Annotated in this window: 52 protein-coding genes and 2 pseudogenes (1 of these 54 running past the window's edge); 20 read left to right on the forward strand and 34 right to left on the reverse strand. The window is 64.9% G+C overall.

All coding sequences use genetic code 11. The features are described from left to right. Positions 1-111: 111 nt before the first annotated feature. The 4 genes from ACQUSY_RS08225 to ACQUSY_RS08240 all read left to right on the forward strand — a co-directional run bounded on the left by ACQUSY_RS08225 (position 112) and on the right by ACQUSY_RS08240 (position 3135). Positions 112-786, forward strand: a complete 675-nt coding sequence (locus ACQUSY_RS08225) for a peptidoglycan-binding domain-containing protein (RefSeq protein WP_428904006.1) — start codon at positions 112-114, stop codon at positions 784-786. Beyond that, a complete protein-coding gene (locus ACQUSY_RS08230; protein WP_428904007.1) occupies positions 783-1445 on the forward strand; it encodes an ABC transporter ATP-binding protein in 663 nt (220 codons plus the stop codon). Before ACQUSY_RS08225 ends, ACQUSY_RS08230 begins: the two co-directional genes overlap by 4 nt. After that, a complete protein-coding gene (locus ACQUSY_RS08235) occupies positions 1442-2536 on the forward strand; it encodes an ABC transporter permease (protein WP_428904008.1) in 1095 nt (364 codons plus the stop codon). Before ACQUSY_RS08230 ends, ACQUSY_RS08235 begins: the two co-directional genes overlap by 4 nt. Positions 2537-2640: 104 nt before the next feature. Beyond that, positions 2641-3135 carry a GNAT family N-acetyltransferase gene (locus ACQUSY_RS08240; RefSeq protein ID WP_428904009.1) on the forward strand — a complete coding sequence of 165 codons (495 nt, stop codon included), beginning with the start codon at positions 2641-2643 and terminating at the stop codon, positions 3133-3135. 74 nt (positions 3136-3209) lie between these two features. Here the strand turns inward: ACQUSY_RS08240 and ACQUSY_RS08245 are convergent, their stop codons facing one another. The 8 genes from ACQUSY_RS08245 to ACQUSY_RS08280 all read right to left on the reverse strand — a co-directional run bounded on the left by ACQUSY_RS08245 (position 3210) and on the right by ACQUSY_RS08280 (position 12031). Then, positions 3210-3377 (reverse strand): PLP-dependent transferase, encoded by a 168-nt coding sequence (locus ACQUSY_RS08245; protein ID WP_428904010.1) that lies wholly within the window; start codon positions 3375-3377, stop codon positions 3210-3212. Then, a complete protein-coding gene (locus ACQUSY_RS08250; protein WP_428904011.1) occupies positions 3350-4522 on the reverse strand; it encodes a trans-sulfuration enzyme family protein in 1173 nt (390 codons plus the stop codon). Before ACQUSY_RS08250 ends, ACQUSY_RS08245 begins: the two co-directional genes overlap by 28 nt. 9 nt (positions 4523-4531) lie before the next feature. Continuing rightward, positions 4532-5728, reverse strand: coding sequence for an ornithine--oxo-acid transaminase (gene rocD / locus ACQUSY_RS08255; RefSeq protein WP_428904012.1), 1197 nt, complete (start codon positions 5726-5728; stop codon positions 4532-4534). Further along, on the reverse strand, positions 5725-6564 hold the full coding sequence (ddaH, locus tag ACQUSY_RS08260) for a dimethylargininase (protein ID WP_428904013.1): 840 nt from the start codon (positions 6562-6564) through the stop codon (positions 5725-5727). The genes rocD and ddaH overlap by 4 nt, the downstream gene beginning before the upstream one ends. Before the next feature lie 124 nt (positions 6565-6688). Beyond that, entirely contained in the window at positions 6689-7690 is a 1002-nt protein-coding gene (locus tag ACQUSY_RS08265) for an NAD(P)-dependent alcohol dehydrogenase (RefSeq protein WP_428904014.1), read from the reverse strand. A gap of 77 nt (positions 7691-7767) precedes the next feature. Next, positions 7768-8082 carry a helix-turn-helix transcriptional regulator gene (locus tag ACQUSY_RS08270; RefSeq protein WP_428904076.1) on the reverse strand — a complete coding sequence of 105 codons (315 nt, stop codon included), beginning with the start codon at positions 8080-8082 and terminating at the stop codon, positions 7768-7770. Continuing rightward, the gene (locus ACQUSY_RS08275) at positions 7977-8408 is read right to left on the reverse strand and encodes a hypothetical protein (RefSeq protein WP_428904015.1); all 432 of its coding nucleotides are present in this window, start codon (positions 8406-8408) and stop codon (positions 7977-7979) included. The genes ACQUSY_RS08270 and ACQUSY_RS08275 overlap by 106 nt, the downstream gene beginning before the upstream one ends. Before the next feature lie 80 nt (positions 8409-8488). Next, entirely contained in the window at positions 8489-12031 is a 3543-nt protein-coding gene (locus ACQUSY_RS08280; RefSeq protein ID WP_428904016.1) for a proline dehydrogenase family protein, read from the reverse strand. Positions 12032-12191: 160 nt separating this feature from the next. On the opposite strand from ACQUSY_RS08280, the gene ACQUSY_RS08285 reads away from it, so the two are divergent. Continuing rightward, entirely contained in the window at positions 12192-14663 is a 2472-nt protein-coding gene (locus ACQUSY_RS08285) for a helix-turn-helix transcriptional regulator (protein ID WP_428904017.1), read from the forward strand. Here ACQUSY_RS08285 and ACQUSY_RS08290 read toward each other — a convergent pair. Beyond that, on the reverse strand, positions 14660-15223 hold the full coding sequence (locus ACQUSY_RS08290) for an acyl-CoA thioesterase (RefSeq protein ID WP_428904018.1): 564 nt from the start codon (positions 15221-15223) through the stop codon (positions 14660-14662). The genes ACQUSY_RS08285 and ACQUSY_RS08290 overlap by 4 nt on opposite strands. Positions 15224-15323: 100 nt before the next feature. Here ACQUSY_RS08290 and ACQUSY_RS08295 point away from each other — a divergent pair, with 100 nt between their 5' ends. Both ACQUSY_RS08295 and ACQUSY_RS08300 read left to right on the forward strand, forming a co-directional pair. Continuing rightward, the gene (locus ACQUSY_RS08295; RefSeq protein ID WP_428904019.1) at positions 15324-15830 is read left to right on the forward strand and encodes a GNAT family N-acetyltransferase; all 507 of its coding nucleotides are present in this window, start codon (positions 15324-15326) and stop codon (positions 15828-15830) included. Between the two features lie 30 nt (positions 15831-15860). After that, a complete protein-coding gene (locus ACQUSY_RS08300; RefSeq protein WP_428904020.1) occupies positions 15861-16262 on the forward strand; it encodes a coenzyme F420-0:L-glutamate ligase in 402 nt (133 codons plus the stop codon). On the opposite strand, the gene ACQUSY_RS08305 is transcribed toward ACQUSY_RS08300, so the two are convergent. From ACQUSY_RS08305 to ACQUSY_RS08315, 3 genes are read right to left on the reverse strand one after another with little or no spacing between them, the layout of a single operon-like run. Continuing rightward, positions 16259-17938, reverse strand: a complete 1680-nt coding sequence (locus tag ACQUSY_RS08305; protein WP_428904021.1) for a cytochrome b/b6 domain-containing protein — start codon at positions 17936-17938, stop codon at positions 16259-16261. The two genes, ACQUSY_RS08300 and ACQUSY_RS08305, sit on opposite strands and share 4 nt — an antisense overlap. A gap of 2 nt (positions 17939-17940) precedes the next feature. Next, positions 17941-18915 carry an electron transfer flavoprotein subunit alpha/FixB family protein gene (locus ACQUSY_RS08310; protein ID WP_428904022.1) on the reverse strand — a complete coding sequence of 325 codons (975 nt, stop codon included), beginning with the start codon at positions 18913-18915 and terminating at the stop codon, positions 17941-17943. Between the two features lie 11 nt (positions 18916-18926). Next, positions 18927-19703: an electron transfer flavoprotein subunit beta/FixA family protein gene (locus ACQUSY_RS08315; RefSeq protein WP_428904023.1), complete on the reverse strand. Its 777-nt coding sequence runs from the start codon at positions 19701-19703 to the stop codon at positions 18927-18929. Between the two features lie 195 nt (positions 19704-19898). On the opposite strand from ACQUSY_RS08315, the gene ACQUSY_RS08320 reads away from it, so the two are divergent. Then, the gene (locus ACQUSY_RS08320) at positions 19899-20438 is read left to right on the forward strand and encodes a MarR family winged helix-turn-helix transcriptional regulator (RefSeq protein WP_428904024.1); all 540 of its coding nucleotides are present in this window, start codon (positions 19899-19901) and stop codon (positions 20436-20438) included. Between the two features lie 26 nt (positions 20439-20464). Here the strand turns inward: ACQUSY_RS08320 and ACQUSY_RS08325 are convergent, their stop codons facing one another. Genes ACQUSY_RS08325 through ACQUSY_RS08340 form a run of 4 tightly spaced genes read right to left on the reverse strand, consistent with a single transcriptional unit; the run spans position 20465 to position 24841 of the window. Continuing rightward, positions 20465-21241, reverse strand: a complete 777-nt coding sequence (locus tag ACQUSY_RS08325; protein WP_428904025.1) for an enoyl-CoA hydratase-related protein — start codon at positions 21239-21241, stop codon at positions 20465-20467. A 1-nt stretch (position 21242) separates the two neighbouring features. Then, complete coding sequence (gene mmsB / locus ACQUSY_RS08330; RefSeq protein ID WP_428904026.1) at positions 21243-22133, reverse strand: 3-hydroxyisobutyrate dehydrogenase; 891 nt, start codon at positions 22131-22133, stop codon at positions 21243-21245. A 49-nt stretch (positions 22134-22182) separates the two neighbouring features. Beyond that, a complete protein-coding gene (locus ACQUSY_RS08335) occupies positions 22183-23334 on the reverse strand; it encodes an acyl-CoA dehydrogenase family protein (protein ID WP_428904027.1) in 1152 nt (383 codons plus the stop codon). Between the two features lie 7 nt (positions 23335-23341). Next, positions 23342-24841: a CoA-acylating methylmalonate-semialdehyde dehydrogenase gene (locus tag ACQUSY_RS08340; protein ID WP_428904028.1), complete on the reverse strand. Its 1500-nt coding sequence runs from the start codon at positions 24839-24841 to the stop codon at positions 23342-23344. 178 nt (positions 24842-25019) lie between these two features. On the opposite strand from ACQUSY_RS08340, the gene ACQUSY_RS08345 reads away from it, so the two are divergent. The 3 genes from ACQUSY_RS08345 to ACQUSY_RS08355 all read left to right on the forward strand — a co-directional run bounded on the left by ACQUSY_RS08345 (position 25020) and on the right by ACQUSY_RS08355 (position 31755). Continuing rightward, positions 25020-25679, forward strand: coding sequence for a hypothetical protein (locus ACQUSY_RS08345; RefSeq protein WP_428904029.1), 660 nt, complete (start codon positions 25020-25022; stop codon positions 25677-25679). Positions 25680-25697: 18 nt separating this feature from the next. Then, on the forward strand, positions 25698-28115 hold the full coding sequence (gene pepN / locus ACQUSY_RS08350) for an aminopeptidase N (RefSeq protein ID WP_428904030.1): 2418 nt from the start codon (positions 25698-25700) through the stop codon (positions 28113-28115). Positions 28116-28269: 154 nt separating this feature from the next. Further along, the gene (locus tag ACQUSY_RS08355) at positions 28270-31755 is read left to right on the forward strand and encodes a choice-of-anchor I family protein (RefSeq protein WP_428904031.1); all 3486 of its coding nucleotides are present in this window, start codon (positions 28270-28272) and stop codon (positions 31753-31755) included. 77 nt (positions 31756-31832) lie between these two features. On the opposite strand, the gene ACQUSY_RS08360 is transcribed toward ACQUSY_RS08355, so the two are convergent. From ACQUSY_RS08360 to ACQUSY_RS08425, 14 genes are all read right to left on the reverse strand, one after another. Next, positions 31833-33014, reverse strand: coding sequence for a bifunctional 2-methylcitrate synthase/citrate synthase (locus ACQUSY_RS08360; protein WP_428904032.1), 1182 nt, complete (start codon positions 33012-33014; stop codon positions 31833-31835). A gap of 18 nt (positions 33015-33032) precedes the next feature. After that, complete coding sequence (prpB, locus tag ACQUSY_RS08365) at positions 33033-33932, reverse strand: methylisocitrate lyase (protein WP_428904033.1); 900 nt, start codon at positions 33930-33932, stop codon at positions 33033-33035. Positions 33933-33952: 20 nt separating this feature from the next. Then, a complete protein-coding gene (locus ACQUSY_RS08370; protein ID WP_428904034.1) occupies positions 33953-35476 on the reverse strand; it encodes an MmgE/PrpD family protein in 1524 nt (507 codons plus the stop codon). A 10-nt stretch (positions 35477-35486) separates the two neighbouring features. Then, the gene (locus ACQUSY_RS08375) at positions 35487-36152 is read right to left on the reverse strand and encodes a GntR family transcriptional regulator (protein WP_428904035.1); all 666 of its coding nucleotides are present in this window, start codon (positions 36150-36152) and stop codon (positions 35487-35489) included. Positions 36153-36253: 101 nt separating this feature from the next. After that, on the reverse strand, positions 36254-37210 hold the full coding sequence (locus ACQUSY_RS08380) for an EamA family transporter (RefSeq protein WP_428904036.1): 957 nt from the start codon (positions 37208-37210) through the stop codon (positions 36254-36256). A 28-nt stretch (positions 37211-37238) separates the two neighbouring features. Then, the gene (locus ACQUSY_RS08385) at positions 37239-38249 is read right to left on the reverse strand and encodes an MFS transporter (RefSeq protein WP_428904037.1); all 1011 of its coding nucleotides are present in this window, start codon (positions 38247-38249) and stop codon (positions 37239-37241) included. A gap of 145 nt (positions 38250-38394) precedes the next feature. Continuing rightward, on the reverse strand, positions 38395-40017 hold the full coding sequence (locus ACQUSY_RS08390) for a DUF4407 domain-containing protein (RefSeq protein ID WP_428904038.1): 1623 nt from the start codon (positions 40015-40017) through the stop codon (positions 38395-38397). 260 nt (positions 40018-40277) lie between these two features. Beyond that, positions 40278-41504, reverse strand: coding sequence for a dual-specificity RNA methyltransferase RlmN (gene rlmN, locus ACQUSY_RS08395; RefSeq protein ID WP_428904039.1), 1227 nt, complete (start codon positions 41502-41504; stop codon positions 40278-40280). Positions 41505-41685: 181 nt separating this feature from the next. After that, positions 41686-42222 carry a hypothetical protein gene (locus ACQUSY_RS08400; RefSeq protein ID WP_428904040.1) on the reverse strand — a complete coding sequence of 179 codons (537 nt, stop codon included), beginning with the start codon at positions 42220-42222 and terminating at the stop codon, positions 41686-41688. 261 nt (positions 42223-42483) lie between these two features. Then, a complete protein-coding gene (gene nadE, locus ACQUSY_RS08405) occupies positions 42484-43302 on the reverse strand; it encodes an NAD(+) synthase (protein ID WP_428904041.1) in 819 nt (272 codons plus the stop codon). A gap of 123 nt (positions 43303-43425) precedes the next feature. After that, positions 43426-44949, reverse strand: a complete 1524-nt coding sequence (locus ACQUSY_RS08410; protein WP_428904042.1) for an HNH endonuclease signature motif containing protein — start codon at positions 44947-44949, stop codon at positions 43426-43428. Between the two features lie 377 nt (positions 44950-45326). Continuing rightward, a complete protein-coding gene (locus tag ACQUSY_RS08415; RefSeq protein WP_428904043.1) occupies positions 45327-46157 on the reverse strand; it encodes an SDR family oxidoreductase in 831 nt (276 codons plus the stop codon). Beyond that, positions 46157-46933 (reverse strand): enoyl-CoA hydratase/isomerase family protein, encoded by a 777-nt coding sequence (locus ACQUSY_RS08420; RefSeq protein ID WP_428904044.1) that lies wholly within the window; start codon positions 46931-46933, stop codon positions 46157-46159. The genes ACQUSY_RS08415 and ACQUSY_RS08420 overlap by 1 nt, the downstream gene beginning before the upstream one ends. Beyond that, entirely contained in the window at positions 46933-47688 is a 756-nt protein-coding gene (locus ACQUSY_RS08425; RefSeq protein WP_428904045.1) for an SDR family NAD(P)-dependent oxidoreductase, read from the reverse strand. The genes ACQUSY_RS08420 and ACQUSY_RS08425 overlap by 1 nt, the downstream gene beginning before the upstream one ends. Positions 47689-48205: 517 nt before the next feature. Between ACQUSY_RS08425 and ACQUSY_RS08430 the strand changes: the two are divergent. Continuing rightward, positions 48206-48553: pseudogene (locus tag ACQUSY_RS08430) on the forward strand (flavoprotein); the annotation flags it as partial. A 49-nt stretch (positions 48554-48602) separates the two neighbouring features. Here the strand turns inward: ACQUSY_RS08430 and ACQUSY_RS08435 are convergent. Then, positions 48603-49004 carry an arsenate-mycothiol transferase ArsC gene (locus ACQUSY_RS08435; RefSeq protein WP_428904046.1) on the reverse strand — a complete coding sequence of 134 codons (402 nt, stop codon included), beginning with the start codon at positions 49002-49004 and terminating at the stop codon, positions 48603-48605. A gap of 126 nt (positions 49005-49130) precedes the next feature. Between ACQUSY_RS08435 and trxB the strand changes: the two genes are divergently transcribed. Genes trxB through ACQUSY_RS08460 form a run of 5 tightly spaced genes read left to right on the forward strand, consistent with a single transcriptional unit; the run spans position 49131 to position 52947 of the window. Continuing rightward, positions 49131-50108: a thioredoxin-disulfide reductase gene (gene trxB, locus ACQUSY_RS08440; protein ID WP_428904047.1), complete on the forward strand. Its 978-nt coding sequence runs from the start codon at positions 49131-49133 to the stop codon at positions 50106-50108. Beyond that, positions 50105-50431, forward strand: a complete 327-nt coding sequence (gene trxA, locus ACQUSY_RS08445) for a thioredoxin (protein WP_428904048.1) — start codon at positions 50105-50107, stop codon at positions 50429-50431. Before trxB ends, trxA begins: the two co-directional genes overlap by 4 nt. Beyond that, positions 50428-51519: an ACR3 family arsenite efflux transporter gene (arsB, locus tag ACQUSY_RS08450; RefSeq protein ID WP_428904049.1), complete on the forward strand. Its 1092-nt coding sequence runs from the start codon at positions 50428-50430 to the stop codon at positions 51517-51519. The genes trxA and arsB overlap by 4 nt, the downstream gene beginning before the upstream one ends. Positions 51520-51521: 2 nt before the next feature. Continuing rightward, positions 51522-52514, forward strand: a complete 993-nt coding sequence (locus ACQUSY_RS08455) for a metalloregulator ArsR/SmtB family transcription factor (protein WP_428904050.1) — start codon at positions 51522-51524, stop codon at positions 52512-52514. A 25-nt stretch (positions 52515-52539) separates the two neighbouring features. Next, complete coding sequence (locus ACQUSY_RS08460) at positions 52540-52947, forward strand: arsenate reductase ArsC (protein WP_404435975.1); 408 nt, start codon at positions 52540-52542, stop codon at positions 52945-52947. A 67-nt stretch (positions 52948-53014) separates the two neighbouring features. Here ACQUSY_RS08460 and ACQUSY_RS08465 read toward each other — a convergent pair whose 3' ends face one another. Further along, positions 53015-54472 (reverse strand): SulP family inorganic anion transporter, encoded by a 1458-nt coding sequence (locus ACQUSY_RS08465; RefSeq protein WP_428904077.1) that lies wholly within the window; start codon positions 54470-54472, stop codon positions 53015-53017. Positions 54473-54692: 220 nt separating this feature from the next. Between ACQUSY_RS08465 and ACQUSY_RS08470 the strand changes: the two genes are divergently transcribed. From ACQUSY_RS08470 to ACQUSY_RS08480, 3 genes and pseudogenes are all read left to right on the forward strand, one after another. Then, positions 54693-55064: a MerR family transcriptional regulator gene (locus ACQUSY_RS08470; RefSeq protein WP_428904051.1), complete on the forward strand. Its 372-nt coding sequence runs from the start codon at positions 54693-54695 to the stop codon at positions 55062-55064. Positions 55065-55161: 97 nt separating this feature from the next. Then, complete coding sequence (locus ACQUSY_RS08475) at positions 55162-56103, forward strand: AbiTii domain-containing protein (RefSeq protein WP_428904052.1); 942 nt, start codon at positions 55162-55164, stop codon at positions 56101-56103. A gap of 131 nt (positions 56104-56234) precedes the next feature. Further along, positions 56235-56399 (forward strand): annotated as a pseudogene (locus ACQUSY_RS08480) (aminoglycoside 3'-phosphotransferase); the annotation flags it as partial. Positions 56400-56442: 43 nt separating this feature from the next. Here ACQUSY_RS08480 and ACQUSY_RS08485 read toward each other — a convergent pair. After that, positions 56443-57243, reverse strand: coding sequence for an energy-coupling factor transporter transmembrane component T family protein (locus tag ACQUSY_RS08485; RefSeq protein WP_428904053.1), 801 nt, complete (start codon positions 57241-57243; stop codon positions 56443-56445). A gap of 70 nt (positions 57244-57313) precedes the next feature. Next, a protein-coding gene (locus ACQUSY_RS08490; protein WP_428904054.1) for an ABC transporter ATP-binding protein crosses the window boundary here: on the reverse strand, positions 57314-57671 show its end. Its footprint extends 1073 nt past the window's final position; 358 of the gene's 1431 nt are visible here — the last part of the coding sequence; its start codon lies off the right edge, out of view; it ends in the stop codon at positions 57314-57316.

The raw sequence follows: 57671 nt of genomic DNA on the forward strand, positions 1-57671 counted from the left end.
CCACGTCCGCCCGCACGAAGCGATCGCCTGGAACCGACCCGCCGACGTATACGCCGGCACCGCCAACCCCACCATCCCCAACTTCGAAATCGAAGAATTCCTGCCAACTACTTGACGCGGGACAATTACGACGGTGTCGCTGATGGTGACGCGGGTTGGGGAACGGTCGCAGCGGTCAAGGAGTGGCAGAAGTCGCTGGGTCTGGAAGCGACGGGCTCCGTCGACGCGGGAGACATCATCTTTGTGCCGTCGTTGCCGACGCGCATTTCGTTGGATGCGGAGACAATCGTTCGCGGTGCCACGCTGGTGGGCGGGGAGAGCATCGTGCAGGGCTTGCCGGCGTCGCCGTCGTTTACGATTCCGGTGACTGACGAGCAGGCGGCGATGATGCCGACGGGTACTCGCGTGGAGGTGACGAGCCCGAGCGGAACGCTGTGGGAAGCATTCGTCACGGACCAGCTCAGCAGCACAGAAACCCAGACCATTACCGTCAACCTCACCGGCACGGACGCCACCCCGATTTGCCTCGACGCATGCGCGGAGATTCCCGTTGTTGGGGAGGCCCGCCTTGCGTCTCGGATCGTGACCGTCGAACCGGTGAGCGGCCTTGTGATTCCGTCGGCGGCTTTGGTGACCTCCGCTGACGGCAAGGTCGGCGTCATCGACAAGGCTGGCACGCTCCACCCGGTGTCCGTGCTCGCTGCGGCCCGTGGCATGAGCGTTATCGAGGGCGTCGACGTGGGCACATCGGTGCGGGTTCCGGGCGCCACCGGCGGCAGCAAATGACCCTTCCCGACACAGCACAACAAACGCTGTTCGCAGCCGAAGACGTCACGTTCGAGTACATCGCAGGCAAACCAATTTTGGAGGGGTTTTCGGCGGACTTTAAGCCTGGAACCATGACGGCGCTGACCGGGCCGAGTGGCCGCGGTAAATCCACGCTTCTCTACTTGCTCGGATTGATGCTGCACCCGCAGGCGGGTGAGATTCGCGTAGATGGTGAATCGACGGCGCGGATGAATGACGCGCAGCGTGCGCACCTGCGCGCCGACAAGTTCGGGTTCGTATTTCAAGACGCCGCCCTGGACGCCAGCCGAACCGTGCTCGACAACGTCACCGAAACCGCCCTCTACCGCGGCGTCCCACGACACACGGTCACCGACCGTGCAATCGAACTGCTCGATACATTCGGTGTTGATGTGGCCCCCAGCCGCAAGCCGGGGCAGGTCTCGGGCGGGCAAGCGCAGCGCATCGCCCTGTGCCGGGCATTGTTGAACTCGCCGCGCATCCTGCTCGCGGACGAGCCCACCGGCAATCTCGACCCCACAACCGCCGACCTCGTCGTTTCAGCGTTGCATGACCACTCCCGCACGGGAGCTGCGGTCATTATCGTGACGCATTCACCCGAGATCGCGTCGGTGTGCGATACCGAGATTCGCCTATGACCGGTCAGCTCATTCGCGAAGCGTTCGCCTCGGCCCGTTCTGGGCCGGTCGCCTCCATCGTCACGATCATCATGGTCACTGGCATGATCCTCGCCGTCATGCTCACCACCGGCCGCACCGTCGGCGCCGAACAAAACGTCCTCGGCTCCATCGACTCCGCCGGCACCCGCTCCATCGTCATCCGTGCCGAGGACTCCGCCGGCGTCACCGCCGACGCCCTCAACCGCATGGCCGGGATCGAAGGCATCGAATGGGCCGGAGCGTTCTCCTCCGCCATCGATTCCACGAACGGCATCAACCCGGACGGCACCCGCGTACCCGTCCGCTTCGCCTACGGAACCAACCTCGCCCGACTCGACATCAACACCCCCAGCCCGCTACCTGGTGAACTCGCCTACGCCTCCCAAACCGCCCTCGATCAACTCGGCCTCATCGACATCGCCGGCAGCATCACCCTCACCACCGGCAGCAACTACGCCGTCGCCGGCCGCATCAACGTGCCCGACTTCCTCACCGGCTTCGAACCCCTCGCCCTGGTGCCTCAGCCCAACGCCACCGGCACCGAACCCATCAACGTCATCGTCGTCATCGCCGAACGCCCCGACCTCGTCGCACCCGTCTCCGCCGCCGTGCTCAGCGTGCTCGCCGCCGATGACCCCACCAAAATCACGGTGCAAACCAGCGCCGCCCTCGCCGAACTCCGCGCCCTCATCGAGGGGCAACTCGGCTCCTTCTCCCGCGGCCTCGTGCTCGCCCTCCTCGGCCTGACCGGAGCGCTCGTCGCCATCCTCCTCTACGGCCTCGTCATGATGCGCCGCAAAGACTTCGGCCGCCGCCGCGCCCTCGGCGCCACCCGCAGCTACATCGTCACACTGTTGCTCGCTCAAACCGCGCTCCTCGCTACCGCAGGAATCGCCATCGGAACCATCGGTTCCGTTATCGCGTTGCTCGCCCTCGGCGACCCCCTACCCGGCCTCGCCTTCACCGCAGCCCTCGCCATACTCACCCTCGTGACCGCACTCATCGCAGCCTTAGTTCCGGCCCTCGTCGCCAGCCGCCGCGAACCCATCCGCGAACTCAGAGTCCCGTAGGTGCCTCCATCCCCTAATGCCCGGGTTCAATAAGCGCCCTGCAACCGACGCTCGGCGCCGAGCATTCATTCGGTATCAGCGACACCGCGCACTACGCTGGCCAGATGGAGTTTTCGGTGCGCACTGTGGTCGAAGACGACTGGCGCGAGGTCAAGGCGCTCCGCCTTGAAATGTTGCGCGACACCCCGATCGCGTACCTCGAAACTCTCGCCTCGGCGCTCGCCGAACCTGACGCGACCTGGCAGGTGCGCGCCGCGCGCCCCGCACTCGACGGCAGCCTCCGACTCGCCGCGATCGATGGTTCCGGCCGCTGGATCGGAACCATGGGCGGCTACCACGACCGCCACCACGGCGCGACACTCGTCGGCGTCTATGTGACGCCCAAAGCCCGCGGACACCACGGCGTCTTCGACACGATGCTCGCCCTCGTCGAAGACTGGGCACGGGGGCGCGGAACCACGCTGCGGCTGGGGGTGCACGAAGACAACCGCCGTGCGATCGCCGCTTACCTCAAACGAGGGTTTGTCGAGACGGGGCGATCAGTGGAGTATCCGCTGGAACCTGGCGGGTTGGAGCTCGAAATGATCAAGCGGGTTTAGCTCGCCCGCCTCGCAGGCCAAGCGAAACGAAACGCCCCGACCGAATGGAAAAGGTCGGGGCGTTTCGCCGAGATCTACACCTGGGCGAAGGCCTGATCGAGGTCGGCCTTGAGGTCTTCGACGGACTCGAGACCGACCGAAATGCGCAAGACGTTTGCGGCGGGTCGGGCCTCTGCCGGCACCGGGCGGTGCGTCAGCGCCGCGGGGTGCTGAATCAGCGAATCAACGCCACCAAGCGACACGGCGTGAGTGAAANGTCTTCGACGGACTCGAGACCGACCGAAATGCGCAAGACGTTTGCGGCGGGTCGGGCCTCTGCCGGCACCGGGCGGTGCGTCAGCGCCGCGGGGTGCTGAATCAGCGAATCAACGCCACCAAGCGACACGGCGTGAGTGAAAAGCTTCACGGCAGCGGCAACGGCCGAAGCCGCCGCGTAGCTCTCCAGTTCGATAGCGATCATGGCACCGGGGCCACGCATTTGCGTGCCGACAAGGGGACTCGCGAGCGCGCCGCGACCCGGGAAATGCACGGCCTTCACGGCCGGCTGCGTCTCGAGCCAATCGGCCAACTCAATCGCACCCGCCTGCTGCGCACGAATGCGCAACGGCAGGGTCTGGAGCCCGCGGTGGCACAAGTAGGCGCCCAGCGGGTGCATGAGCGCGCCCGTGATCGCACGCGTCGAACGCAGCTTCGTCGCGATCTCTTCCGAGCACGCGATAACGCCACCGATCACGTCGCCGTGACCGCCGATGTACTTCGTAGCGCTGTGCAGGCTCATCGCCGCACCCAGATCCAACGGGTTTTGCAACACCGGCGTCGCAAACGTGTTGTCGACGAGCAGCGGCACATCGCCCGCGGCGTCAGCAACGGCACGAATGTCGACGAGTTCGAGAGTCGGGTTGGCCGGGCTCTCGATGACGACGAGACCGGTGTCGGGGCGCATCGCCGCGGCCACGCCATCCGGCTCGGCGTACGTCACGTCGGTGCCCAGCAGCCCGGTGCCGAGCAAGTGGTCCGTGCCACCGTAGAGCGGACGCACCGCAACCACGTGCCGCTTGCCATCAGCTGCCATCGCCAAAATGGCGGCAGCCATCGCGGCCATGCCGGAGCCAAAAGCAACAGCCGCCTCACCGCGTTCAAGCGCCGCGAGCGCCTGCTCGAAGCGGGCGACGGTCGGGTTCCAGAGTCGCTGGTACACGAAGCCGCCGGAGGGATCAGGATGCCCACCCGTCGCCATCGACTCGTACGAATCTCCGCCGTGCTCAACGTCAGGCAGCGGGTTCGTCGTCGACAGATCGATCGGGAGAGCGTGGATTCCGAGGGTCACGAGATCGTCGCGCCCGGCGTGTACAGCCAGCGTGTCGATCGCGTCATTGCGATTCGTCATATCTTCTTTCTACACCGCCAACACGAGGCGCAACTGTTCGACAGCCCAGTCGAGCTCGGTGGCGCGCACCACAATCGGCGGCGCCATGCGAATGGTTTGACCATGGGTGTCTTTCACGAGCACCCCGCGAGCCATCAGTTTCTCGGCAATCTGCCGACCGGTTCCGAGTGCCGGATCAATGTCGATACCGGCCCACAGCCCGGCGACTCGAATCTCGGTCACGCCGTGGCCGACCAGCGGCTGCAGAATCTGCTCGAGGTGCGCGCCGAGCTGTGCCGCGCGCTCCTGGAATTCACCCGTCGCCAGCATCTGAACGACGCGATGACCGACGGCCGCAGCCAGCGGGTTGCCGCCGAAAGTGGAACCATGCTCACCAGGCTGAATGACGCCGAGAATGTCACTGTTGGCGACGACGGCAGACACCGGCATCACGCCGCCGCCGAGCGCCTTGCCGAGCAGGTAGAGATCCGGAACCACGTTCTCGCGGTCGCACGCAAAGGTGGTTCCGACGCGCGCGAGGCCCGACTGAATCTCATCGGCGATGAACAGCACGTTGTTGCGAGCCGTCGCTTCGCGCACCGCCGTCAGGTATCCGGCGGGCGGAATGATGACGCCAGCCTCACCCTGAATCGGCTCGATCAGAACGGCGACCGTGTTGGGCGTGATAGCAGCCTCAATGGCCCCCGCATCGCCGTACGGAACATTCACAAAACCGGGCGTGAACGGCCCGAAGCCGTTGCGTGCCGTGTCGTCGTCGCTAAAGCTCACGATCGTCGTGGTGCGACCGTGGAAGTTGCCATTCGCGACGATGATCTGCGCGGCATCAGCCGGTACGCCCTTGACGCGGTAACCCCATGCACGGGCGAGTTTGATGCCGCTTTCGACGGCTTCGGCGCCGGTGTTCATCGGCAGCACCATGTCTTTGCCGCACAGCGCTGCGAGCGCCGTCGCAAACGGGCCCAGCACGTCGTTGTTGAAGGCGCGGCTCGTGAGCGTGAGGCGGTCGAGCTGTGCGTGCGCGGCCGCGAGAATCTCGGGGTGCCCGTGACCGAAGTTCAGTGCTGAGTAAGCCGACAGCAGGTCAAGGTAGCGCTTGCCCTCAACGTCGGTTACCCACGCGCCCTCGCCAGACGAAATCGTGACGGGTAGCGGGTGGTAGTTGTGTGCCAGGTTCACATCGGTAGCCGTGGCCAGGTTGTCAGTCATGCGTTCGCTCCTCGCAGTTCGAGCGTGCAGCACTTGATGCCGCCGCCGCCGAGCAGCAGCTCGGAAAGGTCGATCATGATGGGGTTGTAGCCGCGCTCTTCCAGCTGCTTCTTGAAGCCGGTGGCGCGGGGCGAGATGATGACGTTCTTGCCATCGGAGGCGCTGTTGAGGCCAAACACCGCACCGTCTTCGTCAGACACGTGAATAGCGTTCGGGAACATCGCGGCGAGCTTTTCTTGGCTCTCCTTGTCGAAGGCGTTCGGCAAGTACGCGACACCAACCTCGGCGCCGGGCTCAACGACCGGGTCGAGAATCGCGAGCGCCGTGTCGAGGTGGTAGAACCGGGGGTCGACGAGCGTCAGCGAAACGACGGGCTTCGCGAAAACTTCGCCGACTTCGCGGTGGCTTTCACCGGTCGAGCGGAATCCGGTACCCGCGAGAATAACGTCACCCGCGAGCAGGAAGTCACCCTCGCCTTCGTTCGTCTCTTGTGGCACGACGACGTGGTACCCCTGATTCCGGAACCATTCGGTGAAGAGCGCTTCTTCGCCAGCGCGCTCAGTGAAGCGGAACTTCGGCGCGTAGGCGGTGCCGTCAATAAGGAAGCCGCCGTTGGCGGTGTAGACCATGTCGGGCAGGCCCACGCCGGGCTCGATCAACTCGACCGTGTGGCCGAGCTCGAGATACAGGTCGTACAGCTTCTGCCACTGCGCGACCGCCTTCGCTGTGTCGGTGGGGTTGGCTGGCTCCATCCACGGGTTGATGGTGTAACTCACGGTGAAGTGCGACGGCTTGCACATCAGGTAGTGACGGATCTGCTGGGTACGCGTTGTCATGGACGCTCTGCTCCCTTTGTCGAAGGTGGCGGACGCTGTCCTGAGGCTCGGCGGAGCGATATGACACCAACGATCCGAGCACGCCGTGCCTTATTCTTTCACCAATGTGCACGGTTATGGAAGGTCATGTTTGACTTTTCTGCGCAATTTCGGGTCGAAGAATCACGACACTCTTGCCGATCACGTCGCCCCGGGCGACCGCGGCGAGCGCCGCCGGAACCTCGGCAAAGTCAACGACGCTAGTCACCTGCACAGCGACGTCGCCTGCGGCTACGAGCGTCAAGAGTGCGGCGAGAACATCGGCATCAACCTTTTGCGCGACCGGAACCAAGCGGGCAGCTTTGCGGGTCAAGAACATGCTGCGCACGATGCGGCCGACCGGCCCGAGCACGCGTGACCCTTGACCGCTCACGAGTGCGGCACGCCCACCCGACCTGAGCTTGGAACGCAGCTGACGCAACGGCCGGTCGCCGGCAATGTCGATGATCGCGTCGAACGTCTCACCCGCCACCAGTGGGTCAACAGCCCCTCGGGCTCGTACGTCGTGCGCACCCCACGACCGCACGGTATCGACGGCCGACGCCCGGCACACGGCCGTGATGTGCGCACCCCGATGCAGGGCGAGGGCGATCGTGAAACTCGCGACGCCGCCCGATGCGCCCAACACCAGCACGCGCTTGCCCGCACCACTCGTCTCCGTCACACCCGCAGCCTCCAGCGCCGCCCACGCCGTGGGCGCACCGACCGGAACCGCGGCTGCAGAAAGCAGGTCTACGGAGGCCGGCACCGGCACGACGCGGTCGCCGTCAACAGCGACGAGCTCGGCGAAGCCGCCCGCACACTCGGCCAGTACGCGATCCCCCACCGCAAAGCTCCCTGCTTCTCTCCCCATGGCAACGACGGTGCCGGCGACCGCCATCCCGCGCACGCGCTCCTTCGGCCGCCGAATGCCGAAAAACGGCCGCACCAGGAGCGGTTCACCCTGCATGATGCGGGTGTCGCCGTTGTTGACTCCCACCGCGGCTGGGGCGATGAGAACCTCATTCGCCCGCACCGCTGGTTCCGGAACCTCCATGAGACGCACGACACTGGCGTCTCCGTATTCGTCTTGCTGCCATGCACGCATGGGTCACTCCTTTGTGAATGTCGCCGCGCGGGCGCACCAATTACCCCTGACCCCAGGCGGAGCCGACAACGCGCGGACTACCCCTCGGGGTACTGGAACACCTCGTCGAGCGGGGCGCCGAGCACGCGGGCGAGGCGGAAGGCCAGCTCCAGCGTGGGCGAGTATTTGCCCTGTTCGATCGCGATGATGGTTTGCCTGCTCACGCCCAGTTCACGGGCGAGGTCGGCCTGGGTGAGCTCTCCGCGGAGAGCCCGAATGTTGTTGGTGATCTGAGTGGGCTTCACCATTAGCTCACCACGTTCGGCAAGCCGCCGCGGTACATGATGAGCGCCGCAATGCCGCCGACGAGGGCGGAGGTGGCGAAGCCCGCGGCGATCGTGTGGGCGATCCAGAACGGTGACGCGGCTTGCGCACACAGCACGATCGCAACGATGCCGGCAATCACCAAAAAGGCGGTGCCGACACGTTCGGAGGCGTGGCTGATGCGCACGTCTCGCTCATCGGGTGCCGATTCTTCACGGGTGATGCGTCCGGCCATGCTGAACACAACGGTGGCGATGGTCATCAGTGCGACGCCGCCGCCGATCACCCAGAGCATGCGCCACAGCCATTCGCTGCCGTCGTTGTTCGACGACGCCATGGTCCACGGAATGTACACCGCGAGCGCGGCAATGGTTCCGAAAACCTGCACCCAGGTGTTGCGTTCTTGGTATCCCACGACGCACCTCCATGTAAAGAAAACTTGACACGAGAACGGTAAGCCTGCAGCCGGTATCGTGTCAAGAATTTTTTACATTGCTAGATGACGTCAGCGAAGGCGGCGACCGAGCGGCCCCCGATGCTCACGGTCTGCTCGCGCAAGTAGGCCAGCAGTTCGACACGACCAACGGTGGTGGCCGGGTGCGAGAAGGTAGCGACCGGAACCACGGATTCGTCGCGGATGAGGGCGGCGGTGTCAGCGGCGTCGGCGCCGGTGAGACGCACGCGCGCGATGCGGCTTGCGACGACGCGTTGCACGAACTCGGCGTCAGTCTCGACGAACAGCGTGATGCCCGCTTCACCGAGCGCACGGCGCAGCGCGAGCGGCAACCCTTCGGCGGTGCTGAGCGTGAAGTCTGCCTGCGAGCGCACCGCGGCAATCACGAGGCGCACCACAACCCGCACCGGCGTCTCCGCACACGCCCGGAGCGCGATCGTGGTCGGGCGGTACCGGAATAGGTTGCGTTCGATGCCGAGTCGAGTGACGTCGCGAATGTGGCCGAATTCCCGATCCCACGCGAGGGCGTCAGAAAGCGCTGCCCGGCGCACCCAGTCAAAGTCGTCAAACTCGAGGTCGGGTTGGGCCGCTTCAATGAGCGACGTGACGCGGGAGTCGAGGCCGCGCAAGTGCAGCGTTCCGCTCGCCGCGCGGCCTGCCGTCGGTCGCCACGTGCCGAGCGTTGCCAGTCGGTTCGGTCCGCCAGCCTTCGCCGCGGACCCCACGACCGCACCGTGCCAGCCACCCGAAGGCTGACGCTGCACGACGGGGTCGATCGTGGCGCGGTTGATGTGCAACGAGCCCGCCTCTGCCTGACGCAGCCACCGCTCGGCGTCGGCCGGATCGGTCGTGAAGAGCCCGGCGACAGCGCCGGTCGAGAGGCTGTTCGCGACAATCGTCGCGGCACCAACACCACCCGCGCTCAGAATGCCGAGCACGGGCGCGGCAAAGCGTTCGCTCGCAAAGCGGGAACCCGGCTCTACTCCCACCCGAATACCCGGCGTGTAGGTTCCGTCAGCAAGCTCGCGCGGCTCCACGAGCCAGCGCTGCCCCGGCTCGAGTGTCGTGAGCGCCCAGAGTGCGCCCTCGTCGAGCGCGACATGGCGAGCTTCGCCGCGGTCGATGCGCGCCTGCGCCAGGCGCTCGGCGCGCTCGGCCCACGATGTCGTCAGCTCAACGAGCGCGGCCGACAATCGATCTGACCGCGCGATACCACCGGCCAAAATCTTCAGGCTTACCGACTCGAACGCAGCACCATCGCGCGAGAATGCACTGGTCACGAGTGCTGCCGCCGCCTCGTCGATGTCAGCCGACGGCGCGATGATGACCGTGTTGCGGCCGTGCACGCGCGCGTTCAGTTGGCGTGACGAGATCGCGTGCACATCGGCGGCAGGCCCGCTCATCACAATGCTGTCGACGGTGGTTTCTTCTGCCGCCTGGTGCACCGTTCCGGCGGCCACGCACAGCGCATCGTGCGGTACACCCGCGTGCCACAGCGCATCGGCGATGAGCGCGACAACGGCCCGTTGGTGCGGCGTTGCCACCACGATGGCGGCGCCGCCAGCGGCGAGCGTTGCGAGCACGCCCTCGGCCGTGGAAGCGATCAGGTCAGCCGAAGAACCAGCGACGATCGTGATGCCGGCGGGCACAAAAATGGCACCCGATACGGCGTCGAGTTCGCGCACCGTCGCGGCGTAGTACCGCGCAAAGTCGACGGCGGTCGTCACATCGCGGTCAGCGTCGGAGAACAGAATTCCCCTCGGGCGCGCGGCAACGATCAGGTCGCTCCGACGGGCCTCGAGGTGGTGTGCGGCGTGCTCCAGCACGAGCGCACGCTCGGCTGCCGCGAGCGCCTCCCACTCGCCGTGTCCGTGACGAATGAGCACGACGGCGTCCGCCGCCGAGTGCCACTCAGCACCGACGCCCTCAGCCGAATCAGCACCATCACGCTCGCGTGTTGCCAGCGCCCATTCCCGGTTCGCCGCCAACGACGGGTCTGTCGTTTGCGCATTACGGAATCCGGCCGCACCATACGCCAGGTCATCGGTCTCGCGCTCCGAGAACACCGCGGTCTCAACAAACGGCGTGCCGCCAAAGAACAGGCCGTCCACCGCCGTGTCGAGAGCACTGGTCTGACTCAACTTGGCAGCGCCGGCAATGCCCATCACAGCCTGCGTGAGGTCGACCGAATCGGTCGCGATGGGGCGCAGCAACGCCCCCGGCGCAATGTCACCAATTTCGGCCGAGCGGTCGAGGGTGCGGCGCGACAGCGGCGGATTGGTCTGTGCGCGGCGCGCGATTTCGGCGGCGTATGCCGGCATGTCTTCTTCGGTCAGCCGCGCGAGATCATCGATCACACCGGCGGCGACGCTCAGTCGTTCGGCGATCGCGTCAACCGCACCATCAAGCTCACGCGGCGTCAGGGCGAGCGAGGCGAGGGTGAGCGTCGCGTCGCTAACCACGAGACTCTCCCACTCCGGCGCGAACCCAGCCTGCAAGACGATCTCGACGGCGCGTTCGGGCGATGAACTCTCTGCGGCATACGCGAGCACAAACGGGTCGTGCGTCGCAACACTCACGTCGACGGCGCCAGCGTTTTCGTCGGCGAGCAGCACATCGATGCCGCGCACCTGCGCTGCCAGAATGTCGACCCGACCGGCGAGGGCGGGCTGCGGCCACCCGTTCAGAATGTTTTCGTCGCGCTCGGCGTTTGAACCCGCGCTATCGGTGAGGCGAATCGTGATGGGTGCGGCACCTTCGTGCTCGCGCTCGCGCGCCCAGGCCGCGAGCTGGCGGACCGCATCGTGACTGTCGGCGAGCGCAGCCGGCACGCTCATTCCTGCCGACACCATGGTTCCGGTGCCCTCCAGCACCTCGGCGAACACCGCAATCGCGAGATCCAGCTCGCGCAGTTCGCGCACATCGAGCAGAAGCCGCGTTTCGTATACGGCCGCGGCAACATACAGCTCGGTGACGGCGGCGACGGCCGAATCGACGAGTTCAGCGAAATCCCACAGGTCACCGAGATGCGCGGCATGACCGAGTCGGTAGCTCACGGCAGTGACATCGTCGCGTTCGATGAGCGCCATGATGCGCTGACGATGGGCCCGCGCTTCGGCATCACTGCGCGCGTTCGTTGCCGGTACGGCGAGTTCGAGCCGCGCACCACCCGCGGTAGCAGCGGCGATCGACGCATCAATCTTTTTGGGTCGGGCATCGCACGTGATGTCAGCGATCAGCATGCGCATGGCTGAGCGGACGACCGGAACCACGGGGCTGGGTAACACGGGAGCCATCGCTCCGCTCGCACGGATGGCCGAGCGCACATGCCAGGGCAGGTCGGCGGGTGCTGACGGCGCTAGTCGGTGAAAGTGGGCAGCGGCGGCAGCCAGGCTGTCGGGGCGGAGCACGGAGTCCACCGCTCCAAACGCAAACGCACGGCTCTGCGCATCAGCGAGAAACGCGCGCAATCCGCTCGGCGGTGGCGCGTCATCGGCCGGGACGCTCGCGCGTACCCATGCGGCCGCACGGTGCGCGGCGCGGTCGTAAACCGTCGTGAGGGGGGTCGAGGCATCTTCCGCCATGAATCGAGCCTAGATTGCCCCGGTGTTAGCGAGTGTCACCACCCCGCAGAACCCGCAACCCCGCGTGTCATGATGCCCTCCCCGCAAATGCGTGCGGGCGCATAAAATGGCCGGAGGGCGACATTTGTCGCTGCTCTTGCTTCTCTACGGGAGCTGGAAAATGGCGCTGCCAGATGACTGGGAGACTCATCCTCGAGTCTGGCCCGACCGAGACACGGTCATTCAACGCGCCTGCGACAGCCTGCAGGCGCGCAAGCACGTGATCGTTGCGGGCGATATTTTGCTTGATCGCCGCACCATCATCTCCGACATCGTGAGCAGGCTCCGTGACGTCGGTGTTGCCGTTCTCGATACCTCCGCGTCGGAGACCGTCACCAGCCCCGTTTCACCGGACACGGTCGTTGTCGTTGATCTCGGCATCATGACCCCCGAACTTGAACAGTGGTGCACGACGCTCATCGCCCGGCGCGGTGCCACGGTGTTGGTGGCGACGCCTTCAGCTGACCCACCCAGTACGTCGGTCACCCTCGCGCAACGCTTGCGCGCAGCGCAGGCCGACGAGCTTTTTCTCGCGCCACTCACGACCGATGAGGCTCATGCGATCGTCGACGATGTCGCGCGGCAGCACGCCATGACGCTCACCCCCGTCGAAGCGAACTGGATGGTCGCGATATGCGCCGGCAGCGCGCCACTGCTACGTGCGCTCGTCGATGATTACGCCGAAAGCGACGAGTCGTCGGTCGCGGCGTTTGGTCGCCACTCGCGCGCTGTCGCGAACGAAGCTCTCACCGAAATTCCGGCCGCGCTACTGCCGACCGCGCGCCTCGTCGCTTCCCTCCCCGGTATCGGTCGGCGGCGGCTGCGTCGTTTTGTCGACGGCCATGCCCTTGATCTCCTGACGGAAACGGCCATCGCGACGCGCGCTGACGACACGATCGTCATCAACCAAGCCATCGTGCTGGCGTTGCACCTCACGACGCCGCCGCACCTCGACAATGCCGCAATTCTGGTGGCGAATGATGTGATGACGTCTCTGGCCCTCGGAACCACGTGCACTGAAGCTGAAGTCTTGCTGGCCTCCACGATGCTGAGGGAACACCCCCACGAATTCGCCGATGTTCCATGGGTCGACCGGTCGCGTTTGCTGTTCACCACGATGTGGTTGCAGCGCCGCGCCGGGGCTACCGACCACGCCGCGTTTGCCGCTCGCCAACTCATGTCACAACCCGGATGGGAAGACGTCTCCGTACTGCGCAGCATCGCGCGCGGTCTTAATGAAGATCTCGAGGCGCTCTCCGCCGATATTCGTGCCGCCTCTTTCCCTCCGGAGGCCTACGACCTCACGCTGCCGTGGGTGCAGTGTCTGTCACTCCCCTTGACCCGCGACAGCGAAGCCACGCGCTGGGCCATGGACCTCACCGACGGCCCGATCGCCTCGCCCGCCGATGCCGCCGTTATCACGGCCCTGCGAACCGTCATGCGTGCCGCTCGCGCCCTGCAAGAACAAGACCTCTCGTTGGCACGCACCCTCGTCACCGACGTCTTGCTCCCCGAGGGCGCCCACGACGCCACCCGGCTGCGCGGCATCATCATCCTCGGTGCGGCGGCTAGCTTAGATGCCGACGGCCCCAATATCGCTCGTTTCGTCAACCACGTCTTGGGCATCACACTCTCACATTCTGAGCCCGGCCTGACACACGACCTTGCCCGCCGGGGTCTGGACGATGCGCTCCTGCTGTGCGCACTGACCCTCGCATCCGTCGGCGCTCCCACTCCGCCAGGACTGTTCGCTGCGATCGACCAGCGTACGCATGCGGCGGCAGCGACAGAGGATCATCCCGCACTGATTCGCATGGCGATCACCCGGTTGATGACAGAGCGCGATGAGGCGAACACCACCGGAACAATGCGGTTTCTGCGCCACCTCAACCGCACGGACTTGAGCGCGTGGGTGCTCGGTCGGTTTGGCGGCGATCCGGCAGAGCCGCCCCTGTATTTGGTGAGCGGAACGTTCATGGAGCATGCGCTGAGTTCGTCACGACTGCTCAGCACGCTCGCCACGCGCGGCCCCGAGGGTCTCGCCGCGCGCTGGAGCACTTACCCGACGGCCGGTACGCCGTTTCGCACGATCTGTGAGGCGTACCTTGACCTCACCGTGCACAAGACCACGCCAAACATTGACGCCGCGACGATCGCCGGCCTTGACCTGCCCGAGGGGTCAATCCTGGCTGCCGTTCGCGATCACGCCGTGGGCTTGTTGCAAAACGACCCGACGACACTGACGAAAGCGCTCCACGCCTTCATCGCGACGCACGCGTGGGGGTGTGCGCGCGTTGTTAATCGTGATTTGGCCACAGTCACCGCCGACGACCCGTCATGGGCGAAAAAGGTGAAGGCTGGCCAGCGCCTGTTGCAGTCTGAAATGCGTTCGGTTGCGGCCGCCCAAGCTTCGCTCACGCCACGCGAACGCCAAATCATGCGGCTCGCGTCACAGGGACTGCGCAATAAGCAGATTGCCGAAGAACTGTACGTCTCCGTGCGAACAGTCGAAAGCCACCTCTACCGCGCCCTCCACAAGCTCTCCGCGGTGCGCGAGGAGCTCACCGACGGCGTCGAGGCCTCCTCCTCCTAGTCGCGCCACTCGCTCGGAGCCGGCTGACGGGTCGACGGTAGCGCCGACGCGACCGCCCATTCGTGCACCCAGTCAGCAATATCCGGAATCATGTCCGGCTCACCCACCGCAGCAAACAGCTCCTCGTGAGTGACGGTTCCGCCGCCCCGCTTCAGCATGCGGGCACGCACGATAACGGAGGCATAAATCTCGCCGTTCACGACGGCACGGTGTTCCATGTAAATCGCACGGTCGTCGTGGCCGAGCAGGCGCGACTCGACGTCGAAGCGCTGCCAGAGCTCGAGAGACTTGCGGAACGTGATGGTTTCGGCTGACACCACGGCGTACCAGTTCTGCTTCTTCATGACGTCAGACATGCCGGTACGCACCAGCAGATCCCAGCGCCCGAGATCAAACAACGACAGGTAGCGGCCGTTGTTCATGTGGCGCAAGATGTCGATGTCAGTGGGCAACGTCGTGAGACGAATTGTCGTCACCGCACGCGGTTCCACGCGCCCTTCGCGGCGCACTCGGCGCCTGGCCAGAAAGAAGAACAACAGCGTTCGCCACATCACGTTCACGAGGGGTGATGCTATCCGGGTTTCGCGGAATGACGCGAATTACTGTGTGGGAATGGCCACCGATTTCACGTTCTGGCACCTGTCGGTTTAGAGTCTGGCCATGGAAGCCGAGCTGCAGACCAATGTCGTTGTTCGTCCCGTCCGTGTCAGCGACGCCGAGGCTATTGGGCGTGTGCACGCGACCACGTGGCACGAGACGTACGATCACCTGATCAGTACCGCCGCCCTGGAGAACGTTTCTCCTCGGCGCCTCGCGGAGCTTTGGACGTCGTGGGCCGCACAGGGCCCGGAGTACGTTCAGTGCGCCGCACTCGTTGACGGAGAAGTTGTCGGTTTTGCCGGCTCAGGTCCTGCGCGTGATGAAGACGCCCCGCGCGAACGTGAGCTGTACTTCATCTACCTCCTTCACGCTTATCACAGCACGGGAATCGGACAACAACTGTTCAATGCGGTCGTCCCCGACGGGCAACCGCTCTACCTGTGGGTCGCCGAGGACAACCCTCGCGCTCACCGGTTCTACCAGCGCAACGGCTTTACCGCCGATGGGGCCAAGCACACCGAGCCCTTCCTTGGTGAGAGCCTGACCGAGGTGCGTCTGGTTCGTTGATGCTCCAGATTTGGGCACTCGATAACATCGGTGAGATCACGCATGGTGCAGGTCGGCGTGATTGTTTCGGACACCCTGGGCCGCGCGTGGCGTGAGGGGCAAACCGACCAAGCCATTGGCGCAGCCGGTATCTATGTTTTTGAAGACCTGCGTGGTTCCGTCGACGCCGAAGGCCGCCCACTCGTGGTGACGATGCCGTGCGTTGCCGATGAGCTCGCCAGCGTAACCGATCTCGTGAAGGGCAAGACGTCACGCAAGCCGGTTGCGATTGTGCGTGGCCGTGGTGACCTCGTCGGCTCGCTCGACCTGCCCGGTGCGCGTTCGATTGTGCGGGCGCTCGAGAACGACATGTTCCACACCGAAAGCGCTGAGGCCTACGCCGAAGGATTCGACGCAGGCCTCAAGGCTTCTCAAAGTGACGCTGACGCTTAGCGGGCGCTGACCTTTCCGAACAGCTTCGCGATCGGGGCGATCACGAGCGGTCGGGCCGCGAACCAGGCGCCAACCATGACGCAGAGTCCGGCGAAGAACAGCCAGAAGCCGGTCCAGCTGATTTCATCCGTGCCACCGAACATGTGGTTCAGGTTGCGGAGCGCTCCGGTGGCGAACACCAGGAACACGTGAATGATGATGAACAGCACGAAGAACAGCATCGTCGGCAGGTGCAGCGCACGCGCCACCTCAACCGGGTAGAGCTTGTTCAGCTTCGCAGCGTTCTTGGGCCACAGGTTGCTCATGCGAACACCGGTGATGATCGCGACCGGAGCTGCGATAAACACGACCGTGAAGTACATCAGCTGCTGGATGCTGTTGTAGTTAACCCAACCGTGCTCGGTCGGCCAGTCCAGCGAAACGTACTGCAGGATCGCCGACAGCGCGTTCGGGAAGACTTCCCAGCTCGTCGGCACGATGCGTACCCAGTGGCCGCTGACGAACAGCAACACCACGAACACGATGCCGTTGATGACCCACAGCAGGTCGAGCGACTGGTGCAGCCACAGCGTCAGGCTGATCTTGCCCTTGCCGTCGGTCGAGCGCTTGGGTGTCCAGAAGGCGCTCGGACGGCGGTCTGTGCGCACCGTCCATCCGGAACGGATGATGAGCAGCATCAGGAACATGTTGAAGTAGTGCTGCCACTGCGCCCACACCGGGAAGCCCGGCTGCGAGCCCTCAGGCAGGTCGTACTCACCCGGGAACGCCGTCATGAAGTCTTGCATGAACGGCAGGCTGAGCAGCAGGCGCACGGTGATCACGGCCATCGCCGCGGCACCGAGCAGGGCGCCACCGGCGAGCACGACGATGCCCGCCCACTGCCAGAACGTGAACTTGCCGTAGCGACGCGCATCGCGCTTCACGACCGGAACGTTCGCGTACTTGCCCGGGAACACCGTCTGCTTGAACGGCAACGGCGTGGAAACGTCGTAACCCTTTGCCGAAACAACAGCGGCTGCCGGAACCTCGGCTGCAGCGGGTGCGCCAGCTGCAGGCTCGGGGGCTTCCGTTGCGAGAGTTGCGGGTGCGGTGCCTTCGGCCTCGGGAGCAACGACCAGCGGTCGTGCAACCGAGCCTGCGGGCGGCCAGCCTTCGCCGCCGGCAACGCGCGGGAGTCCGCGACGGAGCGCAACGGCCTCGCCCTGGATAACAGCGGCGGCGGGAGCGGACGTAGCGGGAGCTGCAACAACCGGAGCAGCAGCGGCGGCGGGCACCTCAGCGGCAGGAGCCACGGCCTCAGCAACCGGCGCAGCCGCAGCGGGCACCGCACCTGCGGGCGCAGAGCCTGCGGGCGGCCACGGGTCACCACCGGCAACGCGCGGGAGTCCGCGACGCAGCGTAGCGCCACCGGCAGCAGCAGCCACGGGCGCCGCGGCAACCGGAGCCGCAGCAGCTGGAGCCGACACAGCCTCAGCAACGGGAGCTTCCGCAACCACAGCGGCAGTCGGAGCTTCCGTAGCAGCCGCAGCCACTGGTTCCGCTACCGCCGCCACCGGCGTTTCAGCCTCAGCAACCGGCACCTCAACACCGACGGGAGCGTCGCCCCCGGCGGGCCAGGGGGCTCCGCCGGCCACGCGGGGCAAGCCTCGCCTGATCGAACGGCTATAGGTCGCCATACTTACTTCTTCCGGGCCTCGAGCGCGGTGATCAACTGCGGAACCACGGTGAAGAGGTCACCGACGATGCCGAAGTCGGCGATGTCGAAGATCGGAGCTTCGCCGTCCTTGTTGATCGCGACAATCGTCTTAGCCGTCTGCATGCCGGCGCGGTGCTGGATGGCGCCGGAAATGCCGAGTGCGACGTACAGCTGCGGCGAAACCGAGACACCGGTCTGTCCGACCTGGTGCGACTGCGGGATGTAGCCGGCGTCAACCGCGGCGCGCGAAGCACCGATCGCGGCGCCCAGGGCGTCAGCAAGCTGCTCGACGAGAACGAACTTCTCTTGCGAGCCGAGGCCACGACCACCGGAGACAACCTTGGCGGCACCGCGGAGTTCGGGGCGTGACGACTCAACGACCTCTTCGGCAACCGAATCGATCGTGGCGGCAGGCTTACCCGACGCGGTGACCGCGAGGGTCTCAGATGCGACGGGCTTCTCTTCACCACGAGCGTCGATAGCACCCTGACGCACGGTCACGACGAGCGGACCAAACGTTGCGGCCGACGACGAGTTGAACGCGCCACCGTAGACCGAGTGCTCAGCGACGACGCCTTCGCCATCGCGCGAGACACCCACGGCGTCAACGGCGATTGCGGCGTTGGCACGCACGGCGAAGCGACCAGCGATGTCGCGGCCGTCGATCGAGTGCGACAGCAGCACGGCGTCGGGCTTCACTGCGTCTGCCGCGGCAGCCACGGCGTCAACGGCCGAAACGTTGAGCGCCTGCGCGTCGGAACCTTCTGTCACGAGCACGTGTGCGGCACCGAGGCGTGCGGCCTCGGCTGCGGCGTCAGCGGAACCGTTCACGATGAGTGCGACGGGGGTTCCGACGCCGGAAGCAGCACCGAGGAGTCCGGCGGCTGCACCCGTGAGGGCACCAGCGGTCGTCGTCTCGAGAACGACAAGAATGGAGTCTGCGGGATAGTTCGTCATTGCTCTCGTCCTCACACCAGTCGGTTCTGGATCAGGAACTCAGCAAGCTTGGTGCCTGCGTCGCCCTCGTCCACGATCTTGACGCCAGCCTCACGCGGCGGGCGCTCGGCGACCGTCAGCATGATGGAGTGTGCCTGCGACAGGTCATCGGCATCGACGTTGAGGTCTGCCAGCGACAGCGTCTCGAACGGCTTCTTCTTCGCCGCCATGATGCCCTTGAAGTTGGGGAAACGCGCGTCGGGCAGTGCCTCAGAAATCGAGATGACGGCGGGCAGTGCTGCCGAAACCGTCTGCGAGCCGCCATCGATCGGGCGCGTACCGGTGACACCGGAGTCGCTGATCGTCACCGTCGACAGGCCCGTCGCCGAGACAGCACCGAGGATTTCAGCGATCATGGCCGGAACCATGCCGCCGGAGCCGTCCGTCGACGTGTTGCCGGCGATGACCAGGTCGTAACCGGTGTTTTCGATAGCGGCAGCAAGCACCTGGGCCGTCAGGCGCAGGTCGGCACCAAGAAGCTTCTCGTCTGCGATCTGCACGGCGCTCGCAGCACCCATCGCGAGACCCTTGCGGATCGTTGCGGCGGCACCGTCGTGCGACATCGACAGCACGACAACGTCAGTACCAGCGTTGGCGTCGGCGTAGGAGAGAGCAACCTCAAGGGCGCGTTCGCCAATCTCGTCGAGCACCGCCTCGCTTGCACCGCGGTCGGCGAGACCAGTTTCTAGATTTAGCTTGCGGTCACCATAGGTGTCAGGGACTTCCTTGACCAGGACGATGATCTTCATCGATAGCTCCTCCTCGTTCGTCGCGAGTCTAATAGACGCCCGTTGAATGTAGCCATTCGCTGTGGGCTATCGGAACGATAGGCCACCCAGTGGACATTTATGTATACATTGCGCACAACCAAGCAAATGTTAGGTCGAATCTAACACGGTCTCCCGATTCGCGGAAAGCCCGATCCGACCCACTAGCGTTGGTCTATGGCAGGGCAGAACCCACATCGTGTTGATCCGATCGCTGAAGCGCGGCGGCAATGGCACGTTCACGGGTGGGATGACGCAGCCGCCGGAATGACCGCGGTGACCAGTGTGATGCGTGCGCAGCAGCTCATGCAGGCGAGCGTCGATGCCGCCCTCAAACCGCACAAGCTGACCTTCGCGCGCTATGAGATGTTGCGGATGCTGGCATTTACTCGTGCCGGCCGGTTGCCCCTCGCCAGTGCGATCGACCGTTTACAGGTGCATCCGACGAGCGTCACCAACACCGTGGACCGCCTCGTCAAAGACGGCTACATCGAACGCGTGAAGCACCCCGCCGATGGGCGCGCGGCAATGCTGCTGCTGACCGATGCTGGTCGCGCCGTCGTTGAGGAGGCCACCGTTGCACTCAACACCGAAGTATTTGAGCGCATCGGCATGAATCACGCCGATACCACCGCCCTCGTCGCGATCGTGGCGCGCTTCCGCGAGGGTTCGGGCGACTTCGTGAACGACCCCGAGTCCACGCGCGAGCCAGACTAACCGGATCGACGCGAAATCTACCCCGTTTACCGGTTTTCGAAGTTGGGCTGGCGCTTTTCGCGGAACGCGGCCATGCCCTCTTTCTGATCCTTGGTGTCAAACAGTGACGCGAACAGCGCGGCTTCGTGACGCAGACCCTCGGCGAGGGGCGACTCGAGTGACGTGCGAATAAGCTCCTTCGCAGCGATAACGCTCGGTAGTGACTTCGACGCGATCACTTCGGCCATCTTCTGCGCTTCGTCAATAAGTGCGTCGGCGGCGACGACGCGGGATACGAGCCCCGCACGGTCGGCCTCGGCGGCGTCGATCATGCGGCCGGTCAGCACGAGTTCGGCTGCCTTGTACGCACCAATCGCACGGGCGAGACGCTGGGATCCGCCCATGCCCGGAATCACACCGAGGTTAATCTCGGGCTGCCCGAACTTCGCGGCATCCGACGCCAGAATGATGTCGCACATCATCGCGAGCTCGCACCCGCCACCCAGCGCGAAGCCGTTGACGGCCGCGATGACTGGCTTGCGCACGGCGACCAGCCGGCCCCAGCCCGCGAAGTAGTTGCCGAGGCGCATCTCGAGGCCCGAGCGGTCTTCCATTTCCTTGATGTCAGCTCCCGCGGCAAACGCACGGCCGGCGCCGGTGATGACGATGGCACCGACCTCCGGGTCAGCATCGAACTGCTCAGCGGCGATCACGACGTCGTGCATCGTCTGGGCATTCAACGCGTTGAGTGCTTCGGGCCGGTTCAGCGTGATCCAGCCCACGCGGCCACGGGTTTCGGTCAGGATGGTCTCAAACTCAGTCATGTCAGCCTTTCGTGCGGATGGTGTTGATGATGCCAGAGAAATCCTGGTGCGCGCCGTCGCCAGCGGCAAATTCGGCATACATCTGCTGTGCGTGACGGCCCAATTGAGCGTCGACACCGGTCGCTTCGATCGCCGCGAGCGCGAGCCCGAGATCTTTTGCCATCAACGATCCGGCAAAACCGGGCTGGTACTCACGGTTTGCGGGGCTCGTCGGCACCGGCCCCGGAACGGGGCAGTTCGTCGTGAGCGCCCAGCACTGCCCGGAGGCGTGCGCGGCGACGTCGAACAGCGCGTTGTGCGTGAGGCCCAGGCGCTCCCCCAACACGAAAGCCTCAGACACCGCGATCTGGCTGATCGCGAGAATCATGTTGTTGCACACCTTCGCGGCCTGACCGAGCCCGTCGCCACCGCAGTGCACGACGCGTGCGCCCATGATCTCGAAGAGCTCGCGAGCCGCCGCGACGACTTCGTCTGCTCCGCCGATCATGAAAGCCAAGGTTCCGTTCTCCGCGCCAACGACGCCACCCGATACCGGCGCATCGAGGCTGCGGTGCCCGGCGGTAGCCGCCAGGTTGTGCGCCTCTTGTGCCTCAGCCACCGAAATCGTCGAGCAGTCGATGAACAGCGTGTTCGGTGCCGCATTCGCGAGCAATCCGTCGGGTCCAGAGTACGCATCGATCACGTGCTTGCCGCTCGGGAACATCGTGATGACGACCTCTGCGCCGGGCAATGCCGCAACCCCGGACTCGGCAACCGTCAGGCCAGCAGCACGCGCCGCGTCGATGGCGGCCGGAACCAGGTCAAAAGCAGAAATGGTGTGGCCCGCTTTGTGCAGATTGATCGCCATGGGTAGTCCCATGTGACCGAGCCCCAGGAATGCAATGTTTGTCATGCGATTCTCCTCACGTCATAGCCGAGCCCCATCGCTCGACCGAAAATTCTTACCGCTTACCCTCGAGCACTTCGCGTCCGATGATGACGCGCATGATCTCGTTCGTGCCTTCCAGAATCTGGTGCACGCGCAGATCGCGCACGACCTTTTCGATGCCGTACTCCGAAAGGTACCCGTAGCCGCCGTGCAATTGGAGGGCGTCGTTGGCGACCTTGAATCCGGTATCTGTCGCGAAGCGCTTTGCCATCGCGCACAGCATGGCGGCATCGGCGGAACCATCATCAATGGCGCGCGCCGCCTCCCGTACCAGCGCGCGAGCGGCGCGCAGTTCGGTCGCCATGTCGGCGAGTGTGAACTGCACGGTCGAGCGCGCGGCGAGCGGCTCGCCAAACGTGAAGCGCTCCTTCACATACGAGGCCGCCTTGTCGAGTGCCCACGCTGCACCGCCCAGGGAGCACGCAGCGATATTGATGCGGCCGCCGTTGAGGGCGCGCATCGCAATCTTGAATCCGCCGCCCACTTCGCCCAAGACGTTCGATGCGGGCACGCGCACTTCGTCCATGATCACTTGGCGGGTCGGCTGCGCCTTCCAGCCCATCTTCTTTTCGTTGGTGCCGAAGCTGAGGCCCGTGGAGTCGGCCGGAACCAAGAAGGCCGTGATGCCCCGAGCGCCCGGTTCGCCGGTGCGCGCCATAACGACGTACACGCCGGCCTCGCCGGCACCCGAAATGAACTGTTTGACGCCCGTCAGCACGTATTCGTCGCCCGCGCGAATTGCTGACGTCGTAATTGCCGCAGCATCAGAACCAGCCCCTGGTTCCGTCAAGCAATACGCACCAAAGATACTCATCGACGTGAGCTGCGGCAGCCACTCGTGGCGCTGCGCGTCGTTGCCGAATGTGTCGATCATCCAGCCGACCATGTTGTGAATGGTCATGTAGGCGGTGACGGTTGGGTCGGCGTACGCGAGTGCTTCGAAGATTGCGGCGGCGTCGGAACGGCTGAAGGCCGCGCCTCCGACGTCTTCGGCAACGTAAATGCCACCCAGCCCCAGCTCTCCGGCACGGCGCAGCGTGTCGCGAGGGAAGGTTCCGTGCTCGTCCCACTCGGCGGCGTGCGGTGCCAGCTCGGAAGCGGCGAAGTCACGCACCGCGTCGAGAATGGCCGAGAGCTCTTCCTCGGTCGTGGTGGTCATACTCATGGGTGTCTCAATTCATTGTGGGAATGACGAAGCTGGCACCTTCTTTGATGCCCGACGGCCAACGACTCGTGATCGTCTTGGTCTTGGTGTAGAAGCGGAAGGAGTCGGGCCCGTGCTGGTTGAGGTCGCCGAAGCCACTCTTCTTCCAGCCGCCGAACGTGTGATACGCGATCGGCACCGGAATCGGCACGTTCACACCGACCATGCCCACCTGCACGCGCGTCGTGAAGTCGCGGGCAGTGTCGCCGTCGCGCGTGAAGATCGCGACGCCGTTGCCGTATTCGTGGTCGGTGGCCATCGCGAGCGCTTCTTCGTAGCTTCCGGCGCGAGCGATCACGAGCACCGGGCCGAAGACCTCTTCGCGGTAGATCGCCATCTCGGCGGTGACGTGGTCGAACAGCGTCGGGCCGAGGTAGAAGCCATTTTCAAAGTCATCGACAACGAAACCACGGCCATCGGCGAGCAGCATTGCGCCCTCGTCAACACCCTGTTGGATGTAGCCACTGACCCGGTCGACGGCCTCGCGCGTGACGAGGGGGCCGTAGTCGACGCCCTCGGTGTTCCAGGGGCCGATCTTCAGGTGAGCGACGCGTTCGGCGAGCTTCGATGACAGCGCGTTGGCTGTCTCTTCACCCACCGGCACGGCGACCGAAATCGCCATGCATCGTTCGCCGGCGGAACCGTAGCCCGCGCCGATGAGAGCGTCGGCGACCTGGTCGAGGTCGGCGTCGGGCATCACAATCATGTGGTTCTTCGCGCCGCCGAAGCACTGTGCCCGCTTGCCGTTCGCCGTCGCGGTTGAGTAGATGTATTGCGCGATGGGCGTCGAGCCGACGAAGCCGACCGCCTGAATGCGGTCGTCGTTGAGGATCGCATCGACTGCCTCTTTGTCGCCGTTGATGACGTTGAGAACACCGTCGGGGAGCCCTGCTTCTTGGAAGAGCTCGGCAAGGCGAAGCGGAACCGAGGGGTCGCGTTCCGACGGCTTGAGGATGACCGCGTTGCCACAGGCAAGTGCGGGGCCGATCTTCCACAGCGGAATCATGGCGGGGAAGTTGAACGGGGTGATCGCAGCGACTACGCCGAGTGCTTGGCGCATCGAGTAGACGTCGATGCCGGTGCCGGCACCGACCGTGTATTCGCCCTTCAGCAGGTGCGGAGCCCCGATACAGAACTCGATGACCTCGACACCGCGCTGAATGTCGCCCTTCGCGTCGTCGAAGGTTTTGCCGTGTTCGCTCGCGAGCAGACGTGCCAGTTCGTCGCGATCGCGGGCGATGAGTTCGACGAACTTCATCATGACGCGGGCGCGCACCTGCGGGTTGGTTGCCGCCCAATTCACCTGCGCCTGTTCGGCGGTGTCGATGGCGGCGGAGACCTCGGCGGTGCTTGCCAGGGCGACGTGCGCCTGGACTTCTCCGGTGGATGGATCGAACACATCGGCGTATCGGCCCGATGTTCCTTCAGTGCGCTTTCCGCCTACAAAATGCGGGATTTGACGTACCAATATGACACCCCTGTCTGTGCCCTCGTTGGCACAGTGCTCAGATTACATGGATGTCCTAGTAAAAGGAATACCCCCTTCCGGCTCGTCACCGGGGCCCACCAGTCACAATTTCAGGCAGGTCTGGCATTCTGGATTACACAAGCCGTACACCGCGGCCCACTCTCGTCGGAAAGCTCGCATGACTCGCTTCGCCTTACGCCGCCGCTCGCTCGCCGCAGTGCTCGGGCTTTCTGCCGTGCTCGTGCTCGCGCCTGTCGCCACCGCGCCTGCCGCGAGCGCCACCGAAGTGTCGACCGTGTCATCAGTCATCAAGCCCACCGAGGTGTACGACTGGGCGGAGGTTTACTTCGGTAACGGCGAGATCGCGCAGGGCCAGACGCTGCAGGTCACGGTCTCCGACCTCCTCACCGGCCGCGTCATTACCGCGACCCTCGGCGACGGCGCCATCGTGGTTCCGGATATCCCCGCCGCCGACCACTACGGCGACACCGGCTTCGCGGTTGTGATTCCCGCCGACTTCCCGGTGGGCGTGCATAACCTCACGATCGCGACCGATGAGTTCGAACCCATCGTCATTCCGATCACGGTCATCGCGGGTGATGCCCCCATCGTCGACCCGACCCAACCGGCACCCACCGCGACAAACCCGGGTACCGAACAGCCGACGCTACCCGGCGACGAAACCGAGCCCGCTGGTTCCGCCACCCCCGGCACCCCGGGCGCCTCGCAGATTGAACCGCCCGTGCCCGTCACGGCGGTGTACGGCGTGCTCGGCGGCATCGTCGTCATCATCATCGTCACCGCGATCGTGCGCCGCGCCCGCAAGGATCCCGCGTAAACAGAGTACGGTCGAAGGGTGTCTCTCACGCTCACCGATGCCCGTACCCGTTCCGCTCTAATTTCTGATGTGGACACTGTCGTCCACCTCGACCTCACCCCTACTGACCGCTACGATCTGACCGCGACGATCACGTTTGCGTGCCAAACCCCGGGCGCCTCAAGCTTTCTCGAGTTGACCGACGCGAGCGACATCGTCGTTGAGACGGCTGACGGAACCACGTGGCAGTACGACGGCAAGCGCATTACGTTGAGCGGGTTGGCGGCTGACAACTCCGTGACCATGCGCGCTCGTATGCCGTATGTCACCGATGGCGACGGTATGACGGTCGTTATCGACCCTGCCGACGATGAGCGCTACGTCAGCGGCTTCACCGCGATGGACATTGCGCAGCGCGTCATCCCCTGCTTTGACCAGCCCGACATCAAGACGTCGTTCACGGTGTCGGTGACGGCGCCAAGCCACTGGACGGTGCTTGCGAACGGCCTTTTCGACCGCCGTGAGGACGACACGTGGTTCTTCCACCCGACGCCGCGCTTCTCGACCTACATCTTCTTCGTGTGTGGCGGCCCGTACGTTTCGAAGACGTGGGATGAGCCGTACGCCCTCGCCGAGGGTGGCACGCTGCCGTTCGGGTGGCACGCCCGCGCTTCGCAGGCTGAAGCGCTCGAGCGCGACTTTGAGAACCTCAAGTTTGTGACGTCGCGTGCGTTCGCGCACTACACGTCGACGTTCGACGAGCCCTACCCGTTCGCCGACTACCAGCAGGTATTCACGCCGGGCCTCAACTGGGGCGCGATGGAGTTTCCGGGCTGCGTGGCCTTCCGCGACGAGTACCTCACGCCGGGCGAACCGACCGCGATGCAGCGTCACGCGATGAGCTCGGTCATCGCGCACGAAACGGCGCACATGTGGTTCGGCGACCTCGTCACGATGGCGTGGTGGGAAGACACGTGGCTCAATGAGTCGTTCGCCGACTACATGGGCTACGAAGTGTCGGGCCGGGCGACCGGCACCGACACGTGGACGGCCGCGGCCCTCGGCCGCAAACTCAGCGCCTACTCGGCTGACTCGCGTCGCTCAACGCACCGCATTGCCGAAGACGCTGAAAACCTCGTCGACGTCGACACCGCATTCGCCAACTTCGACATGATCACGTACGCGAAGGGCAACGCGGTATTGCGTCAGCTCGTGACCTGGCTCGGTGAAGAAGACTTCATTCGCGGCGTCAACACGCACCTGTCGGCGCACCCGTTCGGCACGGCAACGCTCGCCGACTTCCTCGATGCCCTCGACGGCGCGACCGACCGCGACGTGCGGTCGTGGGCCGAAGCGTGGCTGCGCACGACCGGCTTTGACACCATCACGGTGACGCGTGACGGCGATGTTCCGGTGCTGACGCGCACCGGCAGCCGCCCGCACCGCTTCACCGTTGTCGGCTACGGAACCAATGGTTCCGTCGTGCGCGAAGAAATCGTTGATCTCGCTTCCGAGCCCGTACGCCTCGAGGCGTTCGCGGGCCTCGCGGTGTTGCCCAACGCGCTTGACGAAACCTACGCGGCACTCGACCTTGACGACCAGTCGAAGGCCGTTCTCGACGCAGCCCTCAGTCGCATCGAACGTTCGCTCACGCGCGGCCTGCTGTGGGCAACCGCCGTTGCCACCGTGCAGCGCGGCACGCGTTCAATCGAGAGCCTCATTGCGCTTGCCCGCACCCAACTGGTCGACGAAGACGACGCCACCGTGTTCGAAGGCGCGATCGGCCTGGCCCTGCGCATGGCCGCAACTTACAGCTCGGTTGACACGGTCGGCACCCACCTTGACCTGCTCGCGGAGCTTGCGCGCATCGTGCTCGACTCCCCCAAGACCCACCTGCACGCAGCCGCCGAGCGCATCTTCGCGCACTCCGCAAGCGACGCGGTTGAGCTGATGCAGCGCCTCGACGCCGCAACCGACCCGGCGGTGCGCTGGATGTACGTCACGCGCCTCGCCGAGCTCGGCCAGGGCGCCGCGATCGCCGCCGAGGCCGAGCGTGACCGCACAACGGCCGGCGCTCACGCTGCGCTACGCTCGACCGCCGCCCTGCCGACGCCCGAAGCCAAGGCTGAGGCGTGGGCACGACTGACGAGCGGAACGCTGTCGAACCGCGAGTTCAGCGCGATGGCCGACGGCTTCTGGGGCATCGAGCAGGGTGCGCTTGTCGCCGAATACGCCGCGCGCGCACCGCGTGAGTTCGCCGCCTTCGCTCGCACGCAGGGCCAGGCCATGGGCCAGCTCATCGGACGCGCGCTGCCGTCGATTCCGCTGCCCGATGGTTCCGCCGCCGTCGTCAGCGAACTGCGCGCGGTCGTCGAAACCGACGTGCCCACCGTGGCACTGCGTGGTTTCAACGACCACCTGGATGACTTGGAGCAGATGCGCGCCGCGACGGCGTAGCCGAGCCTGCGTAGTCCCAGCCGAAGAGTAGCGCCGAACCTTTCGGCACCGTTTCCGCTCTGTTTACGCGGGCGACACCCTGACCGTCGACGGTGGAGGAGTCCTGCGCGTGCCTTCAGCATGCCGCGAATCTCCGACAGATCAGGAACACTCCATGCTTTCGCGACCCCTCCGCCGTGCCGCGGGAACCGTCGCGGTAACGGCCGTGGCGTGCACGCTTGTGCTCACCGCGCCGCTGCCCGCGACCGCCGCTATCGTGGCCGACCCCGTGGTGCTCTCAACACCCGACCCCAGCATTACCCTCACCCCGATCGGCACGTTTGAGACGGGCGAGTTCGACTCGTCTGCGGCGGAGATCGTCGCCGCCTACAACGGCCGCCTTTTCGTCGTCAACGCACAAGCTGGTTCCGTCTCAGTGCTCGATGCCACGACCCCCGCCGCTATGACCGAACTGTTCTCGATCGAGGGCGCGGGCATCGCGAACTCGGTGGCGGTGCGCGCCGATGGCCTCGGCGTGATCGCTTTCGAGGCGCCGGTCAAGACCGACCCGGGCACGCTGCTGTTCTTCGACGCCAACGCTGACACCCCGGCGGTGCTCGGCGCGGTGACGGTGGGCGCACTGCCCGACATGGTGGCGTTGTCGGCTGACGGAACCACGGCTGTCGTTGCGAATGAGGGCGAGCCTGCCGACGACTTCTCCCGCGACCCGGAAGGTTCTGTCGCGGTCGTTGCCCTGCCGGCAACCGTTGCCGCAGCCGCACAGAACGACGTGCGCATCGCTGACTTCCACGCATTCGAGGGCAACATTCTGCCCGCGGGCGTGCGCGTTTTCGGCCCAACGCCGGAGGCTGACTTCCCGGTGAGCCGCAACCTCGAGCCCGAGTACGTCACGATCGACGGCGGCACCGCGTACGTCACGCTTCAGGAGGCCAACGCGATCGCAACGGTCGACCTCGCGAGCGCGACCGTGACCGACATCGTGGCGCTCGGCTACAAGGATCACTCCCTGCCGGGGAACGCGCTCGACCCGTCCGACAAGGACGACCGCTTCGAACAGCGCACGTACGACAACCTGTTTGGCGTCTACATGCCGGACGGCATCGCGTCGTACCAGGCGAACGGAACCACGTACCTCGTCACTGCAAACGAGGGTGACGCCCGTGAGTGGGGCGACTACGCCGAGCCGTCACGCGTCAAGGATCTGGCCGATGACGGCTACGGCCCCGCCTGCGCCAACTTCGATGGCCTGACCGGCAACGCTGAGCTCGGTCGCCTCAACGTCACGCGTGAACTCGGCTTTAACGCCGAGGCCGGTTGCTACGACGAGCTATACGCGTTCGGCGGCCGCTCGTTCTCGATCTTCACGACCGACGGCACGCTCGTGTTTGACTCGGGCAGCGCGCTCGAAGCGCTGACCGCTGAAGCGGCCGGTGACTTCGCGAACTCCAACCACACCGAGGCGAACTCCGAAGGCCGTAGTGACGACAAGGGCCCCGAGCCGGAGAGCGTCACGGTCGGCACCGTCGGCGACCGCACCTACGCCTTCGTGGGCCTCGAGCGCGTCGGCGGCATCGTCGTCTATGACATCACCATGCCCACCAACGCGACCTTCGTCACCTACGTTAACAACCGCGACTTCTCGGCAGACCCCGAGACTGATCTGTCAGCCGCCGGCGACCTGGGCGCCGAGGGTGTCACGTTCATTCCCGCAGATGCATCGCCAACGGGCGAGCCACTGCTTGCCGTCGCGAATGAGGTAAGCGGAACCACGACACTGTTTGCGATTGATGATGGACTCACCGAGGTGCAGATTCTGAACGTGAACGACTTCCACGGTCGCATTGAGCCGAACCTGGGCAGTGGCGAGCCCGGCGCGGCTGTCGTTGCCGGCGCTGTTTCACAGCTGACCGCAGAAAACCCGAACACGCTGTTCGTCTCAGCCGGCGACAACATCGGCGCGTCGACCTTCACGTCGTTCATCGATGATGACAACCCCACGATCGACGCACTGGTCGCATCGGGCCTCGTCGCATCGACCGTCGGCAACCACGAGTTCGACCAGGGTATGGATGACCTCGTGAATCGCGTTGTTCCGCGTTTCGGTGGCTCGCAGTACGCGCTCGGCGCGAACGTGTACGACCGCGCCACGGGCGAGCCTGCGCTCGACGAGTACAGCATCAGCGTTGTCGACGGTGTGCGCGTCGCATTCATCGGCACGGTCACGGCTGAGACGCAGGCAATGGTTTCACCGACCGGTGTTGCTGACGTCACGTTCGGCGACGAGCTCGAGGCCGCCAACCGTGTCGCCGGCGAGCTTGTTGCCGCCGATGCGGCCGACGTCATCGTGTTGCTCACGCACAACGGTCAGGCGACCGCGAGCTGCGCCGACCTCAGTGACACGTCAACGACCTACGGTCAGCTTGTGAACGGCGCCTCCGCCGATATCGATGCGATCATTTCGGGTCACACCCACCAGGCGTATTCGTGCGAGGTCGACGACCCCGCGGGCAACGCGCGCCCGGTGATTCAGGCACACCAGTACGGCACGACGCTCGGCCAGATCTCGGTCACGGTCGACTCGGAATCGAAGAAACTCGTCTCGATCACGGGCGCTCTGCTCCCGCTGACCGCCGACGGTGCCGCCCTGTACCCCGCCGACGACGAGGTCTCAGCCATCGTGGCTGACGCCGCCGAGCTCGCCGAGGAAAAGGGCAACGTGACGGTTGGCGCGATTAGTGCAGACATCCTGCGCGGCGGAACCAATGGTTCCGATCGCGGTGTGGAGTCGTCGATGGGTAACCTCATCGCCGACGTGACGCTGTGGGCAACGTCGGGCCAGGGTGCTGCGACACTCTCGCGCATGGCAACGACCCCCGCGCCCGCCGCGCCTGCTGTGGCCGACATCGCATTCATGAACCCGGGTGGTCTGCGCGCGGATCTGCACTACGGCACTGATGGTGCCGTCACCTACCGTGACGTTGCCAGCGTGCAGCCGTTCGCCAATACGATCACGACGATGACGCTCACGGGCGCGCAGGTCAAGAGCGTGCTTGAGGAGCAGTGGCAGCCCGAGGGCGCGTCTCGTCCGAAGCTTCACCTCGGTGTTTCGGAGGGATTCAGCTACACGTATGTTGAGGAGGCCCCGCGCGGTGAGCACATCGTGTCGATGACGCTGAACGGTGTGGCCGTTGATCCGGCAGCGAACTACACGGTGGCGGCGAACTCGTTCCTCGCGGGTGGTGGCGACAACTTCACGACGTTTGCCGCAGGCACGAACCGTGCTGACGCCGGCCAGGCTGACCTCAGCGCAACGGTCGCGTACTTCGCCGCGCACCCGGTCGTTGATCCGGCCCCGTTGGGACGCGCGACGCTTGCGGTGACCGAGCCGACGCCCGAGCCGACGCCGACACCGACGCCCGAGCCCACGTCAGAACCGACTCCTGAGCCCAGCGACCCCAGCGACGGTTCCACTGGTTCCGACGGCTCTGCTGGCTCCGGAACCACGGGCGGTTCGACCGGCTCGAACAACCTCGCGAACACCGGTAGCGAAGCCCCGTACGCCGTCATGCTGGGTGCTTCGGTGCTCGTCGCGGGCGGTCTGCTGATGGTGGCACTGCGCCGACGCCGGGTCGAAAGCTAATTCGAACTCAACACAAAAGAGCTGCCCCGACCAATCACGGTCGGGGCAGCTCTTTTGCTTGTCAGCTCTTCAGCTACTTACTCTGCTTCAGCCTCACGGTTGGCAGCAGCGATCTCAGCTTCGGTGGCAACGTAGCCGTCGATGTGACGCTCGTCGGGGCCGACGTACTCCGACAGCGGGCGGATCAGCGCGTTGGACGCAAGCTGCTCCATGATGTGCGCGGTCCAGCCGGTGACGCGAGCAGCCACGAACAGCGGCGTGAACGTGAGCGTGTCGAAACCGATCAGGTTGTACGCCGGACCCGACGGGTAGTCGAGGTTCGGGTAGATACCCTTGCGGCTCACGAACTCGCTCTCGAGTGCGTCGTAAAGCTCGGCGACGTCGGGGCGGTTGTAGTGTGCCACGAGCGTGTCGAGAGCTGCCTTCATCGTGGGAACACGCGAGTCGCCACGCTTGTAAACGCGGTGACCGAAGCCCATGATCTTGCGCTTCGCGCCGAGAGCCTCGTCCAGCCACGGCTTCACGTTCTCTGCGGTGCCGATGTCGTTGAAGATGTGCAGGACGGCCTCGTTGGCACCACCGTGCAGCGGGCCCTTCAGGGCGCCGATGGCACCGGTGACAGCCGAGTACAGGTCGCTCAGCGTCGACGCGATCACGCGAGACGTGAACGTCGAGGCGTTGAACGAGTGCTCTGCGTACAGCGTCATCGAGCGGTTGAAGGCGTCAACGACGACCTCGTCCTGCTCTTCGCCGAACGTCATCCACAGGAAGTTCGCCGAGTAGTCGAGGTCATCGCGCGGGGCGACAAGCTCTTCACCACGGCGGCGACGCTGACCGTAGGCCACGATGGCCGGCAGCTGTGCCCACAGACGAATCGAACGCTCTTGGTTCTGCTCCGGGATTCCGGCAGCGTCCATCACGTCACCCGTCGCGTCGAGGGCGCCGATGACGCTGACCGCGGTGCGGACCTCATCCATCGGGTGTGCGCTCATCGGCAGGATGTCGATCGCGGCCTTCACCTCGGGGGCGAGGGCACGGTAGCGACGCTCCGTCGCACGAAGCTCAGCGAGCTCGGCGTCGGTCGGCAGGTTTCCGGTCCACAGCAGGTGCGCGACAGCCTCGAACGGCTGCGTTGCGGCCAGCTCCTGCACGGGGTAACCGCGGTAGAGCAGGCTGTTGGTTTCCGGGTTGACCTTGGAGACGCCCGTGACGTCAACGATGACGCCTGCGAGACCCTTCTTGATATCAACTTCCGTCATGAGTAACTCCTTCTTGGCTTACCGCTCAACCCGGAAGTTGAACACGCTGGTGTCGAAGTGGTTGTACGCCTCGTAGTCGATGAGGTCGTACAGGTCAGCACGGTGCTGCATCTCGCCCAGCTTGCCACTCAGGTGACCAACGTTGTTGAGCTCGTCCAGGGCGCGACCGGTCGCACCCATCGAGATGCGCAGCATCGAAACCGGCCAAATGACGATACGAATACCGACATCAGCCAGCTGCTGCGTGGAGAACAGGTCGCTCTTGCCGAACTCCGTCATGTTCGCGAGAACCGGAACATCGACAGCGTTCACGACAGCTTCGAAGTGCTCGAGGCTGTGCATGGCCTCCGGGAAGATTGCGTCAGCACCGGCGTCGACGAGTGCCTTGGCACGGTCGATTGCCGCCTGCAGACCGTCAACCGCTGCAATGTCGGTGCGCGCCATGATGAGGAAGTTCTCGTCACGGCGGGCGTCGACAGCAGCACGGATGCGCTTGAGCGCGGTGTCTTCGTCAACGACGGCCTTACCATCGAGGTGACCGCAACGCTTCGGGTTGATCTGGTCTTCGATGTGCATGCCGCCGAGGCCCGCGTCTTCCATCTCCTGGATGGTGCGAGCGACGTTCATCGGCTCACCGAAGCCGGTGTCGGCGTCGATGATGGTCGGCAGGTCGGTCATGCGAGCGATCTGCTTGCCGCGGCCAGCGACCTCAGTGAGCGTCGTCAGGCCGATGTCGGGGAGCCCGAGGTCTGCCGACAGCACGGCACCCGAAATGTAGACACCTTCGAAGCCCTTCTGCTCGATGAGTCGAGCAGAAAGCGGGTTGAAGGCACCCGGGAAACGCAGCAGCTCGCCGGAGTTCAGCCGCTCACGGAAAAGGCGACGCTTCTCCGCTGCGGGAACCTGTGAGTACAGCATGTGCTTTTCTCCGTTCCGGCTTAGAACAGACCGCGCGGCGACTCGATGCCGCTGAGCAGACCCGGCTTGGCAACGATGTTGAGCTGGCGAACCTCGTCAATGGTGAGCTCGGGCAGACGCTCAGCGAGGTCGAGGAAGCGCTCGATCTCAGCAGCCTCAAGAACCGGCTCCGCGAGGATGCGGAACTTGCGGATGTAGTCAGCGCGAGCGAACGGACGGGCGCCGAGCGGGTGAGCGTCAGCAACGGCGATCTCGTCGACAACGGTCGAGCCGTCGGTCAGCGTGATCTCCACGCGGCCGCCGAAGGCCTTCTCGTCGGGGTCTTCCGAGTGGTAGCGGCGCGTCCACTCAGTGTCTTCTGCCGTGGTGATCTTGTTCCACAGTTCAACCGTGTCAGCACGACCCGCACGCTCGGGAGCGTAGGAGTCAACGTGGTGCCACGTGCCATCCTGCAGTGCAACCGCGAAGATGTAGGGGATCGAGTGGTCCAGGGTCTCACGCGATGCGGTGGGGTCGTACTTCTGCGGGTCGTTTGCGCCCGAGCCGATCACGTAGTGCGTGTGGTGGCTCGTGTGCAGCACGATCGACGCGATGTTTGCGGGGTCGCGCAGTGCCGGGTTCTCGTTGCCGAGCTTGCGAGCGAGGTCGATCCACGCCTGTGCCTGGTACTCAGCCGAGTGCTCCTTGGTGTAGGAGTCGAGGATCGCGCGCTTTGCTTCGCCTGCGGCGGGCAGCGGAACCGTGTAGGAAGCGTCGGGGCCGTCCAGCATCCAGGCGATGACTCCGTCTTCACCTTCGTAGATGGGGCTGGGCGACGTCTGGCCGCGCATGGCGCGGTCGACAGCCTCGACGGCCATCTTGCCGGCGAATGCGGGGGCGTGTGCCTTCCACGTCGAGATTTCACCCTTACGCGACTGGCGCGTAGCGGTCGTGGTGTGCAGACCCTGGCCTACTGCCTGGTAGATCGTCTCGGCGTCGAGGCCGAGGAGCGTGCCGATACCGGCCGATGCCGACGGGCCGATGTGAGCGACGTGGTCGATCTTGTGCTTGTGCAGGCTGATGCCGCGCACGAGGTCCATCTGGATCTCGTAACCGGTTGCGATACCGCGAACGAGCGCGCGGCCATCCTTGCCACTGTGCTGTGCAACGGCGAGGATCGGCGGGATGTTGTCGCCCGGGTGCGAGTACTCGGCTGCCAGGAACGTGTCGTGGTAGTCGAGCTCGCGAACGGCAACGCCGTTTGCCCATGCTGCCCACTCGGGGCTGGTGCGCTCTTCGTCAAGGCCGAAGATGCTGGCACCTTCGCCGCCGCGCGATACGGGGTGGTCGAGGGCCTGCGAGCGAGCCGAGACGATCGGGCCACGGGCCAGCGATGCTGCGGCGACCGAAGCGTTGTCGATCACACGGTTGATGATCATGTCGATGACGTCGGCTTCAACCTCAACCGGGTCAACGGCGACCTGAGCGATCTTCCAAGCAAGCTGCTCTTCGCGGGGCAGGTCTTCTGCGCTCTTGTAGACGCGCACGTGGTGCTGAACAGTCATGTTTCTTCCTTTACTTCTGGAGGGTTTTGGCGGCACCGACCGGAGCAGGCTCCGGGAGAGCAGCCAAGATGTTTGTTAAGGCGTTGTGCAGGTGCACGTGGGTGGCGTGCGCTGCGAGGTCGGCGTCGCCTGAGGCGATTGCCGAAGCAATGAGGCGGTGTTCGGCGATCGACTGCACGAGTCGTGCCGGGTTGTCACGCGCGAGACGGCGCACACGCACGAGGTGCGTACGGATCATGCGGAGGGCTGCGGTGAGGTAGTCGTTGTTGACGGCCGCGTCAATGCGTTCGTCAAAGCGGGCGATAACGGCGTAGTAGTCGTCGAGCCCTTCGGCACCCTCAATGTGGGTGTGACCGAATGCCGTCGCGAGTGCCGCGAACGTTTCGTGGTCGCCGCGGTGGGCGGCGAGGCGTGCGGCGGTTTCTTCGAGTGCGCGGCGCACTTCGAAGAGTTCGCGGATGTCGTCGGCGTCAATGTCGGTGACGACGGTGACGCGTGGTGACTGCTGAGCGACGAGACCGTCAGCGGCGAGGCGGCCAATGGCTTCGCGGAGTGGGGTTCGGCTCACGCCGAGGCGTGCGGCCTGCTCGACTTCACCGAGCACAGCACCGGGTGCCAACTCGCCGGATTGAATCTCGCCGAGAAGCGTTTCATATGCACGATCACTCGCCCGCATGGCACCTCCTTGTGATTGCTAGTGTATACAAAAAACCGGCAATCACAAGCCAGAGGGAGAGGTTCTGGGCGTTAGCGTATACATAAGGCCCCTCTCCCCGCTTACGCGAGCGCGTCAACCTCTTTTTCGCCGAGCTTGACGATGACGACACCCACGAGCACGAGCACGCCGCCGATGATCTCGAAGAGCCCTGGCACCTGGCCGACGAGGAGCCAGCCGTACAGCACAGCGGCGACGACCTCGCTGAGCGCGACGAAGGATGCGAGCCGTGAGCCCAGCATGCGCGTGGAGATGATGCCGAGCGCGTAGGCGAGCGCGGCCGACACGAGACCGAGCGCGAGCAGCGGAATCCAGAACGGCACGGAACCAAAGACATACGTGACAAGGTCGGTGGACAAATTGAGGGGCAGGATTCCGACCAGCCCAGCCAAGCCGAGGCCGGTGCCGCCGACGAAGAGGCCGAAGCCGGCGAGCGCGATCGGCGGAAGCCCGGTGTCTTGTCGTGCCGACAGGATGAAGTACGCCGCGGCACCGACCATGGCGCCGAGGGCCCACAGCACACCGACCGGATCTGCCGTGACGCCACTGAAGACGTTCAGCATCACGGCGAGGCCGAGGAGGGCGATGGCTGCTCCGATGAACGTCGCACCCGACGGACGCACTCGAGAGCGCACCCACACCCACACGATCACGAGGACGGGGGCGGTGTATTCGATCAGCAGTGCGATGCCGACGTCGATCGTGACGACGGCTTGGAAGTAGAACAGCTGCGTCGCGGCGACCGCGAGGGCACCGTAGAGCAGCACGATCGGCCAGGCCTTGCGCATCACCGACCACTTGCCGCGCATCGCGATGATCGTCGGGATCGCGAGGGCGATGGCCGCGATCCAGATGCGGGCGAGCACGACGGATCCGGGCGTCCATCCCGCGTCGATGAATCCCTTGGCGAGTGCTCCCGACGTTCCGAAGCTCAACGCCGTGGCAATAGCCAGCACCAAGCCCAGCCGCGTGTGGCTCTTCTTCGGCGTGGGTGCAGGGATGAGGAGGGGTCCGGTCACTGTCTGACGTTATCGCTTTGGCGCTCAGCTACACATTCTCCGACGCTCGGGCATCCGCTGAGCTCTCCCCGCCCTCCCCGAACACCGCGGGCGGCGGGGCGGCGGCGAACGCCTTAGACAGGTTTCGGTACGGTCTCGACATAAACGCGAGCAGCACCGCAATGAGCATGATGAGGCTTGCGAGCACAAACACGAGGGCGACGCCGCGCGCTTCACCCTCACCGAGCAACCATCCCCACGTGACTTGGCCGGCGTCACTGTTCATGTATGGCACGACGATGAACTCGGCGATCGGTCCGATGAGAAACGCCGTGATCGGTGCCGCCGACACTTCGACCGTCATCGCGAACCCGAATACGCGACCCTGCTTCTCGTACGGAATCACACGCTGCAAGATTGTCTGCTCAGCGGCCTCGGCGGCCGGCATCAGGGTCGTGAACAGCAGGAGCGCCAGCAGCCCAGGCACCGCGAGAATCACCGGGATCGCACCACGGAAATTCACTCGCCCCTCCCCGCTTCGCACCTTCACTGGTTCCGGAATCGAAATCACCAGCAGATGCACAAGCGCGACCGCCGTCGCGATCACGGCGATCAGGATTGTCACGTGCATTCCGAGCAGGCCAACGGAGAGCCCCGAGAAGACGCTCGTCACCAAGAACCCGATGCCGCTGATCGTGCCGACAAGCCCATTGGCTTTGTCGCGTCTATCGGGCGGCACGAGGAGCGTGACCGTCGTTGACAGCGCGATATTGCGCATGTTTTCGACGACGCTGCCGATCAGGACGATGATGACGAAGATCCAGAACCAGGGGCCCCGCCAGTCCAGCAGTGTCGCTTCGGAGAACAGCGAGAACATGACCAGGCCAATGGCGTACGTGGTGAGGGTGGTGAGGCTCGAAATGAGCATTGCGGTCTTTTTGCGGAGGTGGTCAACGATCGCGCCGAACACCATGCCGAATACGGCGACCAGCAGCATGTAGGCGCCGCCGATGACACCGGAGGCGAGGAGTGATTTCGTCTCCAGATACACCCAAAACACGAGCGCAAACCACTGTACTCGGGGGTTCCGACATCGAAAAGAGTTCGTTCAAGAGAGCATTCGTCGCAGGCTTCGAAGCCCGAAACACGAGCTCCCCGAGCGCTTATCGCGCCGGGGAGCTCGTGTTGTTTGCCGTACTCGCGCGCTACGCGCTCACGCCCACCGTGGTTCCGGTCGCGATATCGGCACGGTCGCGGAACGCGTTTGCCCGCACACGATCAGACTCGACCTGGCGTCGCGCCTCGGCGGTCTCTTCATACAGCGACGGCTGGCCATGGCTCGTGAGGACCTTCACGAGCACGGGCAGCAGTTCGATCATGAAGAACAGGGCCGCGATCATCCAGTGCGCAAAGCCGAGCGTCGGCTCCTTCTCGGAGAGGCTGTTGAGTGCCGTGATCTGGCTCAACAGGCCGCTCGCACCGGCGTTGCCCGAAGCGACCGCGTCGGCTCGCTCGTTGTAGGCGACGAGTGCCGCGTCGTACGTCGCCTGCGCGGTCGGCAGCTGGGCCTTCGCGGCTTCGCGGTTGCGGTCTTCGTTGGCGCTCGTCGCACCCGCGCTCGACTCCTGCGCCGTGGTGAGCTCTTCGTTAGCGGTGCGCAGGTCAACAGCGAGGGCGTCGTAGGTGGCCTGGGCCTGGTCGAGCTGAGACTTCGCGGCGGCGGAGCTTGCGCCTTCGCCGGAGATTCCGGTGCAGCCTTCGACGCTGCCAGCACCCGCGCCGGTCAGCTCACACTGATAGATGAGGCGGGCCTGATCGATGACGCCCTGCTGGGTCGTCATCTGGGTCGTGATGCCGTCGACCTTCGCCTGTGCCGCCGTGAGCGTCGCAGAGTCTGTCGTGGTTCCGACCACCACACCCGTCGCCGCCTGGTTTTCCAGGTCGGCGAGGCGCTGAGTTGCGGCGTCGAGGGCCTGCTTTTCGGGGCCGGTGGCGACGGCCTCTTGGTCACCCTGCGCCTGCACGATGTTGGTCGCGTTGACTTCGCGCTCAATGTCATTCGCGAAAATCTGCAGCACGAGCGGCTCGGCCACGACCACACCGATGATCGCGGCCATGATCACACGCGGCAGCGCGAGGGCGATGAGCTTGCCGATCTTCGTCGACGACCGCATGGTAGAGGTGAGGAAGCGGTCGAGGTTAAAGATGATGAGCGCCCACACGATCGCGAGCGGAATCGCCAGCCACACGGCCGCCTTCACACCCGTCGTGAGTGCGAACACCATCGAGATGCCCGAAATGAGGGCAGTGCCAGCGATGACGAAGAACATCTGCACGAAGCGTCCGGTTTCGGCGGGCACCTGGTCAAGCACGTAGCCGTCAGCGCCGCCGAGAATCGCGAGGCGTCGCATCGGACGGCGCACCTTGCGCGGGCGTTCGCTGCGCCGAGTCGGAACCGTGGACTCGGTTGCGGGGTCTTCTTCAGAGGCCGCAACCAGGGGCTCGGTTGCGAAGAGCGGCTCACCGGGGTCGGTGGTCTCTTCGACGGCTTGTTCTTCCGTCTGTTCCGCAGCTAGTGGTTCTGCTTCATCCTTACGTCGCGGAACGACGAGAGGTTCAATGTCGAACTCGGGCTCGGGTTGCGGCTCGGTTTTGGCGCCAGCGTTCACGGGTGCCTCGTCGTGGTCTGCGGCCCGCTCGTCGGGTACGCCCCCAAAGGGGTCGGTTGGCCCGTCGGCGTCGTAGGTTTCGAGGTCTTCAGCTTCGCGGCGTTCGGCCTCGCGAATATCTTGAATGTAGAGGGGCTCGTCAGCGTTCGGGGTGGTCACATCGAACTCGATCTGGCCCTGGGACCCAAATCCTCCGGGCCGGTGTTCGGAATAGGACATCCCTCCAGCGTACGAAGGTGCGCCTGGGCGCAAGGTGCAAGCGGCCTGGATGAAACCCGAGCCAGACCTATGCGCGCCCGATGTTTGACGCGCTTAGGAATGCCTGGCTAGTTTGCATTTCGGGGTTGCGCAGGTTTCTCAACCCGCACAACGCAACCCCATGGTTCCGGCCCCACACCCGTGGTTCCGCTACTCGCTTCTTACAGCGCGTCGGCAGCAACCTTGTCTTCTTCGGTTGCCACGAGCTGACCGCAAGCGCCGTCGATTTCCTTGCCGCGGGTATCGCGGATCGTCGTCGGGATGCCGGCGTCGTTGAGGCGGCGAACGAACTCGTTCTGCACGTCTTTTTCGCTCGACGTCCATACGGAGCCCGGCGTCGGGTTCAGTGGAATCGGGTTGACGTGCACCCAGCCGCGGCCGCGCTCGTTGAGCTTCTGCGCGAGCAGGTCCGCGCGCCAGGCATGGTCGTTCATGTCTTTAATGAGCGCGTATTCGATCGAGACACGGCGGCCGGTCTTGTCGAAGTAGTTGCGGGCGGCGTCGAGGGCCTCGTCGACCTTCCAGCGCGAGTTCACCGGGATGAGCTCGTCGCGAAGCACGTCGTCGGGCGCGTGCAGCGATAGCGCAAACGTGACGGGGATGTCTTCGTCGGCCAGCTTCTTGATCGCCGGAACCAGACCGACGGTAGAGACGGTGATGCCGCGCGCGCTCATGCCGAGGCCGTCGGGCTGCTTCGCGACGAACGTGCGCACAGCCTGCATGACACGGTTGTAGTTGGCGAGGGGTTCACCCATGCCCATGAAGACGATGTTGGAGACGCGCTCTTCAGAGTGGTCGTCGTGGCGCTTGCCACCGAGCTCGCCGTTAGCGATCGCACGGTTGGCGCGCACGACCTGGTCGATGATTTCGGCCGCCGACATGTTGCGCGTGAGGCCCGCCTGGCCGGTGGCGCAGAACGGGCAGTTCATGCCGCAGCCCGCCTGCGACGAAATGCACAGCGTGATGCGGCCGACGTAGCGCATGAGCACGGATTCGACGAGAGCGCCGTCGTGCAGACGCCACAAGAACTTGATGGTGTCGCCGTTGTCGGTCTCAAGGCGACGCACTTCGGTGAGCAGCGGCGGCATGAGGCCAGCGACGAGTTCTTCACGGTTTTCAGCCGGCAGGTCAGTCATGTGCGCCGGGTCTGACGTGTAGTGCGTGAAGTAGTGCGTGTTGAGCTGCTTGGCGCGGAAGCCCGGCATGCCGAGCTCCTTGACGCGCTCAACGCGCTCTTCTGGCGTGAGGTCTGCCCAGTGCACAGGCGGCTTGCCGCGCTTCGGGCTCGCGAACTGAAGCATCGGACGCCCTTCGGCATCCTTCTTCTGCGACCATCCCTCGGTGCGGGGACGGACCTGCCGCACGGGCGTCATCTCAGAGTTGTTCATTGTTCCAGGGTACGGGTTGGGGGATGTATAGACGATGGGAGCGGGGACGGAACCGTTGCTGCAGTCGTGAGCGCTGGTTCCGGAACCATGTGCGCGGTCGTGTGTGGTGGTTCCGCTCCCGGGAATAGCAGTGGGGTGAGCAGATTTCTCCGCCCACCCCACTGCTGTGGTTACTTGACGATTACTTGATGATCGCCGAGCAGCCGAGCTCGTTGCCCTCTGCGTCATCGAAGCAGATGACGAGGTCTTCAGCGACTGCCTTGTCAGCGGGAACCTGGAAGGCCCACTGGAAGGAGTACGACTGGCCTGCGGTTGCGAGGGGGATTTCGGTCTCGCGCGGCGAGACTGCGAGGTACGAAGCGGTCTCGTCCGAGGTGGAGCGCAGAACCGGAGCGACGTCGGTGTCGACGAGGTCGGTTGCAACTGCCTTGGTTGCGGTGGTTGCGCTGACCCAGACGTTGCCAGCCTCAGGCGCGCCGAGCGCGCCTGCGACGGTCTCGTCGTTGACCAGTGCCGACCAAACCTGCATCGAGAGGTCTGCGGTACCGAACGATTCGGTGAACGCTACGGGAGCATCGAAGGACGATGCTGCGATGGCAACCGTTTCCTTCTCCGGAGCGGGGGTTTCCTTGGCATCGGTTGCAGCGGTGGTTGCGCAGCCGGTGAGGAGTGCCGCGGTGGCGGCGAGGGTCAGAATGCCAGAAACACGGCGCTTCATGAGATTCCCTTCGGTTTCGTATGTTTTACAACCTTCAACTGTACTCTTGGCCAGTTGAGCGAAACCTGGGGAGGCTGGGGTGCGCCCGGAAACGTTACCGAAGGGAAATTCCTTCGTTCGGTATCGAAGAAACGAGGCGCTGCGATAGCGCGATTTTGGAGATTTGTTGGGTTCTGAGTTGCAGCCCGAGCTCTGACCTTGGCGCCGTGGCTCCGGTTTAGAGCCGTAGCTCCGTCTTAGAGCCGTAGCTCCGCCAGGGGGCTAGTTCTGCCACCAGGTGTCGTCGGGGGTGACCGGGAGGTGGCGCTTGTGTCGCGACCCGAGGTACTTGCCCTCGAGCTTTACTGCTGCCTCGGGGGCGATGGTTCCGCCTTCGAGGTAGGTATCGATGTCGACGTAGGAGAGGCCGAGTTCGTCTTCGTCGGGGCGGCCCGGGGTGCCATCGAGGAGGTCGGCTGTGGGCTCTTTGTAGACGAGGCGGTCGGGGGCATCGAGTTCCAGGAGGAGGGCACGGCCCTGGCGTTTGTTGAGTCCGGCGAGCGGGAGGATGTCGGCGGCACCGTCGCCAAACTTTGTATAGAAGCCGGTGACCGCTTCGGCGGCGTGGTCGGTGCCGATGACGACGAGGCCGAGTTGTCCGGCAATCGCGAACTGCACGACCATGCGGGCGCGGGCCTTGATGTTGCCACGCTGGAAGTCGCTGATTTCGTCGCCGGATTCTTCGATTCCGGCTTCGATGCCCTGCACGCCAGCGGCGATGTTGACGGTCAGTTCACGGTCGGCGGCGATGAAGTCGAGCGCGGCTTGGGCGTCGGCTTCGTCTTTCTGGAAGTTGTACGGCAGGCGCACGGCAACGAACTGCGCCTCGCCACCCTCTGCGCGGCGGCGCTCAACGGCCAGTTGTGCGAGTCGGCCGGCCAGGGTGGAGTCTTGACCACCCGAGATACCGAGGACGAACCCCTTCGCGCCGGTCGTGCGCAGGTAGGCGGTGAGAAACTCGGTGCGCCGTTCGACCTCGGCGGCCGCGTCGATCGTCGGCTGCACTCCGAGGGCGGTGATGATCTCTTGCTGAAGCGTCATGTTGTACTCCGTTCGTCGTCCCTTCGCGGGCTCGCCTTGCAACCAAGCTGGCTCGTCTTGCAGCCAGCGCGCTCGCCATGCAACCAGTATGCCGTGCGGCGTTCTCACACTTCGCCCTCACCATTATTCGAGCAACTCCCAGGACGGCACGGATTCATCTGATTCATCGGATTCATCACCATCAGATTCATCGGATTCATCTGATCCCCGCCATCCGCCTGCATAGTCCAGACTCACGCCATCGACAGCTCCGTCAAGATCGGCTGACCCACCTGGCCCACTTAGCCCACCCGGAGCATTCTTCCCATCCAAACCACCCGGATCATCGGGATCATCCGAACCACCCGGATCATCCGAACCATCCGGATCACCCGGATCACCCGGATCACCCGGATCATCGGGGTCGGGCCCGGAGGGGAAGAATCGCAGGGTCGACGTGGGGGTGTCGATGTAGTCGCGGCCGCTGGGGCTCGTCCATCGCAGCACGCCATTGCCGAGGTGTGCGATCGCCCAGGCGCAGTCATGCTTCATGCCATGGTGACGCGGACACAGCAGCGCCATGTTGTCGATGCAGGTGTCTCCGCCATCGACGGCCGCCAAACTGTGGTCTGCGTCGCACCGATGCGCCGGCTGCCGACAGCCGGGGAATCGACAGTGCTCATCACGCACACGAAGCGCACGCCGAATGTCTTGCGACGGACGATACCGATCCACCGCCAGAATCGCCCCCGAAATCGGGTGCGTCATCACGCGATCCCATCCGCTCGCCGCGCCAGCCAGGCGCCGCGCCGTCTCGGCATCCATGGGACCGGAGCCGTGAAGTTCGGCGCCGTGCTCCGAAACACGCGCAGCGGTCAACACCGGGACGGTGACCTGCACCTGCGCTTGGATCGCTTCGAGCCCGTCGCCAACGGCCACCGGACCACCGCCGAGCACCAAATCGCTCAGCGCATCGGCGCGAATCTCGTCACGACAGCGTTCGTCGCCCTCTTCAGCACCCTCGACGGCCTTCGCCATGGAGGTGAGGCGGTCGTACACGCCATGGGCGAGCACCGCCGGGAGCACCGCGAGTAACTCAGCCATACCGTCTTCAGTGTCGCGCACCTCAATTCGCCGCCTCTTACGAGCCCGCTGGTGACGCTCAGCAAGGGAACATTCGTGGATTTGTGTGGCGATGCCGGGCAAGATCGCGCCCAGCCGACCCGGCGACAATTGCTCAGCGCGCTCAATTGCGATGCCCTCATAGGTCTCGCGCGCCTCGCCGGTCGGGAGACCCTCGCTCGCCTTCACAATCGTGCTCACGTGCGAAGCGGTAATGCGCCCCTCGCGGAGCGCCTCAAATGTCTGCGGGAAGCCAGCAGTCACATCAAACGCATGCGACATGCGCCGCTGCACAGTACGGTCGCTCACGCGGAGTGCGGCGCCGATCTCAGCACTCGCCGTGCGGATGGCTTGCTCACGATCGATGATCGGATGCGCCATCTCGGCCGTGATCGCCTCTGCCTGCGCGAAGACCGCCGCATAGAGCGCCATCTCCATCGCGGCAAGGCCCGCCTGCGCCGACTGAATCTCGCGCAACGAATCGACAGCAAACAGGAAGGCACCAACCGGATCGACCGATGCATCGCTGATGTTGTCGAGTGTCATGTGAATATTCTTGCACACTTTTCGTTGCTTTGTTCTAGAAAGATGATATTCTCATGAAACAGTTTTCGAAAATCAAAACGATCAACGACGAGGAGGCAGTAGCGTGAGCCAGCATCGAAGGCGTCACCGCACCCGCAGAAGACCGCTGCGGTTCCCGCACACGAGCCGACGAGACGATGCGCGTTCAGCACAATAGGCACGGGCACTGACAGCCACGTGTGCGTGCACCTTAATCCGCGGCCACGCCTACTCAAGGTCACTGGGCATGCAAAAGCCCCGGGGCTGATAATTCTCAACCCCGGGGCAATACGCTCCGAAACCTCCCCCGCAACCGCGGAAGTTGGTTCCGGAACCAGGTGCTTAGGTCAGAAGGGTGCTTAGTCCAGGAAGATGTCCGGGAAGAGGCGGTTGTCGGGAGTGCCCGGAATCGCTGCGTAACCGGAGAAATCGGTGACGCCCTCTTCGGCGAGAACATCCTCGACGATGTAGGTGTTTCCGGTGGCTTCACGCGACGGGCGGTTGAGCACGGCGTAGGCAGCGTCCGCGTAGACCTCGGGCGTGCGCGATGCGGCCATCACCTTGTCGCCGCCAAGCAGGTTCTGTACGGCAGCGGTGGCGATGGTGGTGCGTGGCCAGAGCGCGTTGGCGGCGATGCCGTCCTTGGCGAACTCAGCAGCCATGCCGAGCGTCGCCATCGTCATGCCGTACTTCGCCATCGTGTACGCCGTGTGAGCTCCCAGCCACTTGGGCGAGATGTTCAGGGGCGGCGACAGCGAAAGGATGTGCGGGTTGCTGGATTCACGAAGAATCGGCACGGCCGCGCGAGAGAGCATGAAGGTTCCGCGCACGTTGACGTCTTGCATCAGGTCGTACTTCTTCGCGCCCAGATCCTCCGAGCCCGACAGGTCGATGACGCTCGCGTTGTTCACGACGATGTCAATGCCGCCGAATTCGCCACGCGTCTTGAGTACCGCGTGCGCGATGTCGTCGTCGCTACGAACATCGCCGACGATAGGCAGAGCCTTGCCGCCGGCAGCGATAATCGCCTCCGCAGCCGTGTGGATCGTGCCTTCCAGCGCCGGGTGCGGGGTGTCGGTCTTGGCGAGCAGCGCGATGTTGGCGCCGTCAGCCGCCGCGCGCAACGCGATGGCAAGGCCAATGCCGCGGCTCCCGCCCGACATCAGAATGGTCTTTCCTGCGAGGGACATTATTTTGCCTTTCGTGCGGAACGGTCAGCGAACGCCTGCACACGAGCCTGAGCTTCAGGCGTCTGCAGCGCTGCATTGATGGAACGAGCTTCTTCGTCGAGTTGCTCCGCGAACGTGCGCGACGGCTGCGTGCGGATCAGACGCTTCGCCTGCCCATAGGCGCCAGTGGCACCAGCGAGCCACGACTGTGCAACCTCTTCCGCACGAGCCTGCACCTCGTCAGCCGCGACGACCTCAGCAACCAGACCCCAGTCCAGTGCCTGCTCGGCTGAAAGGAGTCGATCGGTCAGCACCAACTGCAGCGCCCGGCGCTCGCCGACGGCCTTCGCCAGGCTCGCCGACACCGACAGGTCGGGGGTGAGGCCAATGTTGGCGTAGAGGCTACCAATCTTGGAGTTCTCGCCGATGATGACGTAGTCGCTCGCCAGGAGGATTCCGAGTCCGCCACCAGCCGTGGTTCCGTGCGCCGCTGCAACGACGGGAATCGACGACTCAACAAGTGCGCGAATACCGTTGTTGATGGCGTGCGCGAGCTCTTCGATCGTGAAGTCGCTCATGCCGCGCGCCATTGCGAGAACGTCGCCACCCGCGCAGAACGACGGGCCCGCAGCGTCAATCAGGATCGCGTGAACGTCGTCGCGCGACGTTGCCTCCGCCGTCGCCTCAGCCCAGGCATGCGCCATTGACTGCTCAAACGCGTTCATACGCGCCGGGCGATTCAGCGTGATGCGGGCAAGCCCATCGACGACAGAAAGAAGGACAGGGGATTCACTCATTATTTCGGTGCCATTCGGATCGCGCCGTCGAGACGAATCGTCTCGCCGTTCAGATAGTCATTTTCAACAATGTGGGCCACAAGAGCCGCGAATTCGTCGGGCCTGCCGAGACGAGAAGGGTACGGAACCTGCTGGCCGAGAGAATCCTGCGCCGGCTGCGGGAGGCCCGCGAGCATCGGCGTCTCCATGATGCCGGGGGCGATCGTGCAGACCCGGATGCCGTAGCGAGCGAGCTCGCGAGCAACCGGCAGCGTCATCGCGTGCACGGCACCCTTGGAGGCCGAGTACGCGGGCTGACCGATCTGGCCGTCGAACGCGGCAACCGACGCGGTGTTGATGATGACGCCCCGGTCATCGGTTCCGGCGTTCTTCGCCATGACCGCCGCCGCCTGCGACAGCACGTTGTAGGTGCCGACAAGGTTGATCTGCACGACCTTCGCGAAGTCGGCGAGTGAACCCGGGTTGCCCTCGCGGTCCAGTACCTTGGCCGGCGGCGCAATTCCCGCACAGTTCACCACGACGCGCAGCTGTGCGCGCTTCGCGGTCTCGACCACCGCATGTGCCACCTGCTCAGCACTCGTGACGTCTGCGGCGACAAAATAGCCACCCAATGACGCCGCAACCTCGGCGCCCGGAGAGGACTCCAGGTCAACAATCGTCACGACAGCGCCTGCTGCCGTCAGTCGCTTCGCCGTGGCCAGACCCAGGCCACTGGCCCCGCCGGTCACGAGCGCGCTAGCGCCTGCGATATCCATAGCTCTCCTTCGAACTCGTCATTTTGCGCTCACCCCACACGGCAAACGCTCCCCCGCGCCGACGTGGGCGCGGGCAAACTGTGACGCTCCGTCGCGGAACGACACCGGGTGTCAGCCTACGCGGCACTCGAGCCCGTGAGCACGTCGCGCTGTCGAATCAGCACATTCCGCCGCGTAAATCGGCACCCGCCAACTGTCGACCCGACACAGCGCAGCCGCACGCACCCCCGGTTCCGCACCCTTGGTTCCGCCCGCTGCCTCCGCCGACCCTGGTTCCGCATCCGCGGTTCCGCTTCCCGTTCCACACCCGCGGTCCGCACCCCTGGTTCCACCCCAGGTTCCAACCCTGGTTCCGCCCCCAGGTTCCGCACCCCGGGTTCCGCACCCCGGCAGCCCCCTCAACGACCGTTCTGCACGACTGAAAACGGTACGCACGCAAAAACTGCCCCAACTGCCCCTCCAGCCACAGGAGTCACACGGGTGCGTGCATAACGGTCGTTGAGTCCGGTTGGGGAACAAAGCGGACCCCCGCATCGCCCCCGAGATCGACCCGAACATCCACTCCTGTGGCTCGGTCGCCGCGACGGGCGCGCGCGAGCTCGCACAGCCGGAACAAGGGTTGTTCATCGTCGGCGTGAAGTCGTACGGGCGGGCCCCGACCTTCCTCGCGTTGACCGGATACGAGCAGGTGCGCAGTGTCGCCGCGCACCTCGTCGGCGACCATGAGGCAGCTGCCCGCAACGAACTCACCCTTCCGGACACGGGCGTGTGCGGTGGATCCGGTGACTTTGACGACAATGCAGGAAGCTGCTGTGCAGCCCCCGCCACCCTCCAGATCGGTATGCGGCCGGTCGCCGTCGGCTGATCCACGTCATGAGGGGTGGGGCTGCTCAGTAGCGCCCACCCCTCAATCATCACCTGGCGAGTCGAGTCGCCAGGTCGCGGACCTTCGTGTCGATGGCGTCGCGGAGATCGCGCACGCCGTCGGCTTCCCAGTTCGTCGGGTCGGGGAATGACCACTCGACCAACTCTCCGCGCACCGTGCCCGGCAGTGGAAGTCCCGGCTTCATCAGGACCACGACGTCGGCCGCGTCGAGATCTTCAGTCGTGACTGCTCGCGGCTTGGCCGCAGACGTGTCGATGCCGAGTTCGTGCAGTGATGCTGCGATGGCTGGGTTGATCGTCTCGGCGGGGTTGATTCCCGCACTCGTCGCGACGAGTCGCTCATCGCCGATGTGTGTCAGGAGATGGGCGCCGAGTTGGGAGCGCCCCGCATTGTGCTTGCATATGAACAGAACCGTCTTGGGCTGGGTCATCTTTCGTCCTCTGATTTCTTGACTGTCTCGATTGCTGCACTTGCATGATCCGTTCGCCAGGTGAAGAGCAAGTGAACTCCGTCAGCAAGAGTTGCATCCGGTATCGATGGATGTCAATATAGACACATGTCGATTCAAGAAGTGGAACTGGTCATCATCGGGTCTGGCCCTGCGGGCTACACCGCGGCCGTGTATGCGGCGCGTGCAGGTCTCGCACCTGTCGTCCTCGCCGGTTCCGTGACCGCGGGCGGCGCACTGATGACCACGACCGAGGTGGAGAACTTCCCTGGTTTCGTCGATGGGGTCCAGGGGCCCGAACTGATGGAGTCGATGCGCGCGCAGGCGGAGCGCTTCGGTGCGCGTATCCTCCTCGACGACGCGGTCGTGGTCGACCTCGACGGCCCTGTCAAGACCGTGGAGACGGGCTCCGGCGAGACCTTCCTCGCTCGTGCCGTCATCCTGACCATGGGCTCCGCGTACCGCAAGCTCGGCATCGACGACGAGGATCGGCTCACCGGCCACGGCGTCTCGTGGTGCGCCACCTGCGACGGCTTCTTCTTCCGCGAGCAGGAGATCGTCGTCGTCGGTGGCGGAGACTCTGCGATGGAGGAGGCACTGTTCCTGACCAGGTTCGCGTCGAAGGTCACTGTCGTGCATCGTCGAGCCGAGTTCCGGGCGTCGAGGATCATGGCGCAGCGGGTGCTCGATCACCCGAAGATCGAAGTCGTCTGGAACAGCGAAGTCGTTGGCCTCATCGGCGCTGAGAAAGTCGAAGCGGTCACGCTGCGCGATACCGTCACCGGCGTCGAGCGGGAGCTGCCGGCCACGGGGGTCTTCGTCGCGATCGGTCATGACCCGCGCTCCGAGATCGTCACGGGACTCGTCGACACGGATGCCGATGGCTACGTCCTCGTCGAGCATCCCTCCACTCGCACGAACGTCGCGGGGGTCTTCGCTGCCGGCGATCTCGTCGACCACACCTACCGTCAGGCGATCACGGCCGCAGGCACGGGGTGTGCCGCCGCGCAGGACGCCCAGCACTATCTGGCTGCGCTCGACGAGGTTGCACCTGTCCTGATCGAGGCCGAGGAGGTCTTCGCATGAGCGCGCCCATCACGGTCACAGATGCCACCTTCCAGGCGGAGGTCATCGATTCCGAGATCCCCGTCGTCGTCGACATCTGGGCCACCTGGTGCGGGCCCTGCAAGCAGGTCGCACCCATCCTGGATCAGCTTGCCGCCGAGTACGACGGCCGCGTGAAGATCGTCAAGCTCGACGCCGACCAGAACCCTGAGACGGTGACCGCAGTCGGCGTCACCTCGATTCCGACCCTCGGCTTCTACACGGGAGGCGCGCGCGTCGACATGCTCATCGGCGCCCACCCGAAGCCCGTCATCGCAGAGAAGATGGAGGCGCTCCTCGCATGAGCACCGCAACCGTGCCCACCACCGCACCGACCCCCCGCCGCCTGTCGACCCTCGACCGATGGTTGCCGCTCTGGATCGGCCTGGCCATGGTCGGCGGCATCGTCATCGGCCGCTTCATCCCCGGCGTCTCCGACCTCCTCGCGAGCCTCGAGGTCGGTGGGATATCCATCCCCATCGCCCTCGGCCTGCTGGTGATGATGTACCCGGTGCTCGCGAAGGTCCGCTACGACAAGGTCGCCGCCGTCACCGGCGACAAGAAGCTGCTGCTCTCGTCGCTGGCGCTCAACTGGCTCGTCGGCCCGGCGCTGATGTTCGCCCTCGCGTGGTCGTTCCTGCCCGACCTGCCCGAATACCGCACGGGCCTCATCATCGTGGGGCTCGCGCGCTGTATCGCCATGGTCGTCATCTGGAACGACCTCGCCTGCGGCGACCGCGAGGCCGCGGCCGTGCTCGTCGCCATCAACTCGGTCTTCCAGGTCGTCGCCTTCTCGCTGCTGGGCTGGTTCTACCTCACCGTGCTCCCCGGTTGGCTCGGACTCGACTCACAAGGGTTGGACATCTCGATCGGACAGATCGCGCTGAACGTCTTGATCTTCCTCGGCATCCCCCTCGTCGCGGGATTCGCCTCCCGCTTCATCGGGGAGCGTACGAAGGGACGCGACTGGTACGAAGAGAAGTTCCTTCCGAAGATCGGCCCCTGGGCGCTCTACGGCCTGCTGTTCACCATCGTGCTGCTGTTCGCCCTGCAGGGTGAGCAGGTCACGAGTCGTCCGTGGGATGTCGCCCGGATCGCACTCCCGCTGCTGGCGTACTTCGCGATCATGTGGTTCATCGGCCTCTTCACCGGCAAGGCCCTCGGCCTCGGATACGCACGATCGACGACCCTGGCATTCACCGCCGCCGGCAACAACTTCGAGCTCGCGATCGCCGTCGCCATCGGCACCTTCGGCGCGACATCCGGCCAGGCCCTCGCCGGAGTCGTCGGCCCGCTCATCGAAGTCCCTGTTCTCGTCGGACTCGTCTATGTCTCGCTCTGGGCCGCCCGGCGCTGGTTCCACACCGATCCATTCACCGCTGAAAGGATGTAGACATGAACGCCGTGCTGACCCCCCAAGGCGACACCTGCAGTCCCGTCGCCAGCCACGCCATAGGCGTGGACGCGGCCACTTCGGTCGCGTCGACACTGAAGGCGCTGTCGGATCCGCTCCGTCTTCGGATGCTGTCCGCCATCGCTTCCGACCCTCGCGGGGAGTCGTGCGTCTGCGACCTCGCCGAACTCGCCGACGTCGCGCAGCCCACCGTGTCGCACCACCTGAAGGTGCTCAAGGATGTCGACGTGCTCACGTCGGAGCGCCGTGGAACCTGGGTCTGGTACCGCATCAACCCGAGCCGGCGCAGCGCAGTGACGGCCCTGCTGGAGTCGTTCGCGCCCGCGACGCTCGCACCATGGAGTGCGGCTGACGGCCACGATGAGCCACGGCCAGATTTCGACGTCCGCGTGACTCATCTCGCGGACGAGCTCGCCGCGGAAGTCCCCGAGCTGGATCCCAACGTCGTTCTCACCATCGTCCGTGAGTCGTACACCGCCCTCGCCCGCACCGCACGAGTCACCTCGGCGCTCGTGCCACTGACCGAGCGCTTCGCACGTCAGCGACTCGCCGACCTCACCCGTGACCGCGATACGTCCGTCCCGCAGGTGCTCTTCGTCTGCGTCGCGAACGCCGGACGCTCCCAGCTCGCCGCTGCGCTCGTCAACAAACTGGCGGGCGGCAAGGTCGTCGCGCGCTCGGCAGGGTCCGCGCCCGCGGACGTCATCCATCCGCACGTCCGCTCGATCCTTGCCGAGATCGAAGGTGACCTCGCCGCCGAGCGCTTCCCGAAGCCACTCACCGACGATGCCGTCCGCGCCGCCGACGTCGTCATCACGATGGGCTGCGGCGACGTCTGCCCGATCATCCCCGGCGTTCGATACGACGACTGGGCCGTTGGAGACCCGGCCCTCGCCTCGCGCGACGGGGTCGAAGCCATCCGAGACGACATCGCTGGACGCGTGCGCGCGCTCGTCGACGACCTTGTCCCTTGACCAACCCCTCTCACCAGGAGCCACCATGACTGACACGATCACCAAGCCCTCCGTCCTCTTCGTCTGCGTGCACAACGCCGGACGCTCGCAGATGGCCGCAGGATTCCTGCGCGACATCGCTGGCGACCGCATCGAGGTCCGCTCCGCCGGATCCATGCCCGCAGACCAGATCAACCCGACCGCCGTCGAGGCGATGAGCGAGCTCGGGATTGACATCACCGCCGAGCAGCCCAAGGTGCTCACTACCGAGGCCGTGCAGGCATCCGACGTCGTCATCACGATGGGTTGCGGCGACGCCTGCCCGTTCTTCCCGGGCAAGCGCTACGAGGACTGGAAGCTCGACGACCCGGCCGGCCAGGGCATCGATGCCGTCCGTCCGATCCGCGACGACATCCGTGCGCGCATCGAGCAGCTGGTGAGCGAGCTGGTCTGAATCAGACCGGCGCCTGCCGGGGAGGGGCCGCCGCTTGGCAGCCCCTCCCGCTCTCGCTTCAGGGGGGTCAGTGCCCGGCGCCGAGATTGCCGGTGAGGCGGCCGTGGAAGGCTGCCGCGGTGTCATTCAGACCCTCGATGGTGACCCTTTTTCCGTGGTGTTCGTACTTGGTGACGATCGCATCGAGCGCAGCGACCGTGGAGGCATCCCAGACGTGAGATCGGCTCATGTCGATGACCACGGTTTCGGGGTCCTCGGCGTACTCGAACTGGGTGGTGAGGTCGTTGCTGGAGGCGAAGAACAGCTCGCCGTCGACGGCATAGTGTGCCGTGTTGGTGTCGTCACTGAGGGTGCGGGTGACGCTGACGAAGTGAGCGACACGGCGCGCGAACATGATCATCGCCGCGATGACGCCGAGGATGACGCCAACGGCGAGGTTGTGGGTCCAGACGGTCGCAATGACTGTGATGAGCATCACGGCGGTCTCGCTCTTGGGCATCCGCTTGAGAGTGCCCCAGCGGATGCTGTGCCAGTCGAACGTGGCGATCGAGACGACGACCATGACGGCAACGAGAGCGGCCATGGGGATGATCGCGACGACGTCGCCGAGGGCGAGGATCAGCACAAGAAGGAAGACCCCGGCGAGGAACGTCGAGATGCGGGTGCGCGCACCGGAGGCCTTGACGTTGATCATGGTCTGTCCGATCATCGCGCAACCGCCCATGCCGCCGAACGCTCCCGAGAGGATGTTCGCAGCCCCCTGGCCAAGTGCCTCGCGGGTCTTGCGCGAGTGGGTGTCGGTGATGTCGTCGACGAGCTTCGCTGTCATGAGCGACTCGAGAAGGCCGACGACGGCCATGGCGAGAGCGTAGGGGGCGATGATCTGCAGAGTCTCCAGGTTCAGCGGCACGTTCGGGATGAATAGCTCGGGCAGGCTCTGGGGGAGCTCGCCCTGGTCACCCACGTTTGGGACGTTCCAGGCGAAGACGACGACGGCAGCGGTGAGCAGCACGATCGCGACGAGCGGAGCCGGGACGACCTTCGTGATGCGCGGCATGAGGAACATCACCAGGAGTCCGACTGCCACGAGCGGGTAGACAAGCCAGGGCACGTCGAAGAGCTGCGGAAGTTGGGACGTGAAGATCAGGATCGCCAGGGCGTTCACGAACCCGACCATCACCGATCGCGGGATGAAGCGCATCAGCTTGGCGACGCCGAGGAGGGCGAGGACGATCTGGATGAGCCCGCCGAGAAGAACAGTGGCGATGAAGTAGTCCATGCCATACTCGCGGGCCACCGGCGCGATGACGAGCGCGATCGCGCCGGTCGCCGCGGTGATCATCGCGGGGCGGCCGCCGAGGAACGCGATCGCGACCGCCATGATGAACGACGAGAACAGGCCGACGCGCGGGTCGACACCAGCGATGATCGAGAACGCGATCGCCTCCGGAATCAAGGCGAGTGCGACGACGAGGCCCGCGAGCACTTCACGGGTGAGCAGACGTGGGCTGCGCAGCGCCTGCATGACCGTCGGCTCGATGCGATAGCGCGATGCGCTGTCGCGTGTAGGGGTAACGGCAGTCAAAAGGCACTCCTTGGGCATGGCTCTTGAAACGAGCTTCGAGGGCGCGTGGCGAAGCGCAGGCGTCGAGCGTTTCGGCAGGGAAGAATGGGAATCAAGAGATGGTTCCAAACAGACTCTAACGTAACGTGAGGTTTGAGGACGAATCAGAAGGAAGAAGCCCGTGACAGACGAACAAGCGCTACGCATCGGCGAGGTCGCTGAGAGCACTTCGCTGTCCCTCCGGACGCTGCGCCACTACGAGGACATCGGACTCGTGATCCCCTCCGCCCGCACGGAGGGAGGATTCCGGCTCTACGGCGCGGAGGACATCGCGCGCCTTATGATCGTCCGCCGGATGAAGCCGCTGGGATACTCGCTCGAGGAGATGCGCGCCCTACTGGACGTCGTCGACGCGCTCCGCCGCACCCCTGGCGACCCGCAATTGCGCACCGAACTCGAAGCCATCCTCGACGAAGCCCGATCTCGACGGGAGCGACTGGCCACCCAGGTCGCCATGGCAGACGAGTTTCTCGCGCAACTCGACGGCGTCTGAGACGCTCAGCGCAGCTCCTCGCTAGCATCCCCGGGCCTTTCAGCTGCGACGCGATCCCCAGAAGCACTATGTCGGCCCGGCGTGATTTGATAGCGAGATGGACCGTCAAGGTGAGGCTTTACGCATCTCTGAGGAGTTTCTCGGAGACATCGAGCTTGCTCGCCTGAAAGCGTCAGAGATAGTGCTGAAGGCGAGCCGCCTGGCGAGATTGGTCGGACGCGACGACCTTACCGAGTTCCTGACCTATGAGCGTGGGGGATATCCCAAGGGCAGTGACGCGGCAAAGTGGATCGATCGGTCTGGAAGATGGGCAGCGAAGGACGAGAATAAGTACTACCCGCAGTCGATCGCAAAAGTGGAAGCGAGCCTTCAGGCAGCTGAGACGGCCATCGAGGCCATGCGTGGTGGGGGAAACTACTCGGGCGACATGATATTGCCAGCGTCGCGTGATCACGACAGCCGAATCGCTGGGCAAGCGCAGGCCGCGGGGATTTGGTTGGGGATATCCGGTCAGGTAGTCGCCGTCATCTATGACCTGGTTGCAGAGATATACCACGAGTTGCTGTTCAGCGAACTCCAGGCGTCGCTCTTCGCGGACATCCAATCAGTCATTGACGGAACCTTGGCCGAAGCGAGCGGAACTGCCCTCGCCAAGATCGAGCGGGTTTCGGAACGACTGAGAGACGGAGACCCGGAGTCTGTCAGTCAGGCGCTTACTACGTGTCGCCGACTGATAGATTCCTGCACTGACTCCGTCTTCCCGGCCCGGACAGAGCAGTACCCGATCAGCGATGACGTAGCCCTGTCCGTCGGACAACAGAACGTTCTGAATCGGCTGCAGGCTCACATCCACACGCTGGGAGTAGCTCAGGGACGCCGGGATCGGCTTAGACGGACTCTGGCTGACCTCTACAGTCGATGCTCAGCCGGAACCCATGCGGACGTGTCGGTGAACGAGGCTCGCTATATTTTCATTCAGGTCTATATTGCGTTGGGTGAGATCCTGTCCCTCAGTCATGATCCGCGAAAGCCTCAATGATCGCAGGGGTACAAGTGCGGGATCTGACGGCTTCATGACGCCATGTCCACGATGACCTTCCGCCAGGGCGGCGTTGCGCCAGCGTGCTACGAGTCTCCTCCGAGGGCGAGGCCGATCATCGCCGAGGTTGGGGCGCGCTCGGCGTCGGTGACCGCTGGGCTGACATCGCGGTCGCCAGCATGAGCACCGTGTGGAACTACGGCCCCGGGTACGAAGACCTCCTCATCGAGGCATACGGACTCACCCCCGACCGCGACCGCCTCGCCTACTACCGCGAGCTCTGGGACGCGACGTAGAAACCTGACGTGACAGTTGAGGCGGGCGCGAGTGGATGGCGAGCTAAGCCGCGATCGTGAAGACGAAGTTCCAGGCACCGGTTGCCACGGCAACGCCCACGGCAGTGCCGGAGATCGCGAGGCACACCAGAATCAGGAGCGCATCACGGCGGTCAAACGTCGCCACGCGAGCGTGCGTGCGGCGAATGCCGGGCACCCCGAATCCGCGCGCTTCCATCGCCGTCGACAGCGTGGTTCCGCGCCTAATCGCCAACACGAACAGCGCAAACGCGGCCCCGAAAAACCGGCGAACTCGGCCGTGGTCGGCGACACCGCGCGCACGACGCGCCAAAGCCAGCGAACGCGCATCGTTCGTCAACAACCCGAGCAGGCGCATCGCGGCGAGAGCGCCCATCACGAACCGTGGCGAGAAATGCAGCCGCTGAATCAGACCATCGGCGAGGTCGGTCGGGTCAATCGACGCGAACAGCGCGATCGAGGGCAGACCCACAGCAAACAGACGCAGTGCCGATGCCAGCGCGAGCTCGAGGGATCCCTCCGACACCCGCATCACGCCCCACTCGAACAGGATCTCCCCCCTCGCGACGCCGTACAGCGACACCGTGACGAAAACGGATGGTGCACCAATCCAAATCGGCAGCGTGCGGAGGAAGAACTCGCGAGGCGTCAACCCCGACGTCAGGATGATGCCGAGCCCCAGCGCCAGCGCGACCGCCGCCGACACCAGGTCAACCGACAACACCAACGGCACCGACAGGGCGAGCGCGCCGCCCAGTTTCGCAAGCGCGCTGCGCGACACAATCGGCCCGGTGCGGGTGCGCGGCGAATCGAGAATCACACTCATCGCTCCACCACCAACCTCACCCTGGCGTCATCCAGCACGGCTGGCTGCCCAGCACCAACAAACGCCCCACTCATGCGCCCACCACAAACTTTCGTGCGTGCAGCGCCCGCGGCACCTCATCGTCGTGCGTCACGACGACCAACGCGTGCCCGGCATCGCGCAACTCAGCCATCAGCCCGACGAGCTCGGCCCACGTCACGGCGTCTTGCCCGAACGTCGGCTCATCAAGCACCAGCACACGTGGCCGGGTCGCCAGCATCGCACCGACCGTCAGTCGACGCTGTTCGCCACCCGATAGTGTGTACGGGTTCGCACCCGCCACGTGCGCCAGTCGCAGCCGCTCGAGCAACTCATCGACGCGCGCCGACACTTCGTCTTCGCCCATCCCGAGCGCCCGCGGCCCGACGGCAATCTCATCCCGCACTGTG

This window comes from Microbacterium daqui, from assembly GCF_050408675.1.
Lineage (GTDB): Bacteria > Actinomycetota > Actinomycetes > Actinomycetales > Microbacteriaceae > Microbacterium.

What these genes read in the sequence shown, in the direction of transcription:
- ACQUSY_RS08230 (WP_428904007.1), top strand. Translation starts at nt 783, where the DNA reads ATGACCCTTCCCGACACAGCACAACAAACGCTGTTCGCAGCCGAAGAC.
- ACQUSY_RS08235 (WP_428904008.1), top strand. Translation starts at nt 1,442, where the DNA reads ATGACCGGTCAGCTCATTCGCGAAGCGTTCGCCTCGGCCCGTTCTGGG.
- ACQUSY_RS08240 (WP_428904009.1), top strand. Translation starts at nt 2,641, where the DNA reads ATGGAGTTTTCGGTGCGCACTGTGGTCGAAGACGACTGGCGCGAGGTC.
- rocD (WP_428904012.1), bottom strand. Translation starts at nt 5,728, where the DNA reads ATGACTGACAACCTGGCCACGGCTACCGATGTGAACCTGGCACACAAC.
- ddaH (WP_428904013.1), bottom strand. Translation starts at nt 6,564, where the DNA reads ATGACAACGCGTACCCAGCAGATCCGTCACTACCTGATGTGCAAGCCG.
- ACQUSY_RS08265 (WP_428904014.1), bottom strand. Translation starts at nt 7,690, where the DNA reads ATGCGTGCATGGCAGCAAGACGAATACGGAGACGCCAGTGTCGTGCGT.
- ACQUSY_RS08280 (WP_428904016.1), bottom strand. Translation starts at nt 12,031, where the DNA reads ATGGCGGAAGATGCCTCGACCCCCCTCACGACGGTTTACGACCGCGCC.
- ACQUSY_RS08285 (WP_428904017.1), top strand. Translation starts at nt 12,192, where the DNA reads ATGGCGCTGCCAGATGACTGGGAGACTCATCCTCGAGTCTGGCCCGAC.
- ACQUSY_RS08295 (WP_428904019.1), top strand. Translation starts at nt 15,324, where the DNA reads ATGGAAGCCGAGCTGCAGACCAATGTCGTTGTTCGTCCCGTCCGTGTC.
- ACQUSY_RS08305 (WP_428904021.1), bottom strand. Translation starts at nt 17,938, where the DNA reads ATGGCGACCTATAGCCGTTCGATCAGGCGAGGCTTGCCCCGCGTGGCC.
- ACQUSY_RS08310 (WP_428904022.1), bottom strand. Translation starts at nt 18,915, where the DNA reads ATGACGAACTATCCCGCAGACTCCATTCTTGTCGTTCTCGAGACGACG.
- ACQUSY_RS08315 (WP_428904023.1), bottom strand. Translation starts at nt 19,703, where the DNA reads ATGAAGATCATCGTCCTGGTCAAGGAAGTCCCTGACACCTATGGTGAC.
- ACQUSY_RS08320 (WP_428904024.1), top strand. Translation starts at nt 19,899, where the DNA reads ATGGCAGGGCAGAACCCACATCGTGTTGATCCGATCGCTGAAGCGCGG.
- ACQUSY_RS08325 (WP_428904025.1), bottom strand. Translation starts at nt 21,241, where the DNA reads ATGACTGAGTTTGAGACCATCCTGACCGAAACCCGTGGCCGCGTGGGC.
- mmsB (WP_428904026.1), bottom strand. Translation starts at nt 22,133, where the DNA reads ATGACAAACATTGCATTCCTGGGGCTCGGTCACATGGGACTACCCATG.
- ACQUSY_RS08335 (WP_428904027.1), bottom strand. Translation starts at nt 23,334, where the DNA reads ATGAGTATGACCACCACGACCGAGGAAGAGCTCTCGGCCATTCTCGAC.
- ACQUSY_RS08345 (WP_428904029.1), top strand. Translation starts at nt 25,020, where the DNA reads ATGACTCGCTTCGCCTTACGCCGCCGCTCGCTCGCCGCAGTGCTCGGG.
- ACQUSY_RS08355 (WP_428904031.1), top strand. Translation starts at nt 28,270, where the DNA reads ATGCTTTCGCGACCCCTCCGCCGTGCCGCGGGAACCGTCGCGGTAACG.
- ACQUSY_RS08360 (WP_428904032.1), bottom strand. Translation starts at nt 33,014, where the DNA reads ATGACGGAAGTTGATATCAAGAAGGGTCTCGCAGGCGTCATCGTTGAC.
- prpB (WP_428904033.1), bottom strand. Translation starts at nt 33,932, where the DNA reads ATGCTGTACTCACAGGTTCCCGCAGCGGAGAAGCGTCGCCTTTTCCGT.
- ACQUSY_RS08370 (WP_428904034.1), bottom strand. Translation starts at nt 35,476, where the DNA reads ATGACTGTTCAGCACCACGTGCGCGTCTACAAGAGCGCAGAAGACCTG.
- ACQUSY_RS08375 (WP_428904035.1), bottom strand. Translation starts at nt 36,152, where the DNA reads ATGCGGGCGAGTGATCGTGCATATGAAACGCTTCTCGGCGAGATTCAA.
- rlmN (WP_428904039.1), bottom strand. Translation starts at nt 41,504, where the DNA reads ATGAACAACTCTGAGATGACGCCCGTGCGGCAGGTCCGTCCCCGCACC.
- ACQUSY_RS08400 (WP_428904040.1), bottom strand. Translation starts at nt 42,222, where the DNA reads ATGAAGCGCCGTGTTTCTGGCATTCTGACCCTCGCCGCCACCGCGGCA.
- nadE (WP_428904041.1), bottom strand. Translation starts at nt 43,302, where the DNA reads ATGACGCTTCAGCAAGAGATCATCACCGCCCTCGGAGTGCAGCCGACG.
- ACQUSY_RS08410 (WP_428904042.1), bottom strand. Translation starts at nt 44,949, where the DNA reads ATGACACTCGACAACATCAGCGATGCATCGGTCGATCCGGTTGGTGCC.
- ACQUSY_RS08415 (WP_428904043.1), bottom strand. Translation starts at nt 46,157, where the DNA reads ATGTCCCTCGCAGGAAAGACCATTCTGATGTCGGGCGGGAGCCGCGGC.
- ACQUSY_RS08420 (WP_428904044.1), bottom strand. Translation starts at nt 46,933, where the DNA reads ATGAGTGAATCCCCTGTCCTTCTTTCTGTCGTCGATGGGCTTGCCCGC.
- ACQUSY_RS08425 (WP_428904045.1), bottom strand. Translation starts at nt 47,688, where the DNA reads ATGGATATCGCAGGCGCTAGCGCGCTCGTGACCGGCGGGGCCAGTGGC.
- ACQUSY_RS08435 (WP_428904046.1), bottom strand. Translation starts at nt 49,004, where the DNA reads ATGACCCAGCCCAAGACGGTTCTGTTCATATGCAAGCACAATGCGGGG.
- trxB (WP_428904047.1), top strand. Translation starts at nt 49,131, where the DNA reads ATGTCGATTCAAGAAGTGGAACTGGTCATCATCGGGTCTGGCCCTGCG.
- trxA (WP_428904048.1), top strand. Translation starts at nt 50,105, where the DNA reads ATGAGCGCGCCCATCACGGTCACAGATGCCACCTTCCAGGCGGAGGTC.
- arsB (WP_428904049.1), top strand. Translation starts at nt 50,428, where the DNA reads ATGAGCACCGCAACCGTGCCCACCACCGCACCGACCCCCCGCCGCCTG.
- ACQUSY_RS08455 (WP_428904050.1), top strand. Translation starts at nt 51,522, where the DNA reads ATGAACGCCGTGCTGACCCCCCAAGGCGACACCTGCAGTCCCGTCGCC.
- ACQUSY_RS08460 (WP_404435975.1), top strand. Translation starts at nt 52,540, where the DNA reads ATGACTGACACGATCACCAAGCCCTCCGTCCTCTTCGTCTGCGTGCAC.
- ACQUSY_RS08465 (WP_428904077.1), bottom strand. Translation starts at nt 54,472, where the DNA reads ATGCAGGCGCTGCGCAGCCCACGTCTGCTCACCCGTGAAGTGCTCGCG.
- ACQUSY_RS08475 (WP_428904052.1), top strand. Translation starts at nt 55,162, where the DNA reads ATGGACCGTCAAGGTGAGGCTTTACGCATCTCTGAGGAGTTTCTCGGA.
- ACQUSY_RS08485 (WP_428904053.1), bottom strand. Translation starts at nt 57,243, where the DNA reads ATGAGTGTGATTCTCGATTCGCCGCGCACCCGCACCGGGCCGATTGTG.